Source organism: Nonomuraea sp. NPDC003214, from assembly GCF_053590035.1.
In genome coordinates this window covers 280,692-337,588 of record NZ_JBSFSX010000001.1, presented here as the reverse complement: position 1 = coordinate 337,588, position 56,897 = coordinate 280,692, and the positions used below count along the sequence as shown (strand labels likewise).

Sequence of the window (56,897 nt, the reverse complement as noted above, 5' to 3'; positions counted from 1 at the left end):
AGCCCCGCCTGGCGGATGTTGATCAGCCGGACGTCCTGGAACGCCAGCATGATCGCCCACAGGAGCGGCAGCACCACCACGACCAGCGTGATGACGAGCGTCGGCGAGATCAGCGCCAGCCCGGCCCGCCCCTCCTGCTCGCGCAGCGTGCGTCCGCGGCTCATTCGCGGATCCCGCGCTTGATGGTCTCGACCTCGGTCCTGGCCTGCGCGGCGGCGGCCTGCGGGGTGAGCGAGCCGTCGGCGACGCCGGCCAGCGCCTTGGGCACCGGCAGCTCGCCCATCGTGGCGCCGACCAGCTTGCCCTGCCCCTGCGGGATGCCCCAGCGGGCGAACGTGCCGGGGCTGGTGCGCAGCGCCTCCAGCACCTCGGCCGGGTAGACGTCGGCCAGCGGCTTCTTGGTGTCGACCCCGGCGGGCAGCGCCTGCCACTTGTCGGCGAACCCCTCGCGGGTGGGGAACTTGCCCTCGGGGGCCATCCCGATCCATCGCTCGTAGCCCTCGTTCATCATGTACGCGACGAACTTCGCGGCCGGGTCGGTGGCGGCGTCACGCATGACGACCCAGGACACGACCTCGCCGAACTGGGCGGGGGCGCTCCCGTCGGGGCCCTTGAGCGCGGTGACCACGCCGGTGTTGGCGGCCAGCCACTCGGGGTCCTCGCGGCACTGCGGGCAGCTCGGCAGCGCGTCCTTCCGCAGCCCGGCCAGCTCGTCCAGGATGAACGACGACCAGATCATCATGGCCGCCTTGCCGGAGAAGTACGTGGCCCGGGTGGAGTCGACGTCCTGCATGCCCTTGACGGAGTAGTTCCTGGCCAGGTCGCCGTAGAACTCGAAGGCGCGCACGCACTGCGGCGAGTCGAGCGCCACCTTGCCGGAGCCGTCGACGAGCTGGCAGCCGTTGGCCAGGGCGACGTGCTCGAAGCTCTGCGCGGTGAAGGAGTCCTTGGGGGCGACCGCCAGCGTGATGCCGGCGACGCCGCCGGTGTTGAGCTCGGCGGCCGCGGCCCGCAGCGCCTCGTAGGTGTCGGGGGGACGCAGCCCGGCCTTCTCGAACAGGTCCTTGCGGTAGAGGATGAGCTGGGCCCAGCCGTCGCTGGGCACGGCCAGCAGCCTGCCGCCGGAGGAGTCGAGCTCCAGGGCGCGTGCCGAGAACGTGTCGCGCCCGAGCTGGTCGACGATCTTCGCGGGGGTCTCGGTGTCGAGCAGCTCGTTGGACTCCAGCTCGCGGACGGAGGCCAGGGGCAGGGCGCCGATCACGTCGGGCAGGTCGCCGGCCGCCGCCGCCGAGGTGACCACCTGGCTGAACTGGTCCTCGGCCACGCCGACCAGTTTGACCTTGATGCCGGTCTTCTGGGTGAACTCGTCGATGATCTTCTGCTGGACGGCCATCCGGTCCTCGAGGTTCTCCTCGGTCCAGACGGTGATCTCGTCGGCCGCCCGCTCGCCGTCGTCGCCGCAGGCCGCCAGGCAGGTCGCTGCCAGCAGCGCGGCGGAGAGGACGGCGGTTACCTTCTGCGGCATGGCACGCTCCTCCGGTTCGGGATAAGGCTCCTGTACCCCTGAGGCAAAGGGGCGGTCTGATCTCGGCGAAGATTTTTCCGCCCTGGATCACGCCTGATATCCCTGCTGGACCAGGGGGTGTGCAATGCCGGTAAGGTCGCTTTCCTGAAGACGGGCGATCAGAAACCCCAAGGTAATCCGGAGCCCTCGGCGGAAGTCGTAGACTTACGAGTGTTCCAAGCGCAACTATGGTGTGCAAACAAGCACTAAATCTCTTACTTTTGTTTGATCAAAAAGCGTAAGTGTGGGCAATGCGCGTCATCACCTTCCAAGAGCCAGGTCACGTTTCCGTAAGCCTGGAGCAGCCCGCCGAGCTCGTTCCGGGCAGCGTGCGGGTTCGTACGATGTACTCGGGCGTCTCCGCGGGCACCGAGCTCACCGCCTATCGCGGGACCAATCCATACCTCAATCACAAGTGGGACACCGAGCAGCGTCTCTTCCTCGATGGCCAGACCCACGCCTACCCGCTGACCGGCTGGGGCTACCAGGAGGTCGGCGAAGTGGTGGAGGCGGCGCCCGACGTCGCCGACCCGCCCGTCGGCAGCCTCGTCTGGGGCATCTGGGGCCACCGGGCCGAGGCCGTGCTGCCCGCCCACAAGCTCGTCGGTCACGTCATGCCGCCCGGCGCGGCCCCGCTGAGCGGCGTCTTCGCCCGCGTCGGCGCCATCGCGCTCAACGCCGTGCACGCCGCCGACATCCACTTCGGCGACCAGGTGGCGATCTTCGGCCAGGGTGTCATCGGCCTGCTCGCCACCCGCCTGGCCGTGCTGAGCGGCGCCCGCGTGGTCGCCGCCGACGCCATCCCGGCCCGGCTGGAGCTCGCCCGGCGCTACGGCGCCGCCGAGACCGTCGACGTGCAGGCCGGCTCCGTCGCCGAGCTCATCCGCAAGCGGATCGAGGGCGCCGACACCGCGATCGAGCTGAGCGGCAGCCACCACGGCCTGCACGAGGCCATCCGCACCGTCCGCAAGGGCGGCCGCGTCGTGGCCGCCGGCTTCTACCAGGGCGACGGCATCGGCCTGCGGCTCGGCGAGGAGTTCCACCACAACCAGGTGCAGCTCGTCTCCTCGCAGATCGGCGGCGTCGCCTCCTGGCTGGCGCACCGGTGGGACGTCGAGCGGCTGCAGCGCACGTTCATGGAGACCGTCCACCGGGGCGACGTCGAGGTCGACGACCTCATCAGCCACGTCGTCCCGGTCGACGACGCCGCCGACGCCTTCGACCTGATCGACAAGCACCAGTCCGAGGTGCTGCAGCTCGTCTTCGCCTTCGAGGAGTCACAGTGAAGCTCGCCGCCCAGGAGCAGCTCCTGCCCGGCCGGTCCCTGCAGGAGAAGTTCGCCTTCGCCGTCGACGCCGGGTTCGACGCCATCGAGTTGCGCGGCAAGGGCGACTTCCACTTCGCCGGCCGCCTCACCGAGCTCAAGCGGGCGCTGGCCGACGGCGTCGTCATGCCGACCGTGTGCGTGGACATGCCCCACTTCATCGGCGACTTCGACGCGGCCAAGCGCACCGACGCGATCCAGCAGCTCAGGTCGCAGCTCACGGTCATCGGCGAGCTGGGCGGCATCGGCGTCATGACCCCCGCCTCCTGGGGCCAGTTCTCCCGCCGGCTGCCGCCGTTCGAGCCGCCGCGCAGCCCCGAGCAGGACCGCGAGGTGCTCACCGAGGCCCTGGCCGTGCTCGGCGAGCACGCCCAGCGCAACGGCGTGCTGATCATGCTGGAGCCGCTCAACCGGTACGAGAACCACATGGTCAACACGCTGGCCGACGCCGTGTCCTACTGCGCCATGGACTCCATCAGGATCGTCGGCGACACGTACCACATGAACATCGAGGAGGACGACCCCTGCCGCTCGCTGGCCGAGGCCGCCCCCTACCTGGCGCACATGCAGATCAGCGAGTCCAACCGCAACCAGCCCGGCACCGGGCACCTCGACTGGGGCGCGCAGCTCGCCACCCTCGACGCCGTCGGCTACGACGGCTACCTCGCCCTCGAATGCCGCCTGCGCGGCGAACCCGAGGTCGTCCTGCCCGAGACGGCCGCCTTCATCAGGAAATTCCTATGATCCTCCGCGACGCGGTACGTGTCCTCGTCGACAACTGGGACGGCAGCTACACGGTCCCCTCCCGGCGGCTCTACCCCCACCAGTGGAGCTGGGACTCCGCCTTCGTGGCCATCGGCAACGCCCGCTGGTCGCCCCGGCGGGCCCGGTCGGAGCTGCTGTCGCTGTTCGGCGCCCAGTGGGCCGACGGCAGGGTGCCGCACATCGTGTTCAACCCCAAGGTGCCCGAGGGCGCCTACTTCCCGGGGCCGGAGTTCTGGCAGGCGCGCTCGCCCTCCGGCTCCGCCACCTCCGGCATCGTGCAGCCGCCCGTGCACGCGCTGGCCGCCTGGAAGGTGCACCAGGCCGAGCCCGACCCGGGCTTCCTGCGCCGCATCTACCCCCGGCTGGTCGCGCAGCAGGAGTTCCTGCGCACCGCCCGGCGCTCGCCCGAAGGGCTGATCTCCATCGTCCACCCCTGGGAGTCGGGCATGGACAACAGCCCGGCCTGGGACCGGCCGCTCAGCGCCGTGCCCGCCGGGGCCACCGGGTTCGTCCGCCGCGACCTGGGCCACGTCGCCGCCGCCGAGCGGCCCACCGACCGCGACTACGAGCGCTACACCGCGCTCGCCCGCGCCTACCGCGACTCCGGCTACCGCGACCCGGGTGACTTCCAGGTCGAGGACCCGCTGTTCAACACCGCCTACGGGGTGGCCGAGCTGGCACTGGCCGAGATCGCCGCCGAGCTCGGGCACGACCCCGGGCCGCACCGCGCCGAGGCCGCCCGCGTCACCGCGGCCATGATCGAGCACCTCTACGACGACGGCCTCTTCCAGCCGCGCGACGTGCGCACCGGCTGCCTGATCCGCTCCGCCAGCGCCGCCGGTCTGACGCCGCTCCTGCTGCCCGGCCTGCCGCGCGAGATCGCCAACGCGCTGATCGGCACCGGGCTGGACCGCTTCATGCTCAAGGACGGCGTGCTGCCCAGCTTCTCGCCCACCGCGCCCGAGTACGACCCCGCCCGCTACTGGCGCGGGCCGAGCTGGCTCAACGTCACCTGGCTGGTGTGGCAGGGGCTGCGGGAGCGGCGTGCCGACCTGGCCGACGCGCTGGCCGACGGCATGATCGCCGCCGCGACGCGCTCCGGGTTCCGCGAGTACTTCGACCCGGCCACGCTCGACGGCCACGGGTCGCGCGACTTCAGCTGGTCAGCGGCCCTCGTCCTCGACGTGGTCGCAGAGCACGGCCTGCACGGCATGCCGCCGGCGGCCCGCGAGGTCGGCCAGCAGCTGGGGAGCCTCGGCAAAGCCGACGACATCGGTGATCACGTGCCGGCGTAGCAGGTCGCCGCGCCGCCTGAGCAGGTCCACGGTCTCGTGGGACAGCCGTTCGCGGTCCCACGCGTGGGCCAGCCCGCGCGGCACCCGCCCGATCTGGGCGCACCGCAGCGACAGCCCGTTGTGGTGGAACTCCTCGCCGAGCCGCACCTCGTCCGCGCCGTGCGTGTAGAAGGCCAGGTCGATCGCGGTGCCCTGGGGCCGCAGCAGCTTGAGCGCCAGGGCCAGCGCCCTGGCCTGGCCGCGGCACTGGAAGACCACGTCAGCGCCCCGGTCGTTGGGTCCGTGCCGCCAGCGGCGTTTCAGCTCCACCGCCGGGTCGTCGGCGACCGACAGCGCGTCGGCGCCGAGCGCCTCGGCGACCGCCAGCCGGGCCGGCGTCTCGTCCACGACCACGACCTCCGCCGCGCCGTGCGCGAGCGCGAACGAGGCCGTCAGCAGGCCGACCACGCCCGCGCCCACCACCACGACGCGCCTGCCGCGCACGCCGTCGCCGAGCTGGTGCACGTTCTGGCCGTAGAGGTCGGCGGCGGCGTGCAGCAGGCCGTTGGCGCAGATCGGGCCCATGTGGGCGACGTAGACGCCGAGCATCGCGTCGAGGTCGCCGGGCAGCTCGACGAACCGGTCCTGCATCGGGTCGGCGACGTAGCCGGTGCGGTGCCCGTACGCCATCGCGACCAGCGCGCCCTCCTCGACCGCCCGGGTGCGGGTCTCGACCACCATGCCGACCTGCATGTAGCCGATGCCGCGCACCGGATAGGCCACCGACGGCGCACCCCGCTGGAACAGCCCGAGCGCCGGGTCCCAGGTGGAGGTCAGGTACGGATTGTCGCCCTTGACGTAGGTGAGCTCGGTGCCGGCGGAGATGCCGCTGTGGGTGGTCTCCACCCGGAAGCCGCCGTCGGGCACCTCGCCGAGCTTGTCCTCGGCCAGCGTCACCTCGCCGGGGCCCTCGATGCTCAGCACCCAGCCGTTCCCGTTGTCAGCCATCGACCATCACCGGCTCCCGTTCCCGCGCCGACCGCGCCAGGGCGAGCGCCAGCCGGTGGGTCTTCAGTGCCTCCCGGTACGGCGCCCGCACGTCGGCCTCCTTACCCTGTACGGCGTCGATGAACGCGCGGTCCACCAGTTCCTTGGCCCGGCCGCCGTCCTGCACCAGCTCCTGGCCGTCGACCATCAGCCGGGTCTCGCTCAGCTCCAGCGAGATGCCGTCGGCGCACACCTCCAGGCCCACCCGGTGCTTGCCGCGCAGCAGGCAGGTGGTGGCCAGCAGCCCGGCCGCGCCGCCCGCGAATCGCATGACCGCCGCCGTGGCGCGGTCGACCTCGCCGTCCATCGCGCCGTCGACGGGCACCGCGTGCACCATCGTCACCTCGCCCACCAGCAGCCTCGCCAAATCCAGGACGTGGACGGCCTGCTCGACGGTCTGGCCGCCGGACATGGCGGAGTTCAGCCACCAGCCGACCGGGGGCACCTTGTCCATCCAGTGGCCCAGCGCGAGGCGTACCGGGCGCTCGCCCAGCAGGTGCCGGGCGCGGTCCAGGATGTCCAGGTAGCGCCAGTGGTGGCCGACGGCCGAGGGCAGGCCGCGGCGGTCGAGCTCGTCGGCGATCTTCTCGGCGGTGGCCAGGTCCAGCGAGAGTGGCTTTTCTACGAATATGGGGATATCGCACGACAGGACGTCGAACTCAGGGTTACCGTGCGCGAAAGGAGGCACACAGACATAGACGGCGTCCAGTTCGCCGGCCTCCAGCAGGTCGGCGTGGCCGCCATAAGCGGGGGCGCCATGCTGCGACGCCAGTGCCTCAGCCCTGCCGAGATCGGTGTCGGCGATTCCGGCGATCTTCACATCGGGGAATCCGGACAGCACTTCCGCATGTCGAGCGGCGACATTACCGGCACCGATGATGCCGACGCGGGTTGTGGGGAACATAACCCGGCATATCCCACGTATTGCAGAAAACAAACAGACATGTTCGAAGACTCGTAGAGCGGGCAGATGTCGCCGACCGTGACCTCAGAGATCGGGGCTGACTGTATGGAGACAGATCTGCGAGCCTTGGCAAGGGTCGAGGAATGGTACGGGCCGCACTCGAGCACCGCGGCCGACTGGCCGGTCGACGCCCTCCTCCTCGCCAAGGGGACGACCACCGTGAGCGTCGTGCTCCCGGCGCGCGACGAGGAATCGACCGTCGGTGACATCGTCACCACGATCCGCCGTGACCTGGTCGAACGGTCGCCGCTCGTGGACGAGATCCTCGTCGTCGACTCGCACTCCACCGACGCCACCGCCGTCCGCGCGGCAGCCGCCGGAGCCCGCGTGGTGGCCCAGGACGCCGTGCTGCCCCACCTGCCCCCGCTGACCGGCAAGGGCGAGGCGCTGTGGAAGGGCCTGGCCGCCTCCACCGGGGACATCGTCGTCTTCGTGGACTCCGACCTGCGCGACTTCGACTCCCACTTCGTCTCCGGCCTGGTCGGGCCGCTGCTCGTGGACCGCCGGATCCAGTTCGTCAAGGGCGCCTACGAGCGGCCCTACACCGGCGAGGACGGCGTCGCCAGGCGCGGCGGCGGCGGGCGCGTCACCGAGCTGGTCGCCAGGCCGCTGCTCAACATGTTCTGGCCCGAGCTGTCCGGCTTCTGCCAGCCGCTCGGCGGCGAGTACGCGGCCCGCCGCTCGATCCTGGAGCGGGTGCCGTTCGTCACCGAGTACGGCGTCGAGTTCGGGCTGCTCGTCGACCTCCTCCAGGTGGCCGGGCTGGACGCGATGGCCCAGGTCGACCTCGGCTGCCGCACCCACAGCCACCAGTCGGTCACCGCGCTGGGCCGCATGGCCGGGCAGATCATGCTCACCGCCTGGTCCCGGCTGGAGCGCCAGGGCCGGGTGCTCGCCTCGCGACCTCCCGCGCACACGCTGCTGCAGTTCGGACTCGAAGGACAGGCCGACGTGGTGGATGTGGCCGTGGCCGAGCGGCCACCGCTGGCCTCGCTCGTACTGGAGGAGGATGTGGCATGAACGTCCTGGTGAACGCGGGGCCGTGGCTCGCGGTGCCGCCTCCCGGCTACGGCGGGATCGAGAACGTCGTCGCCACGCTCGTCCCCGCGCTGCGCGAGCGCGGCGTGCGGGTCGTGCTGGCGACGGTCGGATCGAGCACGCTGGAGGCCGACGAGCACATCAGCGTCTTCCCCGAAGGGCAGTTCGCCCACCTGCAGAAGCCCTACAACCAGGTCATGGGCCTCGCGCACGCCCACCAGACGCGGCTGGCCGCCGAGCTGCGCGGGCGCGACGACATCGACCTGGTCCACGACCACCTGGAGGTCGTCGGCCCCGCCGTGCTGTCCGCGCTGGGCGGCCCGCCCGTCCTGCACACGCTGCACTGGGACCTGCGCAAGCACCACGAGTTCTACTCTGCCTTCCCGCAGTCGATCGCCGTCAACGGCGTCTCGCAGTCGCAGCTCGCCCGCGCCCCGCAGGCGCTGCGCGAGGCCGCGCTCGGCGCCATCCACCTGGCCACCCCGCTCGCCGACCAGGACGTCCGGGTCGAACGGGGCGAGCACCTGGTGGTCATGGGCCGCGTCTGCGGGCTCAAGGGCCAGCACATCGCCGCCCGGGTGTGCCAGAAGCTCGGCCTGCCGCTGGTGCTGGCCGGCCCGGTCAGCGGGCTGAACTCGCCCGCCGAGCTGGAGGCCGTCGCCCAGGACCCGGGCCATCCGCTGCACGGCCATCCCGACGTGCGCTACTTCGTCGAGCGCGTCACGCCGTACCTGGACGGCGACCTGACCCGGTGGGTCGGCTCGGTCGGCGGCGCCGAGCGGGACGGGCTGTACGCCTCCGCCCGCGCGTCGCTGTTCCCCATCCAGTGGGACGAGCCGGGCGGCACCGCCGTCGTCGAGGCGCTGGCGCTCGGCGTCCCGCCCGTCGGACTGCGGCGCGGCTGCCTGCCCGAGATCATCGAGCACGGCCGCACCGGCTTCCTCGCCGACACCGAGGAGGAGCTGGCCGAGTGGGTGCTGCGGGTGGACGAGCTGGACCCGGAGGAGTGCCGGCGTGAGGCCCGCCGCCGCTTCTCCCCGGCCGTCATGGCCGATCGCTACCTGGAACTGTACGAGCGGGCCCGGCGCCGCTAGACGAAACCCCGGGGCAGCACCGCGACGGGGCAGGCCGAGGCGCGCAGCAGCTTCATCGCCAGCTCGCCGATGAACACCCGGTGCGGCTGGGCGTCCTCGCTGGCCGCGCAGACCAGCAGCTCGCCCGGCAGCCATTCGGCGGCGGCCACGGCGGCGGCCACGTCGTGCCCTTCGGCGACGTCCGCCTCGGCTTCGAGGCCGGTGCTCTCCCAGGCCAGGCGGACGGCCAGGGCCAGGTCGTCGCGGATGCGCTCCGGATCGTCCGTGCGCAGGTCGAAGGTGATCAGCCGGAGCGGCACGCCGAGCCGGAGCGCGGCCTCCGCCACCCGGGGGACCGCCGCGTCGCACTGCGGCCGGTGCACGTACGCCAGCGTCAGCCGGGAGGGCCGCTCGGGCGGCGCGTAACCGGCGGGCACCGCCACCACCGCCTCCGGCGACAGGTGCAGCAGGTGGGAGGCGGTGCTGCCGAGGGAGATGAGCCCGTGCTGCCCGCCGTCGGCCGACCCGACGACGACCAGGTCGGCCTTGATGCGGCTGGCCAGCACGGCCAGGCCGCGCCCCGCGCCCCGGCTCTCGAACGCCATGAACCCGGCCGGGGTGTCCTCCAGCAGCCCGGCGGCGTGCGCCAGCGCGGCCTGCGCCTCGACGGCCAGCCCCGGGCTGCCCGGAGGGTAGATCGCCGCCACCGTGAGCTCCCCGCCGGTGATCCGCGTGATGGCGGCGCCCAGGGCGAGAGCGTCACGCCCGCCGGCGTCGTCGGTGTAGCCGACGATCACGTGCTCTCCGATCACGCATGCCCTCTTACCCGCTGTGACCAGGGAATACGCCGCCTTTTCAGGACGTTTCAAACATGCGGAGGCGTAAGGAAGTGAAGATCACTCTTGACACCAGGTTCAACGGCTCCCTCGGCCCGGTCACGCTGCGTGAGGCCGTAGCCCAGCTCAAGGCCCAGGACCTCGCCTGCACCGTCGCCCCGGAAACCGTGGCGGGCAAGGTCAGCGTGTTCGCCGACTGCGTCGAGCGCGGCTTCACGCCGCTGCGCAGCGAGATCATGGCCGCCTGCTACGTCGCGGAGCGCGACGCCACGACCGAGGCGTTCGACCGCGGGCTCATCACCGAGGGCGAGCTGCGCCAGCAGTATCTGGACCTCGATCGCAGGTTCCTGGCCTAGGTCGTCCTTTCGGCTGAGGCGAAGCCCAAGATCCATTCATAATGTCGTGTCCATCACCTGTTAATGGATTGGACACGAGTTGTACCGCGACATCGTCGACTTCGCACTCTCCACGCCCGCCTGGCTGCACACCTTCGCCGAGGTAGGCACCGACGGCGGGCTGTTCGTCTTCGCCGCGCTCTTCCTGCTCTGCTTCTGGCGGGCCCGCAACGCCCCCGCCCGCGACCTGGCGATCACCATCGCCGGCCCGGCCGGAGTGGTGTGCGCGTACGTGGTGAGCGAGGTGCTCAAGACCGTGGTGCGCGAGGACCGGCCGTGCCGGGGCGGGATCGCGACGATCGCCGCCTGCCCGCCGGTGGACGACTGGTCGTTCCCCAGCAACCACGCGGTCATCGCCGCGGGCGCGGCGGGAGCGCTGGTGCTGGCATGGCGCACGCTCGCCTGGGCGGTCGTCCCGCTGGCGGCCGTCATGGCGTTCTCGCGGGTGTTCGTCGGCGTGCACTACCCGCACGACGTGGCCGCCGGGTTCGTGCTCGGCCTGGTGCTCGCGCCCCTGTTCGCGCTGCTGCTGGTGGGCGCCGTCACCCCGGTCGTCAAGCTGGCCCGGCTACGCCTGGCCGCCCGCTAGGCCGACCACTCGTGACGGGTCAGGAACCCCCGCTCGCCCGTCGCGTACTCGTGGAAGGCGCGCCGCACCTCCTCCAGGTCCTCCACCAGGGTGCGGACCAGCGAGCCCTCCTTGTACTCCAGCTCGAAGCCCGGCGACACCTGGATGAAGTGGTGGCCGAAGGTGACCAGGGCCGTGAACGGGTTCTGCGGCGACATCGTCGCGAGCACGTCGTGCACCAGGCCCAGGTCCGGGTCGTGCACGATCAGGCCGTCGCCGGTGTGGAGCTGCATGCCCGCGTAGACGCCCAGCGGCGCGACGTTGTGCACCAGGTCGCGCTGCGGGTCGTAGCACACCAGCCCGTGCGCCCGCGCGGTCGCGAACACCTGGGCCGACATCTCGTCCATGGTGTCCAGGTCCATCGTCACCAGCACGTGATCGTCGTAGGCGGTGACGATCCCGGGCAGCTCCTTGGCGATCTCCGGCAGCTCCCCGCTGACCGGCTCGGTCTTCTTGACCTCCAGGTACGCGGCCCGCGCCCGGTCTCTGGAGATAGGGGCGGGCTCGTCCCAGACCATCAACTCAACGCTCACCCGTCCATCTTGTCGAACTGTCGCCGCACTTGGTGCGGTAGTGGCCGTAAGAACACGAAACCCACGCCCAGCGCGCCCGTCGTCCGCGTGGCGTCGGCGTGGTGGGTCGCACCTTTCCGGATATGTCGGTTATCGGTCCGGCTTCTCGGAGGCCGGGACCAGCTCCACCGTGCAGTGCATGCACCGGCGCGCCTCGGCCGGGATGTCGCCGACGCACTCGGGGCACTGCTTGGTGGCCGCCTTCTCGTTCCGGTCGAACAGGCTGATCAGCCGCGTCATCGGCATCACGACCAGCCAGTACACGATGGCCGCGATCAGCACGAACGTGATCAGATGGTTGACGAAGTCGCCGTACTTGAACTCGCTGCCGTTGACGGTGAAGGAGTACTCGGCGAAGTTCGGCTGCCGCCCGCCGGTGACCGCCCCGATCAGCGGCGTCACCAGGTCCCTGACCAGCGCCTGCACCAGCCCGCTGAACGTGGCCCCGACGATCACCGCGACCGCCAGCTCCACGATGTTTCCGCGTAACAGGAATTTCTTGAAACCACCCATGGAAGGGCTATGTAGCCGGGCAAAAGCTGACCAAACCCTCATGCTGGAGTACGTGGGCCGCCTCCCCAGCCGCGCCAGGGGAGGCGGCCCACCCGTTTTGCCGCAGCCTTGAGGTGATCGTCCGGAGGGCCGGGGAAGGAAGGTGATGCCCGACGGCTTGTCCGGGGGAGCGGGGGAACGGAACATGGGAGAGACCGTGAGGGAGCCTCGATGATCGAAGTCTGGCCGGGAGATCCGTATCCACTCGGGGCCACCTACGACGGCGCGGGCACCAACTTCTCGCTCTACACCGAGGTCGCCGACGCCGTCGAGCTGTGCCTGTTCGACGACGACAACAAGGAGTCCCGCGTACGGCTGAGCGAGGTCGACGGGTTCATCTGGCACGGCTACCTGCCGGGCATCGGCCCCGGCCAGCGCTACGGCTACCGGGTGCACGGCCCCTACGACCCGGCGCGCGGCCTGCGCTGCAACCCGGCCAAGCTGCTGCTCGACCCGTACGCGATGGCGATCGAGGGCGGGGTGACGTGGAACGAGGCGGTTTACGGCTACCGCTTCGGCTCGCCCGACACGCGCAACGACAAGGACTCCGCCCGGTACGTGCCGCGCTCGATCGTCATCAACCCGTTCTTCGGCTGGGGCCACGACCGGCCGCCCGCGACCCCGTACCACGACACCGTGATCTACGAGGCGCACGTGCGCGGGCTGACGATAGGGCATCCGAAGATCCCCAAGCACCTGCGCGGCACCTACGCGGCCCTCGGCCACCCCGAGATCCTCGACCACCTGACCAAGCTCGGCGTGACCGCGCTGGAGCTCATGCCGGTCCACCAGTTCGTCACCGACCACATCCTGGAGCAGCGCGGGCTGTCCAACTACTGGGGCTACAACTCGATCGGCTTCTTCGCCCCGCACAACCGCTACTCCAGCCAGGGCCAGCGCGGCGGGCAGGTGCTGGAGTTCAAGGCCATGGTGCGGGCGCTGCACGAGGCCGGCATCGAGGTCATCCTGGACGTCGTCTACAACCACACCGCCGAGGGCAACCACCTCGGGCCGACGCTCAGCTTCAAGGGCATCGACAACCCCGACTACTACCGGCTCGTGCCCACCGACAAGCGCTACTACGTCGACACCACCGGCACCGGCAACAGCCTGCTCATGCGGTCACCGCACGTGCTCCAGATGATCATGGACTCGCTGCGCTACTGGGTGATCGAGATGCACGTCGACGGGTTCCGCTTCGACCTCGCCTCGACGCTCGCCCGCGAGCTGCACGAGGTCGACCGGCTGAGCGCCTTCTTCGACCTGGTCCAGCAGGACCCCGTGCTGTCCCAGGTCAAGCTCATCGCCGAGCCCTGGGACGTCGGCCCCGGCGGCTACCAGGTGGGCAACTTCCCCTCACGCTGGACCGAGTGGAACGGCCGCTACCGCGACACCATCCGCGACCTGTGGCGCGGGCAGCCGGCCACCATGCCGGAGTTCGGCTACCGCTTCACCGGCTCCAGCGACCTCTACCAGGCCGACACCCGCCGCCCCGCCGCCTCGATCAACTTCGTCACCTGCCACGACGGCTTCACCCTCCAGGACCTCGTCTCGTACGACCACAAGCACAACGAGGCCAACAAGGAGGGCAACCGCGACGGCACCGACGACAACCGGTCCTGGAACTGCGGCGCGGAAGGCCCGGCCGACTGGGCCGTCGAATCCCTGCGCGAGCAGCAGAAACGCAACTTCCTCACCACGCTGTTCCTGTCGCAGGGCGTGCCGATGCTCTCCCACGGCGACGAGCTCGGCCGCACCCAGCAGGGCAACAACAACGGCTACTGCCAGGACAACGAGATCACCTGGGTCGACTGGTCCGACGTCAGGGAGAACTGGCTGCTGCTGGAGTTCACCCAGAGCCTGGCGGCGCTGCGCAAGAAGCATCCGGTGTTCCGCCGCAGGAGGTTCTTCTACGGCAAACCGGTGCGCGGCCTGAGCGACATCGCCTGGCTCACCCCGTCCGGGGAGGAGATGACCGACAGCGACTGGAACGTCGGCTACGCCAAGTCGCTGGCCGTCTTCCTCAACGGCGACGCCATCACCGAGCCCGACCGCCGCGGCCGGCCCATCAGGGACGACTCGTTCCTGCTGCTGTTCAACGCGCACCACGACACGATCAGGTTCACGATCCCCAAGGACTACGGAGAGATGTGGCAGACCGAGATCGACACCGCCATGCCGATCAGGCTGGACGTCCGGATGTGCCGGGCGGGCGAGGGAGTGGCCGTGCCCGGACGCAGCGTGCGGGTGTTGCGCCGTGTCTAGGCCGATCTCGACCTACCGCCTCCAGCTGACCCCCGACTTCGGCTTCGCCCAGGTCGCCGACCTCGCCGGCTACCTGCGCGACCTCGGCGTCACCCACGTCTACCTGTCGCCGATCCTCCAGGCCGTGCCCGGCTCACGCCACGGCTACGACGTCACCGACCACTCCCGCGTCCGCGAGGAGTTCGGCGGCGCGCAGGGCTTCAGGGAGATGGCCCAGCGGCTGGCCGCCCACGACCTGGGCATCGTCCTCGACCTGGTCCCCAACCACATGAACACCGAGAACGAGCGGTTCATGGCCGTGCTCCGCGACGGGCCCGGCTCGCCGTACGCCCGCTGGTTCGACATCGAGTGGGACGGCGGGAAGGTGGCGCTGCCGGTCCTCGGCGACGACGCCGACCCGGCCGAGGCCGAGCGCAACTACCCCCAGCCCGGCTACCACAAGCTGGTCGACTGGCGGGAGGGCCCCGGCTACCGGCGCTTCTTCGACGTCTCGACGCTGATCGGGCTGCGGGTCGAGGACCCGGAGGTGTTCTTCGCCACCCACGAGGTGATCTTCTGGCTGCTCGACGAGGGCCTCGTCGACGGGCTGCGGATCGACCACCCCGACGGGCTCGCCGACCCGCGCGGCTACCTGGAGGCGCTGCGCGCCAGGACCGGCGGCGTGTGGACGGTCGTGGAGAAGATCCTCATCGGCGCCGAACGGCTGCCCGACGACTGGGCGTGCGACGGCACCACCGGCTACGAGGCGCTCAACCGCGTCAACGGCCTGTTCGTCGACCCCGAGGGCAAGGCGCCGCTGGTCGAGCTGTTCACCCGCCTGACCGGCGAGCCCGAGGACTACCACGCGGTCATGGCCAGGGCCAAACGGGAGGTCATCGACCTGTTCTTCGGCCCCGAGGTGCGCCGCCTGGCCCGCGCCGCCTCCTGCACCCCCGAGGCCGCCGTCGAACTGCTCGCCGCCATGCCCGTCTACCGCGCCTACGTGGTGCCCGGCGAGCCGCCGCCGCGCCGGTCCGTGGAGATCGTCGAGCAGGCCGCCGCGACCTGCTCACCCGCCGTCCGGCCGCTCGTCCAGCAGGCCCTGTACGGCTCGCCCGAGGCGATCATCCGCTTCCAGCAGGCGTGCGGCCCCGTGATGGCCAAGGGCGTCGAGGACACCGCGCTCTACCGGTGGTTCCCGCTGTCGTGCCTGAACGAGGTCGGCGGCGAACCCGACCTGTTCGGGCTCTCCGCCGAGGAGTTCCACGCGTTCTGCGCGAACATGCCGCCCCACTCCATGACCACGCTGTCCACCCACGACACCAAACGCTCCGAGGACGTGCGGGCCAGGCTGTCGGTGCTGTCGGAGCTGCCCGAGGAGTGGGCCGAGGCCGTCGCGGGCTGGTCGGCCGAGCTGAGCTTCGACCGCCACCTCGACTACCTCGCCTGGCAGAACCTCATGGCCGCCTGGCCGATCTCCGCCGAGCGGTTCACCGACTACCTGCTCAAGGCCGCCCGCGAGGCCAAGACCGCGATCTCCTGGATCCGCCCCGACCCCGGCTACGAGCAGCGGCTGCGCGCCTTCGCCGAGGCCGCGGTGCGGCTCGACGTGGGCGCGTTCACCCGGCGCATCGACCCCTACGCGATGTCCAACTCGCTCGGCGCCAAGCTCGTGCAGCTCATGATGCCCGGCGTGCCCGACGTCTACCAGGGCAACGAGACGACCGACTTCTCCCTGGTCGACCCGGACAACCGGCGGCCCGTCAGCTTCCCCCGCGAACCCGCCACCGAGTGGGACGCGGCCAAGCTCCTCGTCACCTCCCAGGCGCTGCGGCTGCGCCGCCGACTCGAACCCGCCGCCGCGTACACCCCCATGAGCGCCGAAGGCGACGCCGCCGAGCACGTGATCGCCTTCGCCCGCGGCGACCGGCCCGCCGCCGTCGCCGTCGCCACCCGCCTGCCCGTGCGCCTGGCCCGGCGCGGCTGGGGGGCCACCACACTGACGCTGCCGCCCGGCCACTGGCGCGACCTGCTCGCCGGCGGCCGGCACACCGGCCGCGTCCCGCTCGCCCACCTGCTCGGTACGTATCCCGTCGCACTCCTGGAGAGACATGATCTTTGAGGTGTGGGCACCCAGAGCCACGGCCGTCGACGTGGACGTGGACGGCCGGCGGCACCCCCTCACCGCCGGCGCGGGCGGCTGGTGGTCCGCCGAGGTGGCCGAGGCCGGCCACGGCAGCCGCTACGGGTTCGTGCTCGACGGCGACGGGCCCTACCCCGACCCGCGCTCGCGCCGCCAGCCCGAAGGCGTCTTCGGCCCCAGCGCCGTCTACGAGCACGACCGCTTCACCTGGGCCGACCACGACTGGAAGGGCCGCGACCTGCGCGGCAGCGTGATCTACGAGCTGCACATCGGCACCTTCACCCCCGAGGGCACCTTCGAGGCGGCCGCCGACAGGCTCCAGCACCTGGTGGAGCTCGGCGTCGACCTCGTCGAGATCATGCCGGTCGCGCCCGTGCCCGGCACCCGCAACTGGGGCTACGACGGCGTCGACCTCTACGCCGTCAACGAGACCTACGGCGGCCCCGACGGCCTCAAGACCTTCGTCGACGCCTGTCACCGGGCCGGGCTCGGCGTCCTGCTCGACGTCGTCTACAACCACCTCGGGCCGTCGGGCAACTTCCTGCACCCCTTCGGCCCGTACTTCTCCGGCTTCGCCGGTAGCTACTGGGGCGAAGCGGTCAACCTCGACGGGCCCGGCTCCGACGTGGTGCGACGCTACTTCATCGACAACGCGCTCCAATGGCTGCGCGACTACCACCTCGACGGGCTCCGGCTCGACGCCGTCCACGCGCTGCACGACCGCCGGGCCACCCACCTGCTCGCCGAACTCGCCGACGAGACCGACGCCCTCGCCTGCTCCCTCGGCCGGCCCCTCACGCTCATCGCCGAATCCGACCTCAACGACCCCCGCATGGTACGGTCCCGCGACGCCGGCGGACTCGGCATGACCGCCCAATGGGACGACGACGTCCACCACGCCCTCCACACCGCCGTCAGCGGCGAGACCCACGGCTACTACGCCGACTTCGCCGGCCTGCCCGCCCTGGCCAAGGTGCTGACCCGCGGCGTCCTGCACGATGGCGGCCACTCCAGCTTCCGCGAACGCGCCCACGGCGCCCCCTTCACCGGAGTCCCCGGCCACCGGCTCGTCGCCTGCCTGCAGAACCACGACCAGATCGGCAACCGGCCCGCCGGCGACCGGCTGCCGATGCCCGCGCTCAAGCTCGGCGCCGGGCTGCTGCTCACCTCACCGTTCACGCCGATGCTGTTCATGGGGGAGGAGTGGGGGGCCGGGACGCCGTTCCTGTTCTTCTCCGACCACGTCGAGCCCCACCTGCGCGAGAGCGAGGGCGGGCGGAGGCAGAAGGAGTTCGAAGGGTTCGGCTACGCCTGGGAGGCGCCCGACCCGTCGGACGAGGAGACGTTCCTGCGCTCCAAACTCGACTGGGACGAGCTCAAGGGGGAGGAGCACTGGTCGCTGCTGTGCTGGTACCGCGACCTCATCGCGCTGCGCAAGGCGCTGCCCGAACTGTCGGACCCGCGCCTGGACCGGGTGCGCGTCGAGACGGACCCGGCGGGCGACTGGCTCGTGGTGCGGCGCGGTTCGCTGGCGGTCAGTGTCAACCTCGCCACCGAGACTCGCACCCTGCCGGGCACGCTGGGCACGGTGCTCCTGGCCTCCGACGAGCCGATCGAGGCAGGTGAGGACGGCATCCGCCTCCCCGGCCAATCCCTGGTCATCCACCGCCCCCTGCCTCCCACGCCCTAGCCCTTTACCCGCTATTCACAGGAGGGGGCCGGGGCGCCCGTCGTCCACAGGCACGGCGGCCTCCTCCTCCACCGTCCACAGAACGCCGTTCTCCTCCACGCCCCGCCGCCCCGCTGCCCGATCCTGGCTGCCTCACCGCACCCATCCCCCGGGAGGCCGCCATGCAGATCGCCCTTGCCCTGCCCGCCCTGCTGACCTCACTGTTCGTCGTCGCCGTCGAACGGCTGCCGTTCGAGCTCACCGCCCTGCCGTGGCGCGTCGGCACCCCCTACCGCCGTGCCGCCATCGCCCAGGCGGGCACCCGGTCCCTCCTCCTCACCCACCACCCGTCCCCCTGGAGACAGCCCGGCACCACCACCTTCACCGACGCCGAACGCCGCCTCCTGCGCCGCTCCACCGAGCACGTCGTCATCTCCGCCACCACCCCGCCCACCGCCCTCCCGGCCGCCGCCCAACTCGCCCGAGCCACAGCCCGCACCCTCGCCCACGCCAGCGCCGGCCTCCTCGTCGACCCCCTGACCGGCACCACCCAGCCCCACCCCGTTCAGCCCACCCCCACCCACCCCATTCGGCCCACCTCCACCCACCCCGTGGCGGAACCCGCCAAGTTCCACCTCGGCGACGGCTGGCTCGGCTGGGACGTCCGCGTCCACGACGACGCCACCTGCCCACCGTGGAACCCCGCCGACACGGGCACCTGCGACGCGCTGAGCGTCACCTCCCGAGGGCTGAGCCGCTTCGCCCTGCCGGAGATCACCCTCGACGGCGCGGCCTGCGCCCACCGCCTGTGCGCCACCGACCTCCTCCGCACGGTCGCCCACCGTCTGGTGGCGGACCAGCTGGCCTTCCTCGCCGCCCACCCGGACGCCCGCCTCCGCCTCATCGACGACCACCTGCGCATCGGCCCGCCATCACCCTTGAGCGTCCGCCTCACGCCCTGCTCGACCACCCCGGCCGACCTGGGCCGCACAGGCAGCATCAGACGCCTCAAGATCGCCCCCACGACCGGCGGCGACCAGATCACCTGCCTGCGCGTCGGCCCACCCTCCGGCTTCACCGGCTCCCTCAACGACTGGCTCTGCGCCCCCCACCCCACCCCCGCCCTGGCAGCTTGAAACGCCCACCCCACCCGATGCAGGAACGCCACCCGGCACGGGAACCCCCGAGGAACACCCGCCGCCCCCCATTCGTCCACAAAGTCGTGGACCCAATCGAAGACCTCGACCGTCGCCTGCGGGAAACACGTGAAGCCGTTCGCAGGTTCGACCAGCTCGCCGCCCGGCGCTCCACCGTCAACACCCAGCTCAGGGAGGTCACCGAAGCAGTCACCCGGCTGGAGGCCGAGCTCGAGAAGGAACAGCGGGACGTGACCCGACTGGAGGGCGGCTTCTCAGGGTTCCTGGCGGGCCTGACGGGCGGCAAACAGGAGCGCCTGACCCGCGAACGAGCCGAGGCCCAGGTCGCCGCCGAACGCCTCGACGGCCAGCGCCACCGCCTCACCGACCTCACCGCCGACCTCGAAGCCACGGATCGGGTGCTGTCCCACCTGGCCGGCGCCGCCGAAGCCTACGAGCAGGCGCTGGCCGACAAGGAACGTCTCCTGGTCGACCTGGCCGACCCCCGGGCGCAACGCCTCATCGACCTGGCCACCCAACTGGCCGACACCGAGGCCGACCTCCGAGAGCACGACGAGGCCATCCAGGCGGGCGACACGGCCCGCCGCGCGGTCGCCGAGATGCTCGCCCTCCTCACGCATGCCCACGGCGCCTCCACCTTCGACATGCTCGGCGGCGGCGCCTTCGCCGACGCGGTCGAGCGCCACCACCTCAGAGCAGCCGACCAGGTCGCCTGGCACGCCCAGCGCGCCCTCGACGTCTTCTCCCGCGAACTCGCCGACATCGGCTGGACCGCCACCCCCCGACTCCCCAAGGTGGACACCCGCTGGTTCGCCGACACCTTCTTCGACAACATCATCACCGACGCCCTCAAACACCAGCGCATCAACCGCACCCGCAACGCCGTGACAGCCATGTCCCAGTGGCTGGACACCTCCCTCCACGCCCTCACGGCCCAGCGAAACGACCTCGCAGCCCTCCACACCCAACTCCTCCAGGAACGAGAACACCTCCTAACCGCCTAACCCCGCCAACCAGGGCACGCCCCCGTGCCCCAAAGCGCCGCACCCCACGAACCTGGCACCTCCCACTTAGCCCTGCGGCCCCACCTCATACCCAGCCCCCACCCCGCCAGCTCATCCAGCCCCCACCCCGCCCCTTCACCCACCCGCCTCACGCCGAAGCCCACCCGCTTGCTCCCGGCGCCGGTGCCCGCTGCCGCCCCTACGCCCGCCGTCCACCTGCCCGTCCCGCCGCCGGCATCGGTCCGCCCCTTCGGGTCGGGCTGTCGCCCTCGGGTCGGGCTGTCGTCCCTGCATTGCACCCGCCCCCCGCATCGCGCCCGCCTGGGCCGCGCCTCTCGCGGCCCCGCACCGTGCCTGCCTGCGCTGGCACCTGCCCTGTCGGCCCCCACCTGCCCGGTCGCCCCCACGCGCCCGGTCGCTCCCGATGCCCGGTCGCCCCCACGTGCCCGGTCGCTCCCAGCTGCCCACGCGCTCCCCACGAGCCCGGCCGCCTCCACGAGCCCGGCGGTCTCCGCGCCCTGCTCCGGCCCTGGGTCCGTGCCATCCGATCCCGGCCTCGGCGGTCCGGCCTGGTTCGGTCCTGGGCCTTGCCGAGCCGGGTATGCACCTCGTCCGCAGGTCGCCGCTTGCCTGTCGTGTGGGCACCCCGCCGGTCCGTTCGCGCCCGCCTCGGTCCCGCGTCTGGCCGGTCCGGCCCCCGGCCTGCCGGGTGCGGTGTGGGCGTCGGCTCCCGGGCCTGCCGCGTGCGGTGCGGGCGTCGTCCGCCGCGTTCGCTGGCCTGTCGTGCGGGCGCGCCGTTGGTCCGTTCGTGGGCGCCGCCGGTTCCCCCGGCCCCCGCTGGGCCGGTCCCGGCCCCGCCGGTGCGGTTCGCGGGTCCCTGGGGTTCGGTCTGCTCTCGGGAGGGGTCGGGTCGGAAGCGGGGTGGTGTGGTACGAGCGGGCTACCAAGTTATTCCTTGACACGAATATTCGTCATGGTGAATACTTCTGGGCATGGACGAACTCCTCGCTGCGTTGGCTGATCCGGCGCGTTGGCGGCTCGTACGGCTGCTGGCTGAGCGGCCGCGGCCCGTGGGGGTGCTCGCGCGGCTGGCTGAGGCAAGGCAGCCGCAGACGACCAAGCACCTGCAGAACCTTGAGCGGGCCGGGGTCGTCGTCTCGCAGCGCACGGGCCAGCGCCGGATCTACGCGCTCCGGCCCGGGCCGCTGCGGGATCTGGCGGCGGCGCTCAACGGGCTGGCCGATGCCGCGGATCAGGCCGGTGAGACGTATGACCGTTATGGGCTCAGTGTTCAGGCGGAGCGGCTGGCCGCGCGGGAGGCGGGGTGGGCCGATGGCCGCTCGTTCCGCTTTCATCGGTCGCTGGCCGCATCGCCCGAGCTGGTGTGGCGGCATCTGACCGAGGCGGAGTTGCTTGCCCGCTGGTGGACGCCGGACGAGTTGCGCGTCTCGGAGTTGGTGTTCGAGGCGCGGCCAGGCGGGCGGATCGTGCACGAGTACCGCGACGCCGAGGACACCGACGGCTCCGATCCGGTCGCCGGGCGCGCGGAGGGGGTTGTCGTCGAGGCGCAGCCAGGGGAGCGGCTGTCCTATCGGCTCTCTCCGCGGCTGCCCGGTGGGGGCGTCGCGTTCACCGCCCACCTCGACCTGGACCTGCGTCCCGGCGGCGCCGGTTCGGGCGGGGGGACGGAGCTGGAGGTCCGGTTCCGGGTCGCCGACAGCACGGTGGACTCGGCGGACTTCATCGCGGGGATCGAGCTCGGGTTCGGGCAGAGTCTCGACAAGCTCGCGGCCACCCTCCAGGCCCTCCAGGCCCTCCAGGCCAATCAGGCCAATCAGGCCGATCAGATCAATCAGCCCGAACAGGCCGAGCACACGGACGACACCACTACAGGGAGCACGACATGACCAGTCAGGACAACCGCAAGGTCACCGCGAATCTCAGCCTCACGATGGACGGGCGTTACAACGGCCCCGGCGGCCCTGCCGACTTCGCGGCGTTCGCGCCGTACGTGACCAGTGAGGTGGCCAGGGATCACATGACCCGCATGTGGGAGAGCGCGACGACGGCGCTGCTCGGGAGGGTGAACGCCGAGGGGTTCCTGGGCTACTGGCCGCCGGTCGCCGAGGACGAGGACGCCGACCCGCGTGACCGCGGCTACGCGAAGTGGCTGGTCGACGTGGAGAAGGTGGTCTTCTCCAGCACGCTGACGGAGGCGCCGTGGGAGCGCGCCCGGGTGGTGAACGCGCCCGCCGCGGACGTCGTCGCCGAGCTCAGGGCCCAGGAGGGCGGCGACATCCTGGTCAACAGCAGCGCGAGCGTCATCAAGCCGCTGCTGGCGGCGGACCTGGTCGACCGCCTCTACCTGATGATCTTCCCCGAGATCGCCGGGGGCGGGCAGCGGCTGTTCGAGGACGGGCTGCCGGCCACGTCGTGGAAGCTGACCCGCCAGGAGACCGGCGCGATGGGCGAGATGGCCCTGATCTACGACCGGGCCCGCTGAGAAGGTCAGGGCCCAGGAGGGCGGCCGGCTCGGTCGACGCCGCGGTGGACGCGCACCGTACGGTCGATGAGCTCGCGCAGGGCGCCCTCGTCGACGGCGTCGAGCCGTTTCAGGTAGAGGCACCCCTTGCCGGTCGTGTGCGGGCCGAGCCGGGCGAGCACGGACGCGTGCCGCTCCTCGTAGCCGCCGACCAGGTAGACGACCAGGTGCTGCTTGCGCGGTGAGAACCCGGCGAGAGGCCAGTCGCCGGTGTGGCCGCTGGCGTAGACGTAGTGGTAGCTGCCGAAGCCGACGATGCTCGGCCCCCACATCACGGCCGGCTCGCCGACCACCTCGGTCATGATCGCGCGCAGGCGCAGGGCGTCGGCCCGGCGGCGCTCGCCGGGGACCGCCGCCAGGAACGCGTCCACGTCGGCGCCGGTCGGGACGGTCACCGGCTGTTTCGAGGTCGCCATGACGGCATGCTCCCACGCGGGTCCGACAAACGTCATACGGCTCTGGCCCGCCTCGTGAGCGGCGGCGATGGCGGAGAGGATGTACGGCACGGGGAAGGCGACGTGCCGGACGACCCGCAGCCGGTCCACTACGAGGATGAGCCGTTCGAGCCGCAGCGCCTCGCCGGCGCGGACCGTACGGGCTTGTTCTGGTACGGGACGCGGGCCCGGAACTCACCGGCTCAGCACGGTGCGCAGGACGTGTTCGAGGGTGGCCGCCGGGTCGCCGGTCAGGCCGGGGGAGCGCCAGGCGACGTACCCGTCCGGCCGGACGAGCACGGCGCCGCCCCCGCTGACGCCGTAACGCTCCTGCCAGCGGCCCTCGACGTCCATCAGCTCCTCGTCCACCAGGATCCTGGCGAGCCGTACGCCGAGCCGTTCGGCGACCAGCCTGCCCGCCTCGGCCCAGGGGCGGCCGCCGTGCTGGTGGGCCAGCAGGACGAAGCCCGACCCGTACAGGTCGATGGTGGAGATCGGCTGCCCGTCCCAGTCGAGCAGCACGTGCGGCGCGCGGCTGCCGGGGCGGGCGGTGGGGTGGCGCGGGTCCTCCAGCAGGGAGCCGTCGTCGCCGGGCTCGGGGATGACGGCCGTCGAGTGGTAGCGGTAGCCGAGGAGCGCGCTCATGGGGTCGTCGAGCGGCTCCGGGTAGCCGATGCGGGCCGCGGGCGGCATGCGTACGCCGAGGTTGGCGAGCTGGGCGTCGGCGGTGAGCGTGCCGATGGGCCGGCGTTCGGCGTCGTAGGTGTCGAGGAAGCCGGGCCCGGCCTGCCCGGTGATCACGAGCCAGAGCCGCCAGGCGAGGTCGCAGCCGTCCTGGAGCGCGGTGCTGCCGCCCTGGCCGCCGGTCGGCGGCATGGTGTGGGCGGCGTCGCCGGCCAGGAACACCCGGCCCTCGCGGTAGCGCTCGGCGAGCACGTGGGCCATCGGGAACGTGGTGGTGTCGAGGACGCGCACGTCCAGGTCGGGCACGCCCACGGCCAGCCGGACCAGCTCGGCGCAGCGCTCGGGGGTGAAGTCGGCGGCGCTCTGGCCGGGGGCGTAGTTGACGCCCAGCACGTGCGCGCCGACGCCGGTGCCGGTGACGATGACGCCGGTGAAGGCGTCGTTGCGCAGGTACCAGAGGGTGACCTCGCGGTCGCGGACGAGCCCGGTGAGGTCGGCGTCGAACATGATGGAGCACATCTGCCCCAGTTCGCCCTTGCCGCCGACGGGGATGCCGAGCCGGTGGCGCAGCGGGCTGCGGTAGCCGTCGGCGGCGATGACGTAGTCGGCCCGGACGACGCTCTCCTGCCCGCCGGAGCGCAGGACGGCGAGGACGCTGTCGCCGTCCTGCTCGATGGAGACGAGCTCGGTGGAGAAGCGCAGGTCGGCGCCGAGCTCTTCGGCCTTGGCGCGCAGCACCCGTTCGATCTCGGCCTGCGGGGCGCCCACCTGGGCGGCGGGCGTCGCGTCGGCGAGGAAGGCGAACTCCTCCTTCTCGTCGGAGATGATCATCTCCGGGTCGGGGTCGTTCAGGCTGGTGGCGATGGCGATGCGCATGTTGTCGCCGATGCCGGCCCAGACGGCGGCCAGCGCCTGCTCGACGCCGGGGACCGGGCGCATGAGCTCCACGGCCCGCGGCCCGACGCCGAACGCCTTGGGCTGGACGGACGTGCCCGGGTGCCGTTCGACGAGCATGACGGGGACGTCGCGCCAGGCCAGCATCATCGCGGCGCTCAGCCCCGCGTAGCCGCCGCCGACGACGAGGACGGGGACTCGCGGCTGTTGCATGACCCACCTCCGGAAACGCGTACTATCGTGTCGTGTGCGAGCGACACGATATGTCGCGAGTGCCCGACAGGTCAAGACATATCGCGTTTGGGAGGCGGGGTGGCGTCAGGAGAGGTGGCGTTCGAGCGACTCCAGCTTGCTGGTCATGCCGTCGGTGACCCCGGCCCGCAGATCGGCCTTGAGCACGAGGCTGACCCGCGGCGCGACCTCGGCCACCGCGTCGACCGCCTGCTTGATCACGCCCATCACCTCGTCCCACTCGCCCTCGACGGTGGTGAACATCGCGTCCGTGCGGTTGGGCAGGCCGCTGTCGCGGACGACCTTGACGGCGCGGGCGACCGGCTCGGCGACGCCCTCGCCGACGCCCAGCGGGGTGATGGAGAATGCCACGATCACGGTGTGCCCTCCCGGGGTCATGGCGCGGACCGGCCGCGCCGGCGAACTCGGCCAGGAGCGCCCGCGATCAGGAAGAAAGGCGCTCACCGGCCCTGAAGATCGATCCTAGTGAGCGCGCCAGGACGGGCCGGAGCCCGCCCCGCCGACCGACGCCGCCGGAGCAGGCCGGCGCCGGCCATCTCGTCCGCATCACACCGGATGCCGGACGCCACGGGATCACGCGTGGATGTGGTCCTCGTCGTCCTCGTCCTCGCTGGGACCCTCGGAGGGCTCCACGCCCAGGACGGCCTCGCGCGGCTCGATCTCCTCGATGTGGTCGACGAGCTGGAGCACGTGCTCGGGCTCGATGAGCCACTGCAACGCGGAGGCGCCGGTCTCGTCGGAGGAGACGAGCTCGGCCTGCTCGGTGCGCTCCTCGTCGGTCAGCTCGGCGTCGGGGTGGCGGATCTCCGCCATCGCGGCGGCCTGGAGGGCGTCAACGTCGAGCACCTCGACGGTCAGCTCGACCGTGAGGCGTAGGAACTTCTGTGCATCACTCATGGAGCGAGCCTAGGGCAGCTTCCACTCCACAGGGGATGCGCCTTGCTGGACGAGCAGCTCATTGGCCCGGCTGAACGGCCGCGAGCCGAAGAAGCCGTTACGCGCCGACAGCGGCGACGGGTGGGCCGACTCGATGCGCGGCACGCCGCCGAGCATCGGCGCCAGGTTGCGCGCGTCGCGCCCCCACAGGATCGCCACCATGGGCTTGTCGCGCGCGACGAGGGCGCGGATGGCCTGCTCGGTGACCTCTTCCCAGCCCTTGCCCCGGTGGGAGGCGGGCTTGCCCGGCATGACCGTGAGCACCCTGTTGAGCAGCAGCACGCCCTGCTCGGCCCACGGCGTCAGGTCGCCGTTGGACGGCCGGGGCAGGCCCAGGTCGCTCTCCATCTCCTTGTAGATGTTGAGCAGGCTGCCCGGCAGCGGCCGCACGTCGGCGGCGACGGAGAACGACAGGCCGATCGGGTGGCCGGGCGTCGGGTAGGGGTCCTGGCCCACGATCAGCACCTTGACGTCGTCGAAGGGCTGGTTGAAGGCACGCAGGACGTGGGGGCCCGCGGGGAGGTACTGCCTGCCCTCGGCGATCTCCTTGCGGAGGAACTCGCCCATGAGGGAGATGCGCTCGGACACGGGCTCAAGAGCTTGGGCCCATCCGGCTTCGACGACTTCGTTCAGGGGACGACCGGCCATGGCCGATCAGCTTAGTCAGGTCCGGTACGGCATGCGTACCGAACCGGGAGAAATGATCACGGGCGCCCGGTCGTGCCGGACGCCCGTGAGCTCGGGTGGGGCTACTTGACCGAGCCGGCCATCATGCCCTGGACGAAGTAGCGCTGGAAGGCGAAGAAGAGGATCAGCGGGATGATCAGCGACAGGAACGCCCCGGAGGACAGCACGTCGATGTTCGTCCCGAACTGCCGCATCTGCGACTGCAGTGCCTTGGTCATCGGCTGGTTCTCGGTGTTGGCGAAGACCAGCGCGATGAGCATGTCGTTCCACACCCACAGGAACTGGAAGATGCCCAGCGACGCGATCGCCGGCTTGCCCAGCGGGAACACCACCGAGACGAAGATCTTCCACTCCGGCGCCCCGTCCATCCGCGCCGCCTCCAGCAGCGAGGCCGGGATGCCGACGAAGAAGTTGCGCAGCAGGAAGATCGCGAACGGCAGGCCGAACGCCACGTGGAACAGCACCACGCCGGGGATCGAGCCGAAGATGCCCGCCTGCCCGTAGAGGGCGGCCACGGGGATCAGCGCGATCTGGATCGGCACGATGAGCAGCCCGACCACGACCAGGAAGAGCGTGTCGCGGCCCCGGAACTCCATCCAGGCGAACGCGTAGGCGGCCATCGCGGCGATGCCGATCACCAGGATCGTGGTCGGCACGGTGATCGCGATCGTGTTCCAGAACGACGCGGTGAAGCCGCTGGCCAGCAGGTTCGCGTAGCCTTCGAGGGTGAGCTCGGCGGGCTTGGTGAAGATCGTCCACCAGCCCTCGGCGGTGTTGGTCTCCACCGAGCGCAGCGAGACCACGAGCAGGCCCAGCGTGGGCACCAGCCAGAACAGGCCCAGCAGGATCATCACGACCTGGACGGCGCCGCTGCCGAGGCGGTCGACGATGCGGCCGGCGAAGCTCCGGCGCGGGGCTCCCGCGTGCGCCCCGCGGGGTGCGGATGCGGTCGCGGTGGTCATGACTCTCCCCTCTTGAACCTGCGGATGTTCATGACCATGAAGGGCAGCACCAGGATGAGCAGGAAGATCGCCAGCGCGCTGCCGAGTCCCTGGTTGTTCCCGCCGCCGAACGCCACGCGCCACATCTCCAGCGCGATCACGTTCGCCTCCGGCTGGACCGACGACGGCGCGATGATGAAGACCAGGTCGAACACCTTCAGCGTATTGATGATCATCGTCACGAAGACGACGAGCAGCACCGGCGACAGCAGCGGCACGGTGATCTTCCTGAACACCTGCCACTCCGTGGCGCCGTCGATGCGGGCGGCCTCCAGCGCGTCACGCGGGATCGCCGCCAGCCCCGCCGCGATCAGCACCATCGCGAATCCGGCCCACACCCAGACGAACGCGCCGATGATCGCCGGCGTGATGAGTGTCGGGCCCAGCCAGGCCAGGCCGTTGTAGGCCCCCTCGAAGTTCGACTGCGGCAGCCGCAGCGTGTAGGAGCCGGCGGGCAGGCCGTCGAAGGCGAACGTGCCGTCCTCGGCCGTCGTGGCGGTGCCCGCCACCTTGCCGTCGCTGACCGCCTCGACGGTCATCCCCGGCAGGCCCTTCTCGCTCCCGTCGAGCTGGCCGTTGACGCCGCCGCCGCCCGGGGTGAAGTCGAACCAGACGGTGCCGGACAGGGTGTCGCCGCCGGCGGGCGCCTTGGCGGGCGCGGCGTCGGAGGGCAGCACCTCCGGCTTGACGCCGACGATCGGGATGAGCACCGGCTGGCCCGCCTGCACGGGCTGCTTGGTGACGACGCCGCCGCCCTCGGCCGCGACCGGCGACTGCTCGCCCTCACGCGGGCGGGCCTCCGGGTAGCCCTGGGAGGAGGAGAACGTGTCGTGCACGGTGGTCAGGATGGCGTTGGCCACACCCTTGTCCGGGTCGCCGTCGTACACCAGCCTGAAGATGACGCCGGCGGCCATCAGCGAGACGGCCATCGGCATGAACACGATCAGCTTGAACGCGGTCGACCAGCGGATGCGCTCGGTCAGCACCGCGAAGATCAGGCCCAGCGTGGTGACCACGATGGGCGCGACGATCACCCAGATGAGGTTGTTGCGGATGGTCCGCAACATGTTGCCGTCGCTGAAGATCGTGGCGAAGTTGTCGAGCCCGACGAACTGCGTGTTCGACGCGTCGTACAGGCTTCGGACGATCGAGAACCCGATGGGATAGACCACCCAGACCCCCAGCAGCACCGCTGCCGGGAGCAGGAAGGCGATCGCGAGCCACGGGGAGGGGCCGAGGCGGCTTTTCTTACGGGGGGTATCAGCCGGTCCGGAGGCAGGCCCGCCCGAGGTGCTCTCGGGCGGGACCTTCGGGCCGTCCAACCTTTCGGTCACGGCCATTCCTCTTTACTTCCAGGCCTTCTTGGCCTCGGCTTCGAGCGCCTCCTGGGCGCCCTTGACGTCGGAGGGGTCGCGCAGGAAGTCCTGGAGGATCTTCCACTCGCCCTTGCCGTCGGTGCCGCCGAAGGCGCTGGGCGCGAGGTCGGACATGTCATAGCGGACGGTCTCGCCGGCCGAGATGATCGTCTTGCCGAGCTCCTGCGTCAGCGGGTCCGGGTAGTTGTCGGGCGAGACGTTGCGGTTGGGGGACAGGTAGCCGGGCAGCTTGGCCCAGATCTCGCCACCCTCCTTGGAGGCCAGGAACTGCAGCAGCGCCATCGCGCCGGGGGAGTCCTTCATGGCCACCGCGACGTCGCCGCCGAGCACGACCGGGGCGGTCTCGCCGACCTTCGGGAACGGCACGTACTTGGCCTCCTCGCCGACCTTGGCGCCGGACTCGACGGCCGTGACGGCCACGAAGTCGGCCTCGATCACCATGGCGGCCTTGTCCTGGCCGTAGACCTTGGTGACACAGGTCGGGAAGTCGGTCTGCATCGTGTTGGAGCGGCCGTCGACCAGGTACTCGTCCTTGCTGACGAGCTCCTTGATCTTCTCCAGGGCCGTCGTGACGCTCGCGTCGGTCCACGGGATCTCGTGCTTGGCGAGCTGGTCGTACTTCTCGGGACCGGCCGAGGAGAGGTAGACGTTCTCGAACAGGTCGGTGAGCGTCCAGCCTGAGGCGCCGCAGAGGGAGAGCGGCGCGGTGCCGGAGTCGGCGATCGTCTGCGAGGTCTTGACCAGCTCCTCCCACGTGGTGGGGGGCTGCACGCCGGCGTCCTTGAGCGCCTGGTCGCGGTACCAGACCAGCGACTTGTGCGCCGCCTTGATCAGCACGCCGTAGACCTGGCCGTCCGCGGAGCCGAGCTCCTTCCAGTACGGCGTGTAGTTGGCGTCGATCTCCTTGGTGACGTCGGCCGTGAGCGGCTTGAGCGCCTTCTGGTCGGCGTACTGCTGGACCAGGCCGGGCTGCGGCAGGATCGCCACGTCGGGCGGGCTGCCGCCCTGGATGCGCGGGCCCAGGTAGGCGCCGGTGTCCTCGCCCGTGGAGGCGTAGGTGACCTTCGCGCCGGTCTTCTCGGAGAAGGCCTTGAGCACCTGCTCGAAGTTCTTCTGCTCCTCGCCGGTCCACTTCGCCGCGACCTCGAGCGTGACGCCTTCGAGCGTCTTGGCGCCGCTGGTGGCCTCGCCCGAGGCGGGGGCCGAGGCCGCCGGGTCGTTGGTGGTCGGCGCGTTGCCGCAGGCCGCGACTGCTACGGCCAGTCCGGCCAGGATCGCTGCTGCTCTGCCTTTTCGCATGGCTGCCTCACTGGGTTCTGATGATCTCTTCGAGTTCGGCTTTCAAGGACGCCGCGACGTCGTCGGCCGTGTCCTTGAACGGGGGGTTGAGCGCCTTGGCGACCGAGCTGGCGATCACCAGGCTGAGCTGGTTGTAGTTGGCGCTGGCAGCCCGCGGCTTGGCGGCGAGGATGCTCTCCTTGAGCACGGGCAGGTAGGGGAAGCGCTTGATCAGCTCGGGGTCGTCGTAGAGCTCGGCCCACACCGGAGGGAAGGACCCCTCGGTGAGGACACGGCGCTCGTTCTCCAGGCTCGTGAAGTAGCGGATGAACTCACGAGCCGTGTGCTGGTGCCTGGAGTAGGCGCTGATGGCCAGATTGCTGCCGCCCAGCGAGCTGGAGCCGGGCCCGTCGAGCCCGGGCAGCCTGGTCACCGCCATCTTCTCGCCGAGCCTGCTCCTGGCCGGGCCGTACGCGTGCGGCCAGTTGCGGGCGAAGGCGAGCCGGCCCTCCTGGAAGGCCAGGCGGGACTCCTCCTCCTTGTAGTTCAGGGACTCCTCCGGGATCCAGCCCTCGCGCAGGCCCTGTTGCAGGAACCCCAGCGCGGTCGCGGCCTTGGCGGTGTCGAGTGTCACCTCGTCGCCGTCAGGGCCGAGGATCTGGCCGCCGGCGGACTGCACGGCCTCGGAGAAGTTGACGGTCAGTCCCTCGTACGCGAGGAACTGCCCGGCATAACCCTCAATATCGTGTTTTTTCGTAATCTCCTGGGCTTGTTCACGAAGTTCCGCCCAGGTTCTGGGCGGTTTCTTCACGAGGTCGGTCCGGTAGTACAGCAGCCCGGCATTGCTCGTGTACGGCACGGCCCAGAGCTTGTCCTTGTAGACCGCGGTGTCCACGACAGGCGGCAGGAACTTGTCGAGCGGGAAGTACCCGCGCTCCAAGGGGATGATCCAGCCGTTCTCCGCGAACTCCGCCGTCAGCACCACGTCCAGGCCGAGGACGTCGTAGCGGCTGCTGCGGGCCTGGAGGTTGGCCACCATCTGAGCGCGCTGCTCGTCGGCGGCCTCGGGCAGCTCGAGCAGCGTCACCTTCTCGGCCGGGTGGGCCTGGTTCCAGCGGTCCAGCAGGGGTTGCAGGTACGCCGTGGTGTCGCGCCCGGTGGCGAAGGTGATCGGGCCAGTGCCGCCCGTTCCCGGCTCGCCGCCGCCGGTTTCGCCCGCCGCCGCGCACCCGGCCGCCGCAAGAACGGCCAGAGCAACAGCAAATGGGCGAAACACCTCGATTTCCTCCAGGTTTAGAGGGGGCTACATTCGTGTTAGGTAGATGCATGCATGTTATCCATACATGTAATCTGAAGGTCAACTGCTGGCCATGTAACGCATCCGTAACGCGCGGGGAGGTGAGGTGTGCGGCTTCACCTGCTGGCGCTCTTGGCCAAGGAGCCTGCCCACGGTTATGAGCTCAAACAGGCCCTCGAGCAGACGTTCGGCAGTGCCTACCCCTCGCCCAACATCGGCCAGATCTATGTGACGCTGGGCCGCCTGGAGAAGGACGGCCTGGTCAGGGCGGTCGACGTCGAGCAGTCCAACCGGCCCAACAAGAAGGTCTACTACTGCACCGCCAAGGGGCGTGACGTGCTCACCCTCTGGGCGGACGAGCCCACCGAGGGGCCCCGGGTGCGTGACGAGTTCTTCATGAAGCTCGTGCTGGCCCCGCTCACCGGCATCGCCGACCGGATGGCGCTGATCAACCGCCAGCGCCGCCACTACCTGTCGCTCATGGGCGACCTCAACGACCTGATGGCCCGCACCCCGCCCGAGGACCGGGTGGCGCTGCTGCTGATCGAGGGTGCCATGCTGCATCTGCAAGCCGATCTGGACTGGCTCGAACGTTGTCAGGAGGACCTGGCATGAGTGATCCCGCCCTCAAGGCGGTCAACCTGGTGAAGGTCTACTCCGGCGGCGCCGTGCCCGTGCACGCCGTCCGCGGGGTGGATCTGCAGGTCGAGCCGGGTGAGTTCATCGCCGTCATGGGCCCGTCCGGGTCGGGCAAGTCTACGCTCGTGCACATGCTGGGCGGCCTCGACACCCGCACCAGCGGCGAGATCTGGATCGACGGCACCCGCGCCGACACGCTCTCCGAGAGCGCCTGGGCCCTGCTGCGCCGCAAGAAGATCGGCTTCGTCTTCCAGTTCTTCAACCTGGTCGCCAGCATGACCGTGGCCGACAACGTCGAGCTGCCGGCCCTGCTGGGCGGCGCCTCGCCGCGCGAGGCCCGCGAGCGCAGCCGGCACCTGCTCGGCGCGCTCAACCTGGCCGACCGCGCCGACGCCCCGCCCGCCCGGCTCTCCGGCGGCGAGCAGCAGCGCGTCGCGCTCGCCCGGGCCCTGGCCAACAAGCCCAGCGTGCTGCTGGCCGACGAGCCCACCGGCAACCTCGACAGCCGCAACACCCGCGACGTGCTGCGCCTGCTCGGCGAGGTGCACCGCGACGGCCAGACCATCGTCATGGTCACCCACGACGCCCGCGTCGCCGGGCTGGCCGACCGGGTCGTCGCCCTGCACGACGGCGAGGTCGTCGACGACGGCCGGATCACCCGGCGCCGCACCGGCACCGCGGGCGCGGTGATCGACCTCCGATGAGCACCACCCGGGCGGGCATCCGCTGGATCCGGGCAGACCTGCGGGCCAGGAAGGGCCAGGCGACACTCACCGTGCTCGTCGTGGCCGCCATCGTGGCCGCGCTGATCGCCGCCGTCACCCTGCTGGAGGACGGCACCAACCCCTGGCGCGGGCTGTTCGCCCAGACCGAGGGCGCGCACGTGTGGTTCTACACCAAGGACAGCACCGCCCAGGTCGTCGCCACCCGGGAGATCGACGGCGTCACCAGCGCCGCCGGCCCCTACCGCTCGGCGCCCGCCACCGTCGTCCAGGACGGCAAGAAGGAGCCCGCCGAGCTGCGCGCCCTGCCGGCGAAGCCGCCCGCGGTGGCCCACCCGGTGGTGACCGAGGGCCGCTGGCTCGACGCCGCCGAGCCCGGCGGCGTCGTCGTCGAACGCTCCTACGCCCGAGCCCTGCGCCTGCGCATCGGCGCGCCGTTCACGATCATCGCGCTCAGCGGCGAGCGCCACAGCCTGCACGTACGCGGCATCGCCGACTCCGCCGAGCAGGGCTTCTACCCGGAATGGACCCCCGGCCTGGCCTGGGTGCTGCCCGAGACCCTGGACCGGGTCGAGCCGATGCTCGGCCGCAGCCAGTGGGTGACCGGGCTGCGCCTGACCGACGCCGAGTCGGCCCAGGTCGTCTCGCAGCGGGTCGTGGTCATGCTCGACGACGAGCTCCAGCGCCTCTACACCTGGCGGGAGATCCGCGCCGCGATGGAGCTGGACAACCGGCTGCTCGGCACGCTGCTGGCGCTGTTCGGCGTCGTCGGGCTGGTCGCCGCCGCGCTCGCGCTGGCCAACGCGGCCGGCGGCCGGGTGCTCGGCCAGCTCCGCGACCTGGCCACGCTCAAGTCGATGGGCTTCACCAGAGGCCAGATCGCGCTGCTGCTGCTGGTCGAGCACGGCGCGCTGGGCCTGCTCGGCATCGCTGTCGGCACGCTGGCCGGGTGGGGCGGCACGGTCGCGGTGCTCGGCACCACCTCCGTCGCCCCCATGCCGGTGCTGGCCATCCTCGCGGGCACCGCGCTGGTCGTGCTGGCCGCCGTGGGGCTGCCCGCCTGGCGCGGCGGCCGCACGCCGCCGATCCCGGCCGCGCCCGCCCTGCCGCCGCGCGGCCACCTGTCCCGGCTGGCCAGGCTCGCCCTCCTGGTACGCCTGCCTCCGGCGCTCGTGCTGGGCGCCCGCGACGCCTTCACCCGGCGGGTGCCGGCGTTCCTGACGGCGTTCGGGCTGGCCGTGCCGATGATGATGATCACGATCGGGCTGGGCGTGTGGGCCACGCTGGACAACTTCGCCGGCCATCCCGAGCAGGTCGGCCAGCACGCCGCCCTGCACGTCGGGCCCGGCAAGCTGACCGCCGTCGAGGCCGAGCGCCACGTGCGCGCCGACCGCGACGTGCGGGCCGTCTACCCGGGCGTCGAGGTGAACGCGCTGGCCCCCGGAGAGGGCCGCTCGGTGCGGGTGCGCGCCATCGGCGGCTCCACCACCGCCCCCTACCCGTTCCCCGTCGTCGAGGGCCGCATGTACGCCGAGCCGGGCGAGGCGGTCGCCGGGCAGGGGCTGCTCGACCTGCTGGGTGTGAAGATCGGCGACCGGGTCCGGCTGACCGTGGGCGGCTCGCCGCTGATCGTGCGGATCGTCGGCCGGGCCATCGAGCCCGACTCCGATGGGGAGGTGCTGTCGGTCGGGCTGGACAGCCTGGCCGCCAAGGACACCGTGCCGCCCGAGTTCTACGCGCTCGCCCTCAAGCCGGGCGCCGACCCGTCGGAGGTGGCCGGGAGGCTGCTCACCGAGTCGTCGGAGAGCCTGGACGTGCAGATCGTGGTCAACCCGGCCGACCGGCTGGCCGTCATCCGGGTGGTGATCGTGGCCCTGATCGCCGTGCTCACGCTGATCGGGCTGGCCAACCTGCTCACGGCCAGCGCGCTCGGCCTGCGCGACCACGCCTTCGACCTGGCGGTGCTCAAGGCGATGGGGCTGACGCCGCGCCAGGTGATGGCCACCTTGGTGACCGGCACCGGGCTGCTCGTGGTGCTGGGCGTGGGAGCGGGCGCGGCGGTCGGGGCGTCGGTCGTGACCGGGCTGATCGACCTTCAGGGTCACACCAGCGGGGTGGGCGCCGGGATCGCCCGTCCGCCCTCGGCCATGACGCTGACCGTCGCCGTGCTGGTGGCCGTGGGCACGGCGCTCGCCGTCGCGCTGATTCCCGCGCGGCGGGCGGCCCGTGCCCAGGTGCCCGTCACCTCACGCTGAAGGCAGCTTCTTCAGCGCGAACCAGTAGAAGCCGTGCCCCGGCAGCGTGAGCAGGTAGGGCAGCTCGCCGACGACGGGGAAGTGCACGCCACCGCGCGCCTCCACCGGCGTCATGCCCTCGAACCTGCGCAGGTCCAGCTCGACCGGCTGCGGGAACTTCGACAGGTTGTTCACGCACAGCATGATGTCGTCGCCGTCCTCCCTGACGTAGGTCAGGACGGCCGGGTTCGACGACCACATCTCCGTGTAGGCGCCGACGCCGAACACCGGGTGGTTGCGCCGGATCTGCAGCATCCGCCGGGTGAAGTGGAGCAGCGAACCCTCGTTCTTCTGCTGCGACTCCACGTTGACCGCCTGGAACCCGTAGATCGGGTCCATGACGGCCGGCAGGTAGAGCCGCCCCGGGTCGGCCGTGGAGAAGCCCGCGTTGCGGTCGGGGCTCCACTGCATCGGCGTGCGGACCGCGTCACGGTCCTCCAGCCAGATGTTGTCGCCCATGCCGATCTCGTCGCCGTAGTACATGACCGGCGAGCCCGGCAGGCTCAGCAACAGGGCTGTGAACAGCTCGATGCGGTCCCGGTCGTTGTCGAGCAGCGGCGCCAGGCGACGGCGAATGCCCAGGTAGGCCCGCATGCGCGGGTCCTTGGCGTACTCGCTGTGCATGTAGTCGCGCTCTTCCTCCGTCACCGTCTCGAGCGTGAGCTCGTCGTGGTTGCGCAGGAAGATGCCCCACTGGGCGCAGTCGGGCAGCTTGGGCGTGCGCGACATGATCTCCGAGATCGGCTCGCGCGTCTCCTTCTTGACCGCCATGTAGATGCGCGGCATGAGCGGGAAGTGGAACGCCATGTGGCACTCGTCGCCGCCGGTGGTGGGGTCGCCGAAGTACTCGACGACGTCCTCCGGCCAGCCGTTGGCCTCGGCCAGCAGCACCCGGTCGGGGTAGAGCCGGTCGACCTCGGCGCGGATCTTCTTCAGGTACGCGTGCGTCTCCGGCAGGCCGGCGCACGCGGTGCCCTCCCGTTCGAACAGGTACGGGACCGCGTCCAGGCGGAAGCCGTCGATGCCCAGGTCCAGCCAGAAGCGCAGGACCTCCAGCATGGCCTCCTGGACCGCCGGGTTGTCGTAGTTGAGGTCCGGCTGGTGGTGGAAGAACCGGTGCCAGTAGTACTGCTTGCGCACCGGGTCGTAGGTCCAGTTGGACTCCTCGGCGCCGATGAAGATGATCGGCGCGTCGGGGTATGCGGTCGGCTCGTCCGCCCACACGTAGAAGTCGCCGTACGGCCCCTCGGGGTCGTGCCGGGATGCCTGGAACCAGGGATGACGGTCGCTGGTGTGGTTCATCACCAGGTCCGTGATGATTCGCAGGCCGCGCTCGTGCGCCGACTCGATCAGCTGGATGAAGTCGGCGAGATCGCCGAAGTCCGGCAAGATCTTCATGTAGTCGGAGATGTCGTAACCGCCGTCACGCAGCGGCGACTCGTACAGCGGCAACAGCCACAGGCAGTCGACGCCGAGCCATTCGAGATAGTCCAGCTTCTCCACGAGGCCGCGAAGGTCTCCGGTGCCGTCGCCGTTGGAGTCCTTGAACCCCCGGACGAGCACCTCGTAAAACACCGCCCGCTTGTACCAGGACGGGTCTTCCGAAATGAAGGTCTCGGCGACCGGCTCCGGCGTTGGGGATGCGTTGATCATATGTCGCTCACAGAAGGAGATGTGGGCAGGACGAAGTCACCGGTTTCCCCGGCGTTGTTATCTCTGGTGACCGCGCCGCCTGGGTCGTCATCCCTGCGATCCCATGCCCTCGACAGGACCGGATTTGTGATCCGGTGCCCGCTTGTGCGGCGCTTACGGGCCGAACACTACCAGCCCGTTGGCTTTCCGGAACCCGCTTGTGCTGTGCGAGCTGTAATACCCAAGAGATCGCTGTGTAATCGTGATGTTACCGACCGTTCTTCGCCCTGTAACTAGAAGGGGGCAGACAGGTCGTCCAGCTCGCTTTCGAAGTCGCTCAGCCAGAGCCCGAACAGCACCAGACCGCGCACCCAGAACCGGTCGTTCCAGCCGTTGAACCGCGTCAGCGCGTCGGGCCCGCCCGCCACCACCTCGTGCAGCTCGTCCGACAGCAGACCCGGCACCCGGGTCGCCACCACGTCCAGCATGCGGTGGGAGTAGGCGCGCGCGGGCGCGGCCGTGGAGCGCAGCGGCACCCGCCGCAGCGGCTGCTTGACCACGTTCGTCGAGGGCAGCGCGGCCACGCGCGGGTTGGCGGCGTGCAGCACCTCGCGGTAGAAGCGGCCCTGCGCCTTGCGCGCCACCCCGACCGAGAGCGCGGCATCGAAGAAGTCGGGATGGATGAACGGCGCCGCGAACGACGCCTCCGGCCCCACCAGGTTGACCGCCGAGCGCGCGATGCCCCGCACCGTGCGCGTGTGGAGCACCGACAGCGGCAGCTCCGCCCGGTGCCCGTGGAGCATCGAGGTGGCCGCCAGGAACTGCTCCTGCACGGTCTCGGCCATCCACTGCGCCGCCGCCTTCGACAGGAACGGCTGCGACGGCGCGCCCAGGCTCAGCGAGCCCAGCACCGCCGCCGACCGCTCCGCCTGCGTCGTGGCCTCCAGGGCGGCGCCGCTGACCATGAAGTTCTTCAGCAGCGGCCCGCCCGCCAGCCCGTCGACCAGCACCCGCCCCGCCTGGTGCACCTCCTTGGCGAACGGCGCGTACCAGGCGTGGTGCGGCGTCAGGTATTCGAGCCTGCGCGCCACCTCCACGGCGTCGTCCGGGTAGGAGGCAGGGTCCTGCTCGATCACCCGGTGCGGGATGCCCAGCTCGCGGGTGATGGCCCGGGCGAAGGCGATGTCGGTGTCGGTGCCGTCGTCGGGGCTGGTCGTCCACGACTCCACGTCGAACCCGCGCGCCTTGGCCACGCTGCCCAGCAGCCGCGAGTCATAGCCGCCGCTGATCGGCACCAGCAGCTTGCGCCCGTCGTAGTCCTTGTAGACCTCGTGCAGCAGCTCCAGGATCTCCCCGGCACTCGTCCACGTCTCGTACGGCTCGGTGCGCAGCCAGCGCGGCAGGCGCCGCTCGGTGGACAGCCTGCCCTGGTCCCACACCAGCGCGCTGGAGCCGGGCAGCCGCTTGATCCGCTGGTAGGGCGTCGCCTCGCCCAGCGGGAACGTCACCTGAAGGATCGACGCCCAGGCCGCCCAGTCGATCTCGACCGGCGCCAGCGACAGCAGCGGCTCGATCAGGGACGAGAAGTAGACCGCCTCGCCCACCCGTACGTAATAGACGTCGACCAGCCCCAGCGCGCCCGTGTGGAGCGTGACGCGCGGGCCGTCGCCCATCAGGCCCGGAGCCTCGTACGTCTCCGCGACCGTCATCCAGTCGCCCTCGCCGGCGGGCCTGCGCTCGCCCCAGGCGAACGCGAACGCCTCGCCCGAGCGCCGGTAGGGCGGCAGCGGCGCCGAGCTGAACAGGGCCGCCTCGGCCGTCTGGAGAGCGGGACGCACCCGCGGGCCCGCGGCCGACAGCTTGCCGAGCACCGCGGTGTCGATCCGGCCGAGACCGCCGCAGACGTAGGGTCGTACGTTGAACTGCACCGGATCTCATCCCTTCGAGGCGCTTCCCGCAAAAGAGTATCCTTTGCCGGGCTGAGAGACGGAGGTCCTGTTGTCTACCGAGCTGGAAAGCACGCGCAGGGCGTTGCGTGAGGCGGTCGCGCAGGCCGAGCACGCGGCGGAGCTGGCCAGGCTGCTGGACGCCGCCCAGAGCAGGCTGGCCGAGGCCGAGAGCCGTGCCGAGGAGGTCAAGGCCCTCGCCGACCGGCTGAGCGAGGCCGAGGAGCGCCTGGCCGACGAGCGCGCCGCCGCCGACAAGCTCCGCAAGGAGCTCGCCGAGCAGCGCTACCAGGCCGAGGTGGCCAACTGGAAGCTCTCCTCGATCAAGGTCGCCCGCTGGAACCGGCTGGGCGACGCCATCAAGACCGGCAAGAGCAACCCCGTCCGCCTGGCCAAGGAGCTCAAGGGCGCCGCCCGGCCGGTCAAGCGGCCGACCGCGCCCAAGCGCAAGCCCGTGGCCGCGGCCAGGGCCCAGGACGAGCGGCCCGGCGCCGCCTACCAGGCCACCGCCACCACCCGCACGCTCGGCGGCGCCTCCTTCAAGCTCAAGCCCTACCGGGTGCCGACCGGCCCCAACACCCGCCCGCACATCACCGCGGCGGTCGTCGCCGAGCCGCACGCCGAGGCGCTGCTGCGCTACGAGTGGCGGCAGACCACCGGCTTCACCCCGCGCGACTTCGCCCGGGTGCTGCCGCAGGAGGTGCCGCACCTGCTGCTGGTCGAGTCCGTGACGCAGGGGCCGTGGGCCGAGGAGCTGCTGGGCGAGCCCGGCGAGGGGCTGCGCGCGCTGCTCGCCTGGTGCGGCGAGCGCGGCATCCGGACCGTGTTCTGGCACACGCACGGCGACCCGGCCGACTTCGCCGCCGCGGCCGGGCTGTTCGAGCACCGCTTCTCCGCCGACCCGGCCGTGGCCTGGCCGAGGCTGCCGTTCGGCGTGCAGCCGCGCGTGCACAACCCGCTGCCGCTGGCCGGCGGGCGCATCGACCGGGTGCTCAGCCTCGACCAGCTCCTGCCTGACCACCTGGCCTACCCGGACGTGCTCACCTCCTACCGCTGGCCGGCCGCGGTCACCTGCCCGCCCGGCACCCCGACGTGGCGGCTGGCCGAGCTCGCCGCCTGCGGCACGCCGATCGGCGACGACCCCGACACGCGCCGGGCGCACGTCGCCCTGCGCCGCGCCTACGCCTCCGGCACCATGACCGAGCACGTCGACGCGCTCCTGGAGACGATCGGGCTGCCCAGCGCCCGCGCCACGCTCGACGTGTCGGTGCTGCTGGCCGTCCCCGACGCGACCCGCATGGAGCACGCGCTGGCCCAGGTCGGCCGGCAGAGCGGCATCACCCAGCTCATCGTCATCGGCCCGCCGGAGGCCGAGCAGCGTGCCCGCGACACGCTGCCCGGCGCCGACGTCATCCATCGGCCGCTGCAGCCGGGCATGACCGTCGGCGCGATGCTCGGCCGCGGTCTCGACCTGTGCGAGGCCGACCTGGTCGCGGTCATGGACCCGCGCGACGTCTACGGCTCCCACTACCTGACCGACCTGCGGCGGGCGTTCCTGTTCGGCACCGCCGACATCGTCGGCAAGGCCGCCTTCTACGCCCACCTGCGCAAGCCGCAGGCCACGCTGCTCAAGCAGCCCGACGCCGAGTACACCTACCTGCCGGAGATCACCGGCGGCACGCTGCTCGCCCGCCGCAACACGCTGCGCGAGCTCGGCTTCGCCGACCTCACCGACGGCTGGGACGAGGTGCTCATGCGCCGCTGCCGCGAGGACGGGATCAAGGTCTTCTCCGCCGACCGCTTCGGCTACGTGCGCGTCCGCGACGAGGACCGGTGGCTGCTGGGCGCCGCCCACCTGGTCGAGTACGGCTCCGCCGAGCCGCACGCGCTCATCTGAGCCCGTGACGCCCGGGCGGCTGGCCGGGGTGCTCGGCGAGCCGCCGGTGCCCGACGGCACGTGGGAGCGGGAGGCCGCCTACGTGTCGGCCGCCGCGCTGCGCCGCCGCGTCCCGGCCGCCGAGCTGGCCGCGCGGGTGCGGGAGCTGCCCGGCGTGGGGCCGGTCGAGGTGCGGGACAACGGGTTCCTGCGCGTGGTGGTGCCCGTGCCGGGGGAGCTGGTGACCGAGATCGAGCCGCTGGAGCTCCGCGATCCCGGCTGGCCGGACTTTCCTCGTACGTGGGACAACCCCGGATTCGTGGTGCGTTACGCCCATGCCAGGGCGGTGGCGGTGCAGCGGTGGGGGCGGGAGCTGGGGGTGCCGGAGGAGTTCCGGCCCGAGCAGCTCGACGATCCCCGCGACCGGGCGGTGCTGCGGGCGCTGGCCGAGGTGCCCGGACGGCTGGCGAGCCGCGACCCGGGGTGGGAGGCTTTCCTGGTGCGGCTGGCGCTCGCCTACCACGACGCGCACGAGCACGCCCCGGCCGTGCCGATCGGCGACGCGCCCGCCGGGCCGCTGCAGGGGGCCCGGGTGAGGCTGGCGCGGGCCGTACGGGATGTGCTGGTGGGGCCGGATCGGCTCTGAGGGATCACAAAATATCCGGCCAAACGGTGAAAAATCGTAAAATATTCGCGTTTGGGCGGTGATCGCGTCTCGATACGTGGGCATCGGGTCCGTGGTGAACACCGGGTCCGATAGCCTCGATCGGGTGAGTCGATTCGCCCATCCTGCCGGGGACCGGCACGCCGAGACGCCGCCCCACGAGCGCCCCCCGCTGGCGCCCGACGACCTCAACCGGATCAACCCCGCGATCTGGCCCCGAACGTCGAGCCGGACCGATGGCGCGCTCACGATCGGCGGCGCCGACGTACGCGACCTGGCCCGCGAGCACGGCACCCCCCTCTACGTCCTCGACGAGGAGGACGTCCGCTCGCGCATGCGCGACTACGCGGCCGCCTTCCAGGGCTCCGACGTGCACTACGCCGGCAAGGCCTTCCTGTGCAAGGAGATCGTCCGCTGGCTGGAGGCCGAAGGGCTCGGCCTCGACGTGGCCAGCGGCGGCGAGCTCGCCGTCGCCCTCAGCGTCGGCTTCCCCGCCGAGCGCATCACCCTGCACGGCAACAACAAGTCCGCGGCCGAGCTCACCCGCGCCCTCGACGCCGGAGTCGGCCACATCGTCGTCGACTCCTTCGAGGAGATCGCCCGCCTCGGCTACCTCGCCGAGCAGCGCGGCCTGCGCCCCAAGGTGATGATCCGCGTCACCACCGGGGTCGAGGCCCACACCCACGAGTTCATCGCCACCGCCCACGACGACCAGAAGTTCGGCCTCTCGCTCAACGCCGGCGCCGCCGCCGAGGCCGTCCGCCGCATCCTCCAGCTCCCGTCGCTGGAGCTCGTCGGCCTCCACTCCCACATCGGCTCCCAGATCGTCGACGTGGCCGGGTTCGAGGTCGCCGCCCGCCGCCTGGCCACCCTCCTCGTCCAGATCAAGGACGAGCACGGCGTCGTGCTCCCCGAGCTCGACCTCGGCGGCGGCTACGGCATCGCCTACCTCGACGGCGACGAGGCCCTCGACGTCAAGCGCATCGCCGACGGCCTGCGCGAGATCGTCCGCAAGGTCTGCACCGACGCCGGCCTGCCCGTCCCCCGCCTCACCGTCGAGCCCGGCCGCGCCGTCGTCGGCCCCGGCGGCATCACCCTGTACGAGGTCGGCACCGTCAAGAACGTCGAAGGGCTCCGCACGTACGTGAGCATCGACGGCGGCATGAGCGACAACGTGCGCACGGCCCTCTACGGCGCCGAGTACACCGCCGTGCTCGCCAGCCGCGAGAGCAGCGCCGAGCCCATGCTCAGCCGCATCGTCGGCAAGCACTGCGAGAGCGGCGACATCATCGTGCGCGACTGCTACCTGCCCGCCGACCTCGCGCCCGGCGACCTGATCGCGATCGCCGCCACCGGCGCCTACTGCCGGTCGCTGGCCAGCAACTACAACTACCTGCCCAGGCCCGCCGTCGTCGCCGTCAACAGCGGGCAGTCGCGGGTGATCGTACGGGGCGAGACCGAGGACGACCTGCTGAGGGGGCAACTATGAGCAAACCGTTGAAGGTGGCCCTGCTGGGCTGCGGCGTCGTCGGCTCCCAGGTCATCAGGCTCATCCACGAGCAGCGTGACGACCTGACCGCCCGCATCGGCGCCCCCCTGGAGCTCGCCGGCGTCGCCGTACGCCGCCTCGGCCGCAAGCGTGACGTCGAGGTCGACCCCGCCCTCCTCACCACCGACGCCGAAGCCCTCGTCACGCGCGACGACATCGACATCGTCATCGAGGTCATCGGCGGCATCGAACCCGCCCGCTCCCTCATCATCGCCGCCCTGTCCCGCGGCAAGTCCGTCGTCACCGCCAACAAGGCGCTGCTCGCCGAGGACGGCGCCGCCCTCCACGAGGCCGCCCGCACCGGCAACGGCGACCTGTACTTCGAAGCCAGCGTCGCCGGCGCCATCCCGCTGCTGCGCCCGCTGCGCGAATCCCTCGCCGGCGACCACGTCAACCGCGTCCTCGGCATCGTCAACGGCACCACCAACTACATCCTCGACAAGATGGACTCCACCGGGGCGTCCTTCACCGACGCCCTCGAAGAGGCCCAGACCCTCGGCTACGCCGAAGCCGACCCCACCGCCGACGTCGAAGGCTTCGACGCCGCCGCCAAGGCCGCCATCCTCGCCGGGCTCGCCTTCCACAGCCGCGTCACCGCCGAACAGGTGCACCGCGAAGGCATCACCGAGATCACCGCCACCGACGTCGCCTCCGCCAAGGCCATGGGCTACGTCATCAAACTGCTGGCCATCTGCGCCCGCTCCGACGACGGCCGCTCCATCGGCGTCCGCGTCCACCCGGCCATGATCCCGCGCACCCACCCCCTCGCCGGGGTACGGGAGGCGTACAACGCGGTCTTCGTCGAGGCCGAGTCGGCCGGGCAGCTCATGCTCTACGGCAAGGGCGCCGGCGGCGCGCCCACGGCCTCGGCCGTCCTCGGCGACCTCGTCGCCGTCGCCCGCAACCGCCTGGCCGGCACCCGCGGGCCCGAGGAGTCCACCTACGCCTCGCTGACCGTCCACCCCATGGGGGAGACCGTCACGCGCTGCCACGTGGCCCTCGACGTGGCCGACAAGCCGGGCGTCCTGGCCCGGGTGGCGGAGCTGTTCGCCAAGCACGACGTGTCCATCCAGACGGTCAGGCAGGAAGGGCACGGCGACGACGCCCAGCTCGTCATCGTCACCCACCGGGCCACCGACGCCGCCCTGACGGCGACCATGGAGGGGCTGCGGGAGCTCGACATCGTCCGGGCCATCGCCAGCGTGATGCGGGTGGAGGGGGACGAGTAGGACCCCCTTGACCCTCGCCCGTCAGGCGCTTCGCGCCCGGCGGGCTCGGGCCGTGTCGCCCGGGGGAGCCCAGCCAGGGGAGGCAGCCATGAGGTCGTGGTTCTTCGCCGCCACGCTCGTCGGCCTTGCCCTCTTGCCGAGCAGGTCAGGCACGCCGGCCCAGCCCGTCCTCGCATCGCCGCCCACGACAGCGTGCCGGGCCGCCGTGTGCATGGTCGGCGCGGATCCGCAGATCCTCGTGCACGACACACAGGAGGGCGCCCGCGTGCCCTTCAACGGGCGGCTGACGTGGGTCCGCGACCGGTCCTGTCTGGCGGTGGACATCGGCGGCAGCATGGTCGTGCCCCTGTGGCCGATCGGCGCGGCGCCGTTCCGCGCCGGGGAGCGCCGGGGCGTCGCGCTGCCCGGTGTCGGGAATCTCCTGCCCGGTGACCGGTTCAGCGGGACCGCGACCTGGCACCGGGAGGACCCGATGTTCCTCACGGCGCCAGGACGATGTCATCGTCGAAACGGATTCGTCGTCATCGACCCGTCCGGCCTCAGCCGGAGCGGGAGGGGACGCCGATCGCGTCGGCCCACGCGTGGATCTCCTGGTCGTAGCCGGTGAAATGGTCGCGCCGGAAGACCCCGGCGGGGTCGATGTGGCGTGACCCGGAAAGCCCGAACCGGCGCAGCAGATCGACGATGAGCGGTCGTGCCGCCGTCGTGAGCGCGGGTGACAGGCATGTCGCCAGGTCGGCGAGGTGGCGAGCGGAGGCGGCCCCGGTGAGCCGGCGGTCTCCCGCCGGGCCGTACGTTGTGCCGGCGTGATTCCACACCTCTATCGGCGCCGCGTGTTCGGGGTCCGTAGCGAGGATGAGGGCCGCTTCGAGGGCGAGCTCGGCATCGCGTTCCCCTAAGGCTCGTGCGGCGTTGGCCGCCAGGAGGCGCACCAGCGCGACGGTGATCCACGCGACGGCGCCCTCACCGAGCGCCCAGACCTTGCGGCCGTCGGCGGGGCTGTCGCGCAGCGTCCCCACCTGCAGTCCTGCGAGCGCGGAGCCGTCCGGGTGGAACTCGCAGTAGTACCCGCCGGCGGCCGGGTGGCCCGGATGCCGTGACGGCGCGAAGGCCAGCGCGCCGTCCGGGCGTGGTTGTGGCGGCTCCGCGCCGATGGCGATGGGAGCCGGCCAGTGCGCGACGTGCTGCCTGAGCCATCGCCGCAGGTCCTCCCCGCTCGTTGCGGGGAGCTCGGCCGGCGCCGGGTGTGCCGGCACCGCGGCGACCACGAGCCAGGGCGACTCGGGGCGGAGTCGCCCGGCTGCGTCCGTGAGGAGGCGCGAAAGCGGTTGCGAGGGGTCGGGCATGGCGGAGGGCTCCGATCGTGGGCTTCCGGTCAGAACAGCTTGCGGGCCTCGGAGTCGGCCAGCAGGTCCGGGTCGGGCACCCGGGACTTGCTGGCGACGTTGGCGAGCATCTGGTGCGCCATGTGGAAGCCGAAGTCCTCGGCGACGACCTTCCTCCAGTGCCGGGACACGATGTTGTGAGTGGCCCACCTGGTGTAACGCGGCCGTTTCATGATGAACCTGGCCAGTTCCCAGGCGCGGTCGAGGAGGTGCTCGCGAGGGAGCACATCGTTGACGATGCCCCACTCAAGAGCCTTGTCCGCCGGGATCGGCTTGGCGGCGTAGATGTAGTACGCGGCGCGTTTGATGCCCATCAGCGTCTGGAGGGCCATGCCCTGGCCGTCTCCCGGCGGCGAGCCGAGCCAGAAGTGCGGGTCCATGAAGTCGGCGTCCGGCGCGGCGAGCGTGATGTCGCTCATCATCGCGAACTCGGTGTGCACGCCAGGACCGTTGACGGCGGCGATCGTCGGGATGTCGATGTTGTTGACGAAGCTCTCGATGAGCTTCCAGCCGTCCGCCATGCGCTGGTAGATGTGGTCCGGGTCCAGCTCGGAGGCGGGTTTGGGGTTGAGCCCCTTGGGGTCGCCCGTCATCCATCTGCCGCCGGTGCCGGTGATGATCAGGACGTGGTTCTCCGGGTCGTTGCCGATCTCCTGCCACACGCGCGGCCACGCGTTGTGCGCGGCGGCGGTGTGGGCGTACGGGCCGTCGTCCGTGTGCAGGCGGACCTCGATGATGCCGTCCTCGCGCCTCATGCGGAAGAAGTCCGCGTACCTGGCCGCGTACTCGTCGAAGGCGGGCGGGGCGAGGTAGCCCTCCCAGTGGTCTGCCGGATCGAATGCCATGCTCACTACCTCCATGCGGCAGGGGCACCGCCGCGGGCGGTGCCGGGGTGCGCTCGCCGGGCATGCGGCGGGCATCCCCATAAAAGCACACTTGTCAGTGTGCTTTCATCTGGTGCCGTACGCTGAGATCATGTCGAGGGGTATAGCGGCGGTTCAGACGCCAGGACGCCGTCGACGGTCGGAGGGCAAGAAGGCGGCGATCCTGGATGCCGCGGAGGACCTGTTCATCGCCGAGGGCTACGAGCGGACGAGCGTCGACGCGATCGCGGCCCGGGCGCAGGTCTCCAAGCGCACCGTCTACGACCACTTCGGCGAGAAGGGGACGATCTTCCTGCGCGTGCTCGAGCGGGTGAACGACACGCTCGCCGACACCGTACGCGCCGCGATCGACGAGGAGCTGAGCCCGGGCCGCGACCTGCGCGACGCGCTGACCGCCTTCGGCCGGCGCATCGTCACGCAGACGTTCCCGTCGCCCGCGTACCTGACCTTCCGGCGGCTGACCTCGCAACGGTGGTCGATACCGCAGCTGGCCGAGGCCGAGCGCGACCGTCCGGACCTGATGCTGGAGGAACGCTTCGCCGCGCTGGCGGACCAGGGGAAGATCCGCGCCGCGAACCCCCGTCTGATGGCCCGGCACTACACCGCCCTGACACTCAGCCTCGCGCTGGAGGCACTCGAGACCAGGAAGGACGCCGAGGTCGAGGAGATCCTGGCGATCATCGCCGACGGGGTGGACGCCTTCCTGCGCGCCTACGGCTGATCGCCCTCGTCGAACACCAGCGGCACGGCGCGTACGGATCGTCCCTCCGCGTCCAGGACCCGGCCCAGCAGCTTGGTCATGCTGAGCACGACGGAGCGGTCCTGCACGCGCAGGGCCGGCAACTCCTGGCTCATGCGCCATTCGAGGTCGTGCACCTCGGCCGCCGACCGCAAGGACGCGTCGACCGTCACGTTGAACGGCCCCGCGACGAACGTGCAGGCCCGGACCCCCGGCAGCGAACGGATGCGCTTCTCCGCCGCCCGCATGTCCTGGACGTCCAGGGAGCCGAAGTACACCGCCGAGACCGACCGGCCGGACAGATGCCGGGAGGTGTCGCAGCGGAAGCGGATGAGCCCCGCCTCCTGCAGGCGCGACAGCCGGCGACGTACCGACACCGGCCCGAGATCCACCTGCTCGGCGAGCCGTTCGAACGACATCCGCCCATCGAGGTGCAGCGCGCGGACGATAAGCAGGTCGGTCCGGTCGACGGCGTCGGCCCTCGCTGACCCCGGCTCCGTGGCCGGGCCGAGCCGGCGTCGCTGCTCCGGGTCGAGCGCGCCTTCCCGCCAGTCACTCGCTTGCAGGATCGACCGGGTGACCACATGGCTGCGGATCTTCGCGATCCCGGGGACCCGCCCCACGAGGTCGAGGAGATAGACCGAGAGCGAGGCGAGGTCGGGCGCCTGCGCCAGCACGAGCACGTCTCGTGCGCCGCCGGTCACCTTGACGGTGGCGGCCTGCGGGTGCTCCGCGAGCGTACGCGCGACCTCGGTCGTCCGTCCCGGCGCGCAGTCGATCTCCACCAGCGCGCACGCCGGGGTCGCGTGTCCCGAGGGGTGGGCGGCGACCCAGGCGACCCCCTCGGACTCCATGCGCGCCCAGCGCCGGCTCACGGTCACCGGGTCGACCCCGAGAACCTCCCCGAGGCTCCGCCAGCTCGCGCGCGGCGCGGATCGCACGGCGTCGACGATGGCGACGTCGAGCTCGTCGTAGGACGTAGCGGCCATCTCACTCGAACTTTCCTGCGTGAATCAAGCAGTCAATGGAGATTACCTGCGATATCGCGGCCGAATCGCAGGATCACCCTACCGTGACGAGAACCGACACAACCGGCAGCCGGCGTGAGAACGCAGGCCGGACGAGGGGGTTCAGCGCGCGTGGGACTCGGACAGGCGACATTCGAACGGGGCGGGGCCGCGCTGCGGGTCGAGAACGTACGGCTCATCGACGGCGTCGGCGATGACGTGGTGGACGACGCCGTCCTGGAGTCCGACGCCGACGGCTGGATCACCTACGCGGGCCCCGCCGCCCGAGCCCCCGAGGCGCACCCGGACGTCAGGGCGATCGACGGCCGCGGCGGCACGCTGCTGCCTGGGCTGTTCGACTGCCACACCCACCTCGGCCTGCCCTCCGACCGTTCGCTCGTGGAGACCGCCCTGCTGACGGACCCCGTCCTGGCGACGCTCCGGACCGCCGAACGCCTGAGCCGCACGCTCGCGTCGGGGATCACGTCGGTCCGGGATCTGGGCGGGCTTCCCGCCGCGTTCCGCGACGCCGTCGCCACGGGACTGGTGGCCGGGCCGCGCGTGCAGACCTCGGTCGGCGTCATCAGCCACACCGGCGGCCACGCGGACGACACCCTGCCCGGCGGCAGGAGCCTCGGTCTGGACTACTGCGAGCTCGCCGACGACGTGCCCGGCGTACGGAAGGCCGCGCGGCGGATGCTCCGGTCCGGCGCCGACGTGATCAAGATCTGCACGAGCGGCGGCATCAGCAGCGCGCACGACGACCCCGACGACCAGGACCTGCTCGACGAGGAGATCGCGGCGGTCGTGGACGAGGCGCGGCGCCACGGCGGACGCCCCGTCGCCGCGCACGCGCAGGGACGAGCCGGCATCCTGGCCGCGATCCGCGGCGGTGTCCGCTCGGTCGAGCACGGCTTCGGCATCGACGACGAGGGCTGCGACCTCATCGGGGAGAAGGGGGCCTTCCTCGTGCCGACCCTGTCGGCCGTCTTCCAGCCGCTGGACCCGCGCACGACCACGCCGTGGCGCTACCAGAAGAAGCTGCGCTGGAACGAGCTGGCCAAGGAGAACCTCGCCGAGGCCATCGCGCGCAAGGTACGCATCGCGGCGGGCACGGATGCCGGGATCACGCCGCACGGGCAGAACCTCTTCGAGCTCTCGTGCCTGGTGGAGCTGGGGATGTCGCCGATGGAGGCCATCCGCGCGGCGACGTCGGCCGGCGCCCGGCTGCTCGGCGTGGAGGACACGCTCGGGACCCTGCGCACCGGATACGCCGCCGACCTCGTCCTCTGCGCGAGCGATCCCCTGCGGGACATCGGCGTGCTGTCGGCGCCGGAGAACATCGCCCTGGTCGCCCAGCAGGGCGTCATCCACAGGCTCGCCCTCCCCCCTGCGGAGCCGCGAGCAGCCGGACGGAACGGACCGCACGCCGGGGCACGCCCCTGAGCCCAGCGTGTTCCGCAGAAAGGAGACGCTCATGCAGGACATGAGCTCCAGCACCATAGCGGGAACGCCCGCACCCGACGATCTGCACACCGGCTGGACCGGCCGGGTGATCGGGTACGTAGCCGTCCTCGTCCTGGTGAACGTCATGGTCGACACCGTGCTCGCCGCGCCGACCTTCGTCCTTCCGCAACTGCGCGACGCCTTCGACACCACCCAGTTCGCCTGGCTCGACTCCAGCGCGATGCTGGCGGGCGCGATGTGGGCGCCGCTGCTCGGCAAGTCCGCCGACATCTACGGCAAGCGCAAAGTCCTCGTGATCACGCTGCTGGTCGCCGGGCTGGGCGGGGTGATCTGCCTGGTCGCGCCGCACATCGGCGTCTTCGTCCTTGGGCGGGTCCTCCAGGGCGCCGCCGTCGCGGCGTTGTTCCTCACGGTCGCGATCATCCGCGACCTCTGCGCCCCCACGTTCTCCATGATCGTGACCGGTGTCGTCACCTCGGGCTCGGCGGTCTTCGGCATCGTCTCACCCTTCATCCTGCAGGTCGCCACGGAGGCCTTCGGCTGGCAGTTCGTGTTCGTGGTCTCCGCGACGTTCGCGGTCGTGGGCGCGCTCTTCGTCCGCGCCGTGCTCCCGCGAACCCGGCTCAGGACGCCGGGCAAGGTCGACGTCGCGGGCGGGCTGCTGCTCGGCGGCGGGCTCGCGGGGGTGCTGGTGTACATCAGTCTGGGGCATGAGCTCGGCTGGCTGGCACTCGTGCCGCTGGTCGTCCTCGTCGCGGGGGTCGTGGCGCTGGTCGTCTGGTTCGTCGTGCTGAGCCGCGTCCCGGAGCCCGTGATCGACATCCGCGGCATCCCGCTGGCCCTCGGGCTCGGACTCCTCGTGGTCGTCATGGGAACGGGCGCCTATCGCAGCCTGCTCGCGCTGTTCAGCCTGCTCATCGACGTCTCCCCGGACGACGGACTCGGCTACGGGATCGCGGGACCGGCGGCGCTCGGCCTGATGTTCGGCATCCCGTCGATCGGCATCATGCTCGGCGGCATCGTGGCCGGCGCGATCGCCACCCGCGTGGGCCCCGCCTGGCCGCTGGCCGTCGGCGTGGCGCTGGGGACGATCGCCTCCCTCGGGATGTTCCTCGTCGGCGCGGGAAATCTGCCGATCGCCGTGGTCTGCTCGTTCCTGCTGAGCCTCACGGCGGGCTCGCTGGTCACCTCGGGATTCAACCTGGCCTCCATCCTGGCGCCGCGCGAGCGGCAGGGCACCGTCTCCAGCATGGTCATGGTCATGGTCGCGGTCGGCTCCGTGACGATGAGCTTCATCGGATCGGCGATCCTCGGCGCGACGGACCTCGTGGTCGACGGGCAGACCGTGAACTCCTCGCTCGGCGTGCACTCCTACATCGCGGTCGCGGGCTGCGTCTTCGTCCTCGCGGCCATCCCCGGGACCTTCCTGGTGCGCAGGATGCGCGGCCACCTCGTCACGGGCGTGCCCGTCAACCACCCCTAGGAGATCGAGCATGACCAACCTCGCACCGGCGAGCCCCTCACAGGCGCGGCACCCCTACAGCCCTGTGCGCGAGACCGAGACCGGACTCGTCTTCCTCTCAGGACAGCTCGGCATCGCCGACGGCGAACTGGTGGCGGGCGGTGTCGCGAACGAGACCCGCCAAGCCCTGGCGAACCTGCGCGCCAGGCTGGCCTCGGCCGGGCTGGACCTCCGGCACGTCGTGAAGATCACGGTCTATCTGGCGTCGATGGGCGACCGCACCACCGTGGACGCCATCTACGAGCAGATCCTTCCCGAACCGCGGCCGGCCCGTACCTGCGTCGCGGTCGCGGAGCTGCCCTACCGCGCCCGGATCGAGCTGGACGCCATCGCCGCGCGGGGCGGAGCCTGAATGCGGGCCGCTCCTCAGGACGCGACCGGGCCGAGGCCCGAGCTCCCCGTGACGATCGGCGACGTCGTCGCGGCACGGGACAGGATCACCGGCCACGTCGTACGGACGCCCTTGCTCCCCGCCCCCTGGACGCCAGGAGAGCTGTGGCTGAAGGCCGAGAGCCTCCAGCCGATCGGGGCCTTCAAACTCCGCGGGGCCGTGAACGCGATCGCCCGGCTCCGCCCCGAGACCCGCGCGCACGGCGTGGTCACGCATTCGAGCGGCAACCACGGGCAGGCGGTCGCCTGGGCCGCACGCGCGGCGGGCATCCCGGCCGTGGTCGTCATGCCGGACTCGGCGACGGCGGTCAAGGTGGCGGCGACCAGGACGCTGGGAGCCGAAGTCGTCCTCGTCCCCAGCGACCGGAGAGAGCTCGTCGCCGACGCCGTACGGGCGGAGCGCGGGATGACGACGATCCCGCCCTTCGACCACGCCGACGTCATCGCCGGGCAGGGCACGCTCGCCCTCGAAGTGCTCGAAGACCTGGACGACATCGACACCGTGCTCGTACCGGTCGGAGGCGGCGGGCTGATCTCGGGAGTGGGCGTCGCGATCGCGGCCTCGTCCCCGCGCACGCGCGTGGTCGGCGTCGAGCCGGAACTGGCCGCGGACGCGCGCGACTCGCTCGCGAGCGGACGACGGGTCGCCTGGGACGCCCGCGCCACGCACCGCACGATCGCCGACGGAACGCGGACGCCGATCGTCGGCGAACTCACCTTCCCGATCATCCAGGCGACCGTCGAGGAGATCGTCACGGTGAGCGAGGACGAGATCCTCGCCGCCGTGGCGAGCCTGGCCCGTCACGCCCGTCTCGTCGCGGAACCCAGCGGAGCCCTCGGCGTCGCCGCCCAGCTCGCCGATCCCGGCAGGTACGGGCGGGCGGTCGCCGTCCTGTCCGGTGGCAACATCGACCCGGCCGTCCTCGCCCGCGCGCTCACCTCCTCACCCGGAGGAACAGCATCCACGACAACCGAGGAAGAACACCCATGACATACGCACAAGCCGTCGCCGACGGCATCTGGGCGGCCGGCGCCACCCGGGTCGGCTACATCCCGTCTGTGACCGTGGCGCCGGTCATCAACGCGCTGGTCGCGTACGACGGCGGCACGAACGGGGTCTCGCCGCGCGTCACCCCGCTGTCGCGGGAGGAGGAAGCGGTCGGCGTCATGGGGGCGGTGGCGTTCACCGGCGGGCTCGGCACCGTGGTCATGCAGGACAACGGCTTCGGGAACGCGCTCACGGCGCTGACGACGTTCACGCTCTCCTACCACCTGCCGCTGCTCGTGTTCGCCAACACCCGGGGAGGGCTCGGCGAGTACAACTCGATGATCCACTCCATCAGCCAGCCCGTGCCGGCCCTCCTGCGCGCCGTCGGGCTGCCCGTCATCGAGCTGGACAGGACCAGCGGCCCCGGAGACTGGCACGACACCGTGCAGGAGGCCGGCAGGCACGCGGTCATGACATATCGGCCCGTGGTCGTCCTCGGGTCCTTCTGGAACACCGACGGAAAGGTCGCCTGATGAAGCGGATCGAAGCACTCGGCGTGCTGGCGGAGCTGACGAGCTCGCATCCCGTCATCGCGACCTGCGCGGCGACGAGCAGGGAGCTGGCCTCGGTGAAGGACAGCGACAACCACCTCTACCTCCTCGACGCGATGGGCCTGGCGGGATCGGTGGCGACCGGGCTGGCGCTCAGCGTGAAACCGTCGGCGCCCAAGGTCGTCGCCATCGAAGGGGACGGCTCGCTGCTCATGAACCCGAACGTGCTGCCGACCGGCGGCTACCTCGCGCCGCCCAACCTGCTCCTCGTCCTCCTCGACAACGGCGTGTACGGGTCCACCGGGGCGCTGCCGACCTACTCACCGAAGGTCGACCTGCGGCGCCTGGCCGACGCGGCCGGCTGGACCACGCGCGCGGCGCGAACCGCCGACGGGCTGAGCGCCGCCTTCGCCGAACTGCTCACGGTGGAGGGGCCGGCGTTCCTGTACGCCACGATCGAGGAAGGGAACGCTCCAGACATCGAGAAGCTGCTGATCGACCCCGTCTCGCTCACGGGACGTTTCACCCGCTGGCTCCGCGAGGTGCATGCCGTCGCCGAGGCCGCGGCGTGACCCGGGACATCGGCGGCATGGGCGGCATGGGCGGCATCGTCACCGTCAACCCGGCCTCCGGCGACGAACTGGGCTTCCACCCGTACACCACTCCCGAGGGAATCGATCGGGTGCTCGACACCGCCGCGACCTCCACCTGGGGACGATCACGTACGGAAGAACGCGTCGCGGCGATCGGCCGGCTCGGCGCCGTGCTGGCGGAGCGGCGAGAGACGTTCGCGGCACTCATCACGCTCGAGATGGGCAAGCCGATCACGCAGGCACGGGCGGAGATCGACAAATGCGTCACCGCCTGCCGCTACTACGCCGACCGGCTTCCCGAGATCCTGCGGCCGGAGACGTTCGACCTGGACGGCGACACCGCGATCGTCCGCATCGTGCCGATCGGCGTCGTCCTCGCCATCCTCCCGTGGAACTACCCCTGGTGGCAGGTGACCCGGGCGATGCTGCCCGCGATCGCCGCCGGCGACACCGTCGTGCTCAAGCACGCCGACTCCGTCACGGGCAACGCCCTGGCGATCGAGGAGGCGTTCCACGAGGCGTTCGGGACGGGGGTGCTGCAGACCGTCGTGGTCGACGCGGCCACGGCGTCGAACCTCATCGGCGACCGCCGGATCGCCGCCGTCACCTTCACCGGCAGCGATCGCGTCGGCGCCCTCGTCGCCGCGCGCGCCGGCGCCGAGATCAAGAAATGCGTGCTGGAACTCGGCGGGTCCGACCCATTCGTCGTCCTGGCCGACGCCGACCTCCCGGCCGCGGCCGCCGCGGCCGTGCGATCCCGGTTCCTCAACAGCGGGCAGAGCTGCATCGCCGCCAAGCGCATCCTCGTCCACCGCGACGTACGTGACGCCTTCGCGCAGGCACTGACCCCCCACGTCCAGGCGCTGAGAGTCGGCGACCCGACGGACGAGACCGTCGACGTCGGCCCGCTCGCCCGCCACGACCTGCGCGACACGCTCCGTGACCAGCGCGCCCGAGCCCTGGCGGAGGGAGCCAAGGTGATCGCACAGGCGACCGCACCCGACCCCGCCGCGGGCGCCTGGTTCCCGCCGTCGATCGTCGAAGTGGACGGGCACGACTCCGCCCTGCTGACCGAGGAGACGTTCGGCCCGCTCGGCGCGCTGACGACCGGCGCGGACGACGACGAGCTCGTCGCCATCGCGAACTCCTCACGCTACGGGCTCAGCAGCAGCCTGTGGAGCACCGACAGCGAACACGCCGCGTCCGTGAGCGAGCGCATCCACGCGGGGTCCGTCTTCGTCAACACGATCTCCGCCACCGACCCGCGCCTCCCGACCGGCGGCATCAAGGCCAGCGGCTACGGGCGCGAACTCGGCAGGTGGGGCGTCCACGAACTGGCCAACCTCCAGGCACTGCGCATCCACCCGACGTGAGCACCGGACTCCAGCCGGGCCGCCGGGCGCCTTCGCGCTGGGCCACTCTGGATGGCACGGTCCGGGCTGTTTGTGCCATCTCGCTAAGGCGTGCCCGGTGGTGTGTGCTGGATGATCTCGCGGGCTGCGCGGATGAGGGCGGCGTTGTCCGGGGCGGGGGTGCCGTCGGGGAGGTGAAGCACGTCTTCCAGGCCGATACGGGCATGCAGGCGGCGGGAGGCGGCAAGCCGCAGGATGGGCCACGCGGTGGCGTCCTCGCCGTGCAGGAGAATCGGCGCGGCAGCCGGTTCGAGTTCGTCCAGCAGGCCGGCTGCGGCGTGGAGTGCGTCCTGCGGGGTGGCTTCGGTGATCTCGGCCAGGACACGCAGGACTCGGAGGGATCCGGACCGGCTCAGGAACCGTCGTGCTGCGGGAGTGCCGGAGTAGATGCCGGCCTCGATGCCGATCCCCCTGTCGAGCAGGGCTGCGGCGACCTCGGTGGCGCCGTCCTCGTGCCAGTTCACGGAAGCGTGGTCAGGCAGCACGGTCCAGGCCCGTACCTGGGCGGCACGGGCGTGAGGGTCCGCTGTGGCCCATGCGCCGGTGGTGACCCCGACCGGGATGCCTGGGACGGCAGCCCGCACCGCGCTCACGGCGGCGGCGACGGCGGTGGCTTCCAGCGTGTCCTGGCCGTCGTGGTCCTTGGGGTGCAGGTGGATGTCCTCGGCGCCGGCGGCGACAGCATCACGGGCTGCCACCGCCAGCTCGTCAGGGGTCACCGGCAGATGGGGACACTCGGCCCGGCTTCGAGCACCGTTGAGGCAAACCTGCAGCATGGCGCCATCTTCGCAGGCGCCCTGACTCGGGCCGGGGTGGAGGGTCAGGCGAAGAGTTCGTCGATGGTGTCGATGATGACCGCGCGCTCGATCCACGTCTCCAGTGTGGGGATGTCGGTGCACGCGGAGATGCGTTCGCGGGCCTCGTCCGGGACCGGGATCGCTCTGGCTTTCAGGGACAGCAGCACCGCTCGCGCCTCGCCCTCGGCTTTGCCTTCCGCCTTGCCGCGCTCCTGGCCCTTCGCCAAGAGGCTCTGGGCGTATTCGCCCTGGTAGAGGTAGGTTTCGGTGGCCATCAGGCGCTCCATCTCTTTCTGTGCACTGCCGGTCAACGCCACGGTGACATATTCAGCGTACCGACGCGCCAGCTTGGAATCGATGTTGTCCAGAGCCTCGGCCAGGGTGGCGAGGATGGCGTGGATCTCGGGGTGGTCGCTGTGGGTGATGGCCGAGATGGCGGCCAGGCCGATGTCGCCGACCGCTTCGGCGACGTCGGTGATGACCGGGGTGTTGTGGGGCCCGATCACGAGCGGGTGCAGGACGTACCCGGGATGCCCCGTGTCGATGGGCTCGGCCGCCCAGCGGGCGGTGGAGTGGTCGGGGCAGATGACCACGAGGGTGGCCTTGCAGCGGTCGCGGGCGCGCATGGTGGCCAGGTAGACGGGCCAGGTCCAGCGTTTGATCGGGTCCCGTTTGAGCTGGACCTCCGCGATGACGCCGAGTTTCTCCTCCTTCTCGCCGTACAGCAGGGCGGCGTCGGCGTGGAAGCTGGCGGGGACGCACTCCGACAGGTCCGGGGACACGAGGCGGGCTTCGGAGTCCCGGGGGAGTGGGAGGTCGAAGAGGGACCGGAGCATGTGCCCGGTCCGGGTGGTGTCGAGGGTCGTGATGCTGATGAGACCCTCGTGCAGGGGGGTAACCATGGGCGGGAGATTACTGTCCGCATTCGAGCCGTCTCGGATGGTCAATAGCCGTGGAGTGGTCCGAGTGCACCGGTGGGAT

The 56,897-nt window shown here is 71.3% G+C and carries 51 protein-coding genes and 1 pseudogene (1 of these 52 only partly in view); 29 read left to right on the top strand and 23 right to left on the bottom strand.

From position 1 onward, the window contains the following. Both ACWDXC_RS01605 and ACWDXC_RS01600 read right to left on the bottom strand, forming a co-directional pair. On the bottom strand, positions 1-164 hold the start of the coding sequence (locus tag ACWDXC_RS01605; RefSeq protein ID WP_219505506.1) for a carbohydrate ABC transporter permease. The gene continues 751 nt to the left of window position 1, outside the view; 164 of the gene's 915 nt are visible here — the first part of the coding sequence; it begins with the start codon at positions 162-164; the stop codon falls past the left edge of the window. Then, positions 161-1,525, bottom strand: a complete 1,365-nt coding sequence (locus tag ACWDXC_RS01600) for an ABC transporter substrate-binding protein (protein WP_449976867.1) — start codon at positions 1,523-1,525, stop codon at positions 161-163. Before ACWDXC_RS01600 ends, ACWDXC_RS01605 begins: the two co-directional genes overlap by 4 nt. A 368-nt stretch (positions 1,526-1,893) precedes the next feature. Between ACWDXC_RS01600 and ACWDXC_RS01595 the strand changes: the two genes are divergently transcribed. The 3 genes and pseudogenes from ACWDXC_RS01595 to ACWDXC_RS01585 form a co-directional block, all read left to right on the top strand. Then, the gene (locus tag ACWDXC_RS01595) at positions 1,894-2,850 is read left to right on the top strand and encodes a zinc-dependent alcohol dehydrogenase (RefSeq protein WP_449976864.1); all 957 of its coding nucleotides are present in this window, start codon (positions 1,894-1,896) and stop codon (positions 2,848-2,850) included. Further along, positions 2,847-3,632: a sugar phosphate isomerase/epimerase family protein gene (locus ACWDXC_RS01590; RefSeq protein ID WP_219505520.1), complete on the top strand. Its 786-nt coding sequence runs from the start codon at positions 2,847-2,849 to the stop codon at positions 3,630-3,632. Before ACWDXC_RS01595 ends, ACWDXC_RS01590 begins: the two co-directional genes overlap by 4 nt. After that, positions 3,563-4,807, top strand: a pseudogene (locus ACWDXC_RS01585) (MGH1-like glycoside hydrolase domain-containing protein); the annotation flags it as partial. The gene ACWDXC_RS01590 and the pseudogene ACWDXC_RS01585, both read left to right, overlap by 70 nt. A 9-nt stretch (positions 4,808-4,816) precedes the next feature. Here the strand turns inward: ACWDXC_RS01585 and ACWDXC_RS01580 are convergent. Both ACWDXC_RS01580 and ACWDXC_RS01575 read right to left on the bottom strand, forming a co-directional pair. Continuing rightward, entirely contained in the window at positions 4,817-5,935 is a 1,119-nt protein-coding gene (locus ACWDXC_RS01580; protein ID WP_364179395.1) for a zinc-binding dehydrogenase, read from the bottom strand. After that, a complete protein-coding gene (locus ACWDXC_RS01575) occupies positions 5,928-6,878 on the bottom strand; it encodes a Gfo/Idh/MocA family protein (RefSeq protein WP_219505524.1) in 951 nt (316 codons plus the stop codon). The genes ACWDXC_RS01580 and ACWDXC_RS01575 overlap by 8 nt, the downstream gene beginning before the upstream one ends. Positions 6,879-7,004: 126 nt before the next feature. On the opposite strand from ACWDXC_RS01575, the gene ACWDXC_RS01570 reads away from it, so the two are divergent. Both ACWDXC_RS01570 and ACWDXC_RS01565 read left to right on the top strand, forming a co-directional pair. Beyond that, complete coding sequence (locus ACWDXC_RS01570; protein ID WP_449976860.1) at positions 7,005-7,958, top strand: glucosyl-3-phosphoglycerate synthase; 954 nt, start codon at positions 7,005-7,007, stop codon at positions 7,956-7,958. Beyond that, complete coding sequence (locus ACWDXC_RS01565) at positions 7,955-9,070, top strand: glycosyltransferase (RefSeq protein WP_449976857.1); 1,116 nt, start codon at positions 7,955-7,957, stop codon at positions 9,068-9,070. The genes ACWDXC_RS01570 and ACWDXC_RS01565 overlap by 4 nt, the downstream gene beginning before the upstream one ends. On the opposite strand, the gene ACWDXC_RS01560 is transcribed toward ACWDXC_RS01565, so the two are convergent. Further along, positions 9,067-9,861 (bottom strand): universal stress protein, encoded by a 795-nt coding sequence (locus tag ACWDXC_RS01560; RefSeq protein ID WP_449976854.1) that lies wholly within the window; start codon positions 9,859-9,861, stop codon positions 9,067-9,069. The genes ACWDXC_RS01565 and ACWDXC_RS01560 overlap by 4 nt on opposite strands. Before the next feature lie 77 nt (positions 9,862-9,938). Between ACWDXC_RS01560 and ACWDXC_RS01555 the strand changes: the two genes are divergently transcribed. Together ACWDXC_RS01555 and ACWDXC_RS01550 are read left to right on the top strand one after the other, a co-directional pair. Then, a complete protein-coding gene (locus ACWDXC_RS01555) occupies positions 9,939-10,241 on the top strand; it encodes a hypothetical protein (RefSeq protein ID WP_219505532.1) in 303 nt (100 codons plus the stop codon). Between the two features lie 79 nt (positions 10,242-10,320). Next, complete coding sequence (locus ACWDXC_RS01550) at positions 10,321-10,869, top strand: phosphatase PAP2 family protein (protein WP_219505533.1); 549 nt, start codon at positions 10,321-10,323, stop codon at positions 10,867-10,869. On the opposite strand, the gene ACWDXC_RS01545 is transcribed toward ACWDXC_RS01550, so the two are convergent. Together ACWDXC_RS01545 and mscL are read right to left on the bottom strand one after the other, a co-directional pair. Beyond that, a complete protein-coding gene (locus tag ACWDXC_RS01545) occupies positions 10,866-11,441 on the bottom strand; it encodes a hypothetical protein (RefSeq protein ID WP_364179383.1) in 576 nt (191 codons plus the stop codon). The two genes, ACWDXC_RS01550 and ACWDXC_RS01545, sit on opposite strands and share 4 nt — an antisense overlap. Positions 11,442-11,570: 129 nt before the next feature. Beyond that, positions 11,571-11,993: a large conductance mechanosensitive channel protein MscL gene (gene mscL, locus ACWDXC_RS01540; RefSeq protein WP_449976848.1), complete on the bottom strand. Its 423-nt coding sequence runs from the start codon at positions 11,991-11,993 to the stop codon at positions 11,571-11,573. 210 nt (positions 11,994-12,203) lie between these two features. On the opposite strand from mscL, the gene glgX reads away from it, so the two are divergent. From glgX to ACWDXC_RS01505, 7 genes are all read left to right on the top strand, one after another. After that, entirely contained in the window at positions 12,204-14,297 is a 2,094-nt protein-coding gene (glgX, locus tag ACWDXC_RS01535) for a glycogen debranching protein GlgX (RefSeq protein ID WP_219505537.1), read from the top strand. Continuing rightward, positions 14,290-16,398, top strand: coding sequence for a malto-oligosyltrehalose synthase (gene treY, locus ACWDXC_RS01530; protein ID WP_449976844.1), 2,109 nt, complete (start codon positions 14,290-14,292; stop codon positions 16,396-16,398). The genes glgX and treY overlap by 8 nt, the downstream gene beginning before the upstream one ends. Before the next feature lies 1 nt (position 16,399). After that, on the top strand, positions 16,400-18,109 hold the full coding sequence (treZ, locus tag ACWDXC_RS01525; RefSeq protein ID WP_449976841.1) for a malto-oligosyltrehalose trehalohydrolase: 1,710 nt from the start codon (positions 16,400-16,402) through the stop codon (positions 18,107-18,109). Positions 18,110-18,270: 161 nt separating this feature from the next. Further along, positions 18,271-19,224, top strand: coding sequence for a hypothetical protein (locus tag ACWDXC_RS01520; RefSeq protein ID WP_449976839.1), 954 nt, complete (start codon positions 18,271-18,273; stop codon positions 19,222-19,224). Positions 19,225-19,310: 86 nt separating this feature from the next. Beyond that, complete coding sequence (locus ACWDXC_RS01515) at positions 19,311-20,249, top strand: hypothetical protein (RefSeq protein ID WP_449976836.1); 939 nt, start codon at positions 19,311-19,313, stop codon at positions 20,247-20,249. Positions 20,250-21,241: 992 nt separating this feature from the next. Beyond that, entirely contained in the window at positions 21,242-22,156 is a 915-nt protein-coding gene (locus tag ACWDXC_RS01510; RefSeq protein WP_449976833.1) for a metalloregulator ArsR/SmtB family transcription factor, read from the top strand. Then, a complete protein-coding gene (locus tag ACWDXC_RS01505) occupies positions 22,153-22,752 on the top strand; it encodes a dihydrofolate reductase family protein (protein WP_449976830.1) in 600 nt (199 codons plus the stop codon). The genes ACWDXC_RS01510 and ACWDXC_RS01505 overlap by 4 nt, the downstream gene beginning before the upstream one ends. Before the next feature lie 5 nt (positions 22,753-22,757). On the opposite strand, the gene ACWDXC_RS01500 is transcribed toward ACWDXC_RS01505, so the two are convergent. The 9 genes from ACWDXC_RS01500 to ACWDXC_RS01460 all read right to left on the bottom strand — a co-directional run bounded on the left by ACWDXC_RS01500 (position 22,758) and on the right by ACWDXC_RS01460 (position 31,609). After that, positions 22,758-23,207, bottom strand: coding sequence for a DUF1801 domain-containing protein (locus tag ACWDXC_RS01500; protein WP_357583742.1), 450 nt, complete (start codon positions 23,205-23,207; stop codon positions 22,758-22,760). 213 nt (positions 23,208-23,420) lie between these two features. Then, a complete protein-coding gene (locus tag ACWDXC_RS01495) occupies positions 23,421-25,016 on the bottom strand; it encodes an FAD-dependent monooxygenase (protein ID WP_449976827.1) in 1,596 nt (531 codons plus the stop codon). A gap of 105 nt (positions 25,017-25,121) precedes the next feature. Beyond that, positions 25,122-25,412 (bottom strand): MTH1187 family thiamine-binding protein, encoded by a 291-nt coding sequence (locus ACWDXC_RS01490; RefSeq protein WP_219505975.1) that lies wholly within the window; start codon positions 25,410-25,412, stop codon positions 25,122-25,124. A 216-nt stretch (positions 25,413-25,628) separates the two neighbouring features. After that, entirely contained in the window at positions 25,629-25,952 is a 324-nt protein-coding gene (locus ACWDXC_RS01485) for a hypothetical protein (protein WP_219505972.1), read from the bottom strand. Between the two features lie 9 nt (positions 25,953-25,961). Beyond that, positions 25,962-26,639 carry a uracil-DNA glycosylase gene (locus ACWDXC_RS01480; protein WP_364179365.1) on the bottom strand — a complete coding sequence of 226 codons (678 nt, stop codon included), beginning with the start codon at positions 26,637-26,639 and terminating at the stop codon, positions 25,962-25,964. Between the two features lie 101 nt (positions 26,640-26,740). Continuing rightward, complete coding sequence (locus ACWDXC_RS01475) at positions 26,741-27,640, bottom strand: carbohydrate ABC transporter permease (RefSeq protein WP_219505965.1); 900 nt, start codon at positions 27,638-27,640, stop codon at positions 26,741-26,743. Next, a complete protein-coding gene (locus ACWDXC_RS01470; protein ID WP_449976823.1) occupies positions 27,637-29,019 on the bottom strand; it encodes an ABC transporter permease subunit in 1,383 nt (460 codons plus the stop codon). The genes ACWDXC_RS01475 and ACWDXC_RS01470 overlap by 4 nt, the downstream gene beginning before the upstream one ends. 6 nt (positions 29,020-29,025) lie before the next feature. Continuing rightward, complete coding sequence (locus tag ACWDXC_RS01465; protein ID WP_449976820.1) at positions 29,026-30,354, bottom strand: ABC transporter substrate-binding protein; 1,329 nt, start codon at positions 30,352-30,354, stop codon at positions 29,026-29,028. Between the two features lie 7 nt (positions 30,355-30,361). Next, a complete protein-coding gene (locus ACWDXC_RS01460) occupies positions 30,362-31,609 on the bottom strand; it encodes an ABC transporter substrate-binding protein (protein ID WP_357583736.1) in 1,248 nt (415 codons plus the stop codon). A 129-nt stretch (positions 31,610-31,738) separates the two neighbouring features. Between ACWDXC_RS01460 and ACWDXC_RS01455 the strand changes: the two genes are divergently transcribed. Genes ACWDXC_RS01455 through ACWDXC_RS01445 form a run of 3 tightly spaced genes read left to right on the top strand, consistent with a single transcriptional unit; the run spans position 31,739 to position 35,246 of the window. Next, positions 31,739-32,245 (top strand): PadR family transcriptional regulator, encoded by a 507-nt coding sequence (locus ACWDXC_RS01455; RefSeq protein ID WP_219505957.1) that lies wholly within the window; start codon positions 31,739-31,741, stop codon positions 32,243-32,245. Next, positions 32,242-32,973, top strand: a complete 732-nt coding sequence (locus tag ACWDXC_RS01450) for an ABC transporter ATP-binding protein (protein WP_219505955.1) — start codon at positions 32,242-32,244, stop codon at positions 32,971-32,973. The genes ACWDXC_RS01455 and ACWDXC_RS01450 overlap by 4 nt, the downstream gene beginning before the upstream one ends. Then, complete coding sequence (locus ACWDXC_RS01445; protein ID WP_449976815.1) at positions 32,970-35,246, top strand: FtsX-like permease family protein; 2,277 nt, start codon at positions 32,970-32,972, stop codon at positions 35,244-35,246. The genes ACWDXC_RS01450 and ACWDXC_RS01445 overlap by 4 nt, the downstream gene beginning before the upstream one ends. On the opposite strand, the gene treS is transcribed toward ACWDXC_RS01445, so the two are convergent. Continuing rightward, positions 35,238-36,938, bottom strand: coding sequence for a maltose alpha-D-glucosyltransferase (gene treS / locus ACWDXC_RS01440; protein WP_449976813.1), 1,701 nt, complete (start codon positions 36,936-36,938; stop codon positions 35,238-35,240). The two genes, ACWDXC_RS01445 and treS, sit on opposite strands and share 9 nt — an antisense overlap. Before the next feature lie 272 nt (positions 36,939-37,210). Next, on the bottom strand, positions 37,211-38,845 hold the full coding sequence (locus ACWDXC_RS01435) for an asparagine synthetase B family protein (protein WP_449976811.1): 1,635 nt from the start codon (positions 38,843-38,845) through the stop codon (positions 37,211-37,213). Positions 38,846-38,915: 70 nt separating this feature from the next. Between ACWDXC_RS01435 and ACWDXC_RS01430 the strand changes: the two genes are divergently transcribed. The 4 genes from ACWDXC_RS01430 (at position 38,916) to ACWDXC_RS01415 (ending at position 44,181) form a co-directional block, all read left to right on the top strand. Then, positions 38,916-40,760: a hypothetical protein gene (locus ACWDXC_RS01430; protein ID WP_449976809.1), complete on the top strand. Its 1,845-nt coding sequence runs from the start codon at positions 38,916-38,918 to the stop codon at positions 40,758-40,760. Positions 40,761-40,764: 4 nt separating this feature from the next. Continuing rightward, a complete protein-coding gene (locus ACWDXC_RS01425; protein WP_449976807.1) occupies positions 40,765-41,385 on the top strand; it encodes an anticodon-binding protein in 621 nt (206 codons plus the stop codon). Positions 41,386-41,509: 124 nt separating this feature from the next. Next, positions 41,510-42,892, top strand: coding sequence for a diaminopimelate decarboxylase (lysA, locus tag ACWDXC_RS01420; protein ID WP_219505936.1), 1,383 nt, complete (start codon positions 41,510-41,512; stop codon positions 42,890-42,892). After that, a complete protein-coding gene (locus ACWDXC_RS01415) occupies positions 42,889-44,181 on the top strand; it encodes a homoserine dehydrogenase (protein WP_219505934.1) in 1,293 nt (430 codons plus the stop codon). Before lysA ends, ACWDXC_RS01415 begins: the two co-directional genes overlap by 4 nt. Before the next feature lie 539 nt (positions 44,182-44,720). Here ACWDXC_RS01415 and ACWDXC_RS01410 read toward each other — a convergent pair. Both ACWDXC_RS01410 and ACWDXC_RS01405 read right to left on the bottom strand, forming a co-directional pair. After that, on the bottom strand, positions 44,721-45,437 hold the full coding sequence (locus ACWDXC_RS01410) for a hypothetical protein (protein WP_449976803.1): 717 nt from the start codon (positions 45,435-45,437) through the stop codon (positions 44,721-44,723). A 119-nt stretch (positions 45,438-45,556) separates the two neighbouring features. Beyond that, positions 45,557-46,411, bottom strand: coding sequence for an enoyl-CoA hydratase/isomerase family protein (locus ACWDXC_RS01405; RefSeq protein WP_449976801.1), 855 nt, complete (start codon positions 46,409-46,411; stop codon positions 45,557-45,559). 130 nt (positions 46,412-46,541) lie between these two features. On the opposite strand from ACWDXC_RS01405, the gene ACWDXC_RS01400 reads away from it, so the two are divergent. After that, complete coding sequence (locus ACWDXC_RS01400; protein WP_357583724.1) at positions 46,542-47,171, top strand: TetR/AcrR family transcriptional regulator; 630 nt, start codon at positions 46,542-46,544, stop codon at positions 47,169-47,171. Here ACWDXC_RS01400 and ACWDXC_RS01395 read toward each other — a convergent pair. After that, positions 47,162-48,178 (bottom strand): Lrp/AsnC family transcriptional regulator, encoded by a 1,017-nt coding sequence (locus ACWDXC_RS01395; protein WP_449976798.1) that lies wholly within the window; start codon positions 48,176-48,178, stop codon positions 47,162-47,164. The genes ACWDXC_RS01400 and ACWDXC_RS01395 overlap by 10 nt on opposite strands. 150 nt (positions 48,179-48,328) lie before the next feature. On the opposite strand from ACWDXC_RS01395, the gene ACWDXC_RS01390 reads away from it, so the two are divergent. Genes ACWDXC_RS01390 through ACWDXC_RS01360 form a run of 7 tightly spaced genes read left to right on the top strand, consistent with a single transcriptional unit; the run spans position 48,329 to position 55,080 of the window. Next, positions 48,329-49,642 (top strand): metal-dependent hydrolase family protein, encoded by a 1,314-nt coding sequence (locus tag ACWDXC_RS01390; RefSeq protein ID WP_449976796.1) that lies wholly within the window; start codon positions 48,329-48,331, stop codon positions 49,640-49,642. Positions 49,643-49,673: 31 nt separating this feature from the next. Then, positions 49,674-51,146, top strand: a complete 1,473-nt coding sequence (locus tag ACWDXC_RS01385) for an MFS transporter (protein ID WP_449976793.1) — start codon at positions 49,674-49,676, stop codon at positions 51,144-51,146. A gap of 10 nt (positions 51,147-51,156) precedes the next feature. After that, a complete protein-coding gene (locus ACWDXC_RS01380; RefSeq protein ID WP_449976790.1) occupies positions 51,157-51,537 on the top strand; it encodes a RidA family protein in 381 nt (126 codons plus the stop codon). Then, complete coding sequence (locus tag ACWDXC_RS01375) at positions 51,538-52,566, top strand: threonine ammonia-lyase (protein ID WP_449976787.1); 1,029 nt, start codon at positions 51,538-51,540, stop codon at positions 52,564-52,566. Then, positions 52,563-53,096 (top strand): hypothetical protein, encoded by a 534-nt coding sequence (locus tag ACWDXC_RS01370; protein WP_357583717.1) that lies wholly within the window; start codon positions 52,563-52,565, stop codon positions 53,094-53,096. The genes ACWDXC_RS01375 and ACWDXC_RS01370 overlap by 4 nt, the downstream gene beginning before the upstream one ends. After that, positions 53,096-53,686, top strand: a complete 591-nt coding sequence (locus ACWDXC_RS01365) for a thiamine pyrophosphate-dependent enzyme (protein ID WP_449976784.1) — start codon at positions 53,096-53,098, stop codon at positions 53,684-53,686. The genes ACWDXC_RS01370 and ACWDXC_RS01365 overlap by 1 nt, the downstream gene beginning before the upstream one ends. Beyond that, on the top strand, positions 53,683-55,080 hold the full coding sequence (locus tag ACWDXC_RS01360; RefSeq protein ID WP_449976782.1) for an aldehyde dehydrogenase family protein: 1,398 nt from the start codon (positions 53,683-53,685) through the stop codon (positions 55,078-55,080). Before ACWDXC_RS01365 ends, ACWDXC_RS01360 begins: the two co-directional genes overlap by 4 nt. An 83-nt stretch (positions 55,081-55,163) precedes the next feature. On the opposite strand, the gene ACWDXC_RS01355 is transcribed toward ACWDXC_RS01360, so the two are convergent. Further along, the gene (locus tag ACWDXC_RS01355) at positions 55,164-55,895 is read right to left on the bottom strand and encodes a 3-keto-5-aminohexanoate cleavage protein (RefSeq protein ID WP_449976780.1); all 732 of its coding nucleotides are present in this window, start codon (positions 55,893-55,895) and stop codon (positions 55,164-55,166) included. 44 nt (positions 55,896-55,939) lie between these two features. Next, on the bottom strand, positions 55,940-56,818 hold the full coding sequence (locus ACWDXC_RS01350) for a hypothetical protein (RefSeq protein ID WP_449976777.1): 879 nt from the start codon (positions 56,816-56,818) through the stop codon (positions 55,940-55,942). Positions 56,819-56,897 lie beyond the last annotated feature (79 nt).

What these genes read in the sequence shown, in the direction of transcription:
- ACWDXC_RS01600 (WP_449976867.1), bottom strand. Translation starts at nt 1,525, where the DNA reads ATGCCGCAGAAGGTAACCGCCGTCCTCTCCGCCGCGCTGCTGGCAGCG.
- ACWDXC_RS01580 (WP_364179395.1), bottom strand. Translation starts at nt 5,935, where the DNA reads ATGGCTGACAACGGGAACGGCTGGGTGCTGAGCATCGAGGGCCCCGGC.
- ACWDXC_RS01575 (WP_219505524.1), bottom strand. Translation starts at nt 6,878, where the DNA reads ATGTTCCCCACAACCCGCGTCGGCATCATCGGTGCCGGTAATGTCGCC.
- ACWDXC_RS01565 (WP_449976857.1), top strand. Translation starts at nt 7,955, where the DNA reads ATGAACGTCCTGGTGAACGCGGGGCCGTGGCTCGCGGTGCCGCCTCCC.
- mscL (WP_449976848.1), bottom strand. Translation starts at nt 11,993, where the DNA reads ATGGGTGGTTTCAAGAAATTCCTGTTACGCGGAAACATCGTGGAGCTG.
- glgX (WP_219505537.1), top strand. Translation starts at nt 12,204, where the DNA reads ATGATCGAAGTCTGGCCGGGAGATCCGTATCCACTCGGGGCCACCTAC.
- ACWDXC_RS01520 (WP_449976839.1), top strand. Translation starts at nt 18,271, where the DNA reads ATGCAGATCGCCCTTGCCCTGCCCGCCCTGCTGACCTCACTGTTCGTC.
- ACWDXC_RS01510 (WP_449976833.1), top strand. Translation starts at nt 21,242, where the DNA reads ATGGACGAACTCCTCGCTGCGTTGGCTGATCCGGCGCGTTGGCGGCTC.
- ACWDXC_RS01505 (WP_449976830.1), top strand. Translation starts at nt 22,153, where the DNA reads ATGACCAGTCAGGACAACCGCAAGGTCACCGCGAATCTCAGCCTCACG.
- ACWDXC_RS01500 (WP_357583742.1), bottom strand. Translation starts at nt 23,207, where the DNA reads ATGGCGACCTCGAAACAGCCGGTGACCGTCCCGACCGGCGCCGACGTG.
- ACWDXC_RS01495 (WP_449976827.1), bottom strand. Translation starts at nt 25,016, where the DNA reads ATGCAACAGCCGCGAGTCCCCGTCCTCGTCGTCGGCGGCGGCTACGCG.
- ACWDXC_RS01485 (WP_219505972.1), bottom strand. Translation starts at nt 25,952, where the DNA reads ATGAGTGATGCACAGAAGTTCCTACGCCTCACGGTCGAGCTGACCGTC.
- ACWDXC_RS01480 (WP_364179365.1), bottom strand. Translation starts at nt 26,639, where the DNA reads ATGGCCGGTCGTCCCCTGAACGAAGTCGTCGAAGCCGGATGGGCCCAA.
- ACWDXC_RS01475 (WP_219505965.1), bottom strand. Translation starts at nt 27,640, where the DNA reads ATGACCACCGCGACCGCATCCGCACCCCGCGGGGCGCACGCGGGAGCC.
- ACWDXC_RS01470 (WP_449976823.1), bottom strand. Translation starts at nt 29,019, where the DNA reads ATGGCCGTGACCGAAAGGTTGGACGGCCCGAAGGTCCCGCCCGAGAGC.
- ACWDXC_RS01465 (WP_449976820.1), bottom strand. Translation starts at nt 30,354, where the DNA reads ATGCGAAAAGGCAGAGCAGCAGCGATCCTGGCCGGACTGGCCGTAGCA.
- ACWDXC_RS01450 (WP_219505955.1), top strand. Translation starts at nt 32,242, where the DNA reads ATGAGTGATCCCGCCCTCAAGGCGGTCAACCTGGTGAAGGTCTACTCC.
- ACWDXC_RS01445 (WP_449976815.1), top strand. Translation starts at nt 32,970, where the DNA reads ATGAGCACCACCCGGGCGGGCATCCGCTGGATCCGGGCAGACCTGCGG.
- treS (WP_449976813.1), bottom strand. Translation starts at nt 36,938, where the DNA reads ATGATCAACGCATCCCCAACGCCGGAGCCGGTCGCCGAGACCTTCATT.
- ACWDXC_RS01415 (WP_219505934.1), top strand. Translation starts at nt 42,889, where the DNA reads ATGAGCAAACCGTTGAAGGTGGCCCTGCTGGGCTGCGGCGTCGTCGGC.
- ACWDXC_RS01405 (WP_449976801.1), bottom strand. Translation starts at nt 46,411, where the DNA reads ATGGCATTCGATCCGGCAGACCACTGGGAGGGCTACCTCGCCCCGCCC.
- ACWDXC_RS01400 (WP_357583724.1), top strand. Translation starts at nt 46,542, where the DNA reads ATGTCGAGGGGTATAGCGGCGGTTCAGACGCCAGGACGCCGTCGACGG.
- ACWDXC_RS01395 (WP_449976798.1), bottom strand. Translation starts at nt 48,178, where the DNA reads ATGGCCGCTACGTCCTACGACGAGCTCGACGTCGCCATCGTCGACGCC.
- ACWDXC_RS01385 (WP_449976793.1), top strand. Translation starts at nt 49,674, where the DNA reads ATGCAGGACATGAGCTCCAGCACCATAGCGGGAACGCCCGCACCCGAC.
- ACWDXC_RS01380 (WP_449976790.1), top strand. Translation starts at nt 51,157, where the DNA reads ATGACCAACCTCGCACCGGCGAGCCCCTCACAGGCGCGGCACCCCTAC.
- ACWDXC_RS01375 (WP_449976787.1), top strand. Translation starts at nt 51,538, where the DNA reads ATGCGGGCCGCTCCTCAGGACGCGACCGGGCCGAGGCCCGAGCTCCCC.
- ACWDXC_RS01370 (WP_357583717.1), top strand. Translation starts at nt 52,563, where the DNA reads ATGACATACGCACAAGCCGTCGCCGACGGCATCTGGGCGGCCGGCGCC.
- ACWDXC_RS01365 (WP_449976784.1), top strand. Translation starts at nt 53,096, where the DNA reads ATGAAGCGGATCGAAGCACTCGGCGTGCTGGCGGAGCTGACGAGCTCG.
- ACWDXC_RS01355 (WP_449976780.1), bottom strand. Translation starts at nt 55,895, where the DNA reads ATGCTGCAGGTTTGCCTCAACGGTGCTCGAAGCCGGGCCGAGTGTCCC.
- ACWDXC_RS01350 (WP_449976777.1), bottom strand. Translation starts at nt 56,818, where the DNA reads ATGGTTACCCCCCTGCACGAGGGTCTCATCAGCATCACGACCCTCGAC.